Annotated in this window: 57 protein-coding genes and 2 pseudogenes (2 of these 59 only partly in view); 26 read left to right on the top strand and 33 right to left on the bottom strand. The window is 40.9% G+C overall.

The features are described from left to right. A protein-coding gene (pdxR, locus tag MHI33_RS05725; RefSeq protein WP_340909784.1) for a MocR-like pyridoxine biosynthesis transcription factor PdxR crosses the window boundary here: on the top strand, positions 1-1,344 show its 3' portion. It extends 96 nt beyond the left edge of the window; the window shows 1,344 of its 1,440 coding nt (coding positions 97-1,440); its start codon lies off the left edge, out of view; the stop codon is at positions 1,342-1,344. Between the two features lie 35 nt (positions 1,345-1,379). Here the strand turns inward: pdxR and MHI33_RS05720 are convergent, their stop codons facing one another. The 3 genes from MHI33_RS05720 to MHI33_RS05710 all read right to left on the bottom strand — a co-directional run bounded on the left by MHI33_RS05720 (position 1,380) and on the right by MHI33_RS05710 (position 4,012). Further along, positions 1,380-1,862 carry a hypothetical protein gene (locus MHI33_RS05720; protein WP_340909782.1) on the bottom strand — a complete coding sequence of 161 codons (483 nt, stop codon included), beginning with the start codon at positions 1,860-1,862 and terminating at the stop codon, positions 1,380-1,382. A gap of 315 nt (positions 1,863-2,177) precedes the next feature. Beyond that, positions 2,178-3,284 (bottom strand): D-TA family PLP-dependent enzyme, encoded by a 1,107-nt coding sequence (locus tag MHI33_RS05715; protein WP_340909780.1) that lies wholly within the window; start codon positions 3,282-3,284, stop codon positions 2,178-2,180. A 149-nt stretch (positions 3,285-3,433) separates the two neighbouring features. Continuing rightward, a complete protein-coding gene (locus tag MHI33_RS05710; protein WP_003212419.1) occupies positions 3,434-4,012 on the bottom strand; it encodes a competence protein ComK in 579 nt (192 codons plus the stop codon). Positions 4,013-4,301: 289 nt separating this feature from the next. On the opposite strand from MHI33_RS05710, the gene MHI33_RS05705 reads away from it, so the two are divergent. Then, positions 4,302-4,532: an IDEAL domain-containing protein gene (locus MHI33_RS05705; RefSeq protein WP_003210924.1), complete on the top strand. Its 231-nt coding sequence runs from the start codon at positions 4,302-4,304 to the stop codon at positions 4,530-4,532. A 63-nt stretch (positions 4,533-4,595) separates the two neighbouring features. On the opposite strand, the gene MHI33_RS05700 is transcribed toward MHI33_RS05705, so the two are convergent. Further along, on the bottom strand, positions 4,596-5,456 hold the full coding sequence (locus tag MHI33_RS05700; RefSeq protein ID WP_340909778.1) for an SDR family oxidoreductase: 861 nt from the start codon (positions 5,454-5,456) through the stop codon (positions 4,596-4,598). Positions 5,457-5,601: 145 nt separating this feature from the next. On the opposite strand from MHI33_RS05700, the gene MHI33_RS05695 reads away from it, so the two are divergent. The 5 genes and pseudogenes from MHI33_RS05695 to MHI33_RS05680 all read left to right on the top strand — a co-directional run bounded on the left by MHI33_RS05695 (position 5,602) and on the right by MHI33_RS05680 (position 10,874). Then, positions 5,602-7,134 carry an FAD-dependent oxidoreductase gene (locus MHI33_RS05695; protein ID WP_340909776.1) on the top strand — a complete coding sequence of 511 codons (1,533 nt, stop codon included), beginning with the start codon at positions 5,602-5,604 and terminating at the stop codon, positions 7,132-7,134. 91 nt (positions 7,135-7,225) lie between these two features. Further along, positions 7,226-7,765 (top strand): annotated as a pseudogene (locus tag MHI33_RS22010) (protoglobin family protein); the annotation flags it as partial. A 144-nt stretch (positions 7,766-7,909) separates the two neighbouring features. Beyond that, a complete protein-coding gene (locus tag MHI33_RS22005; protein ID WP_404841025.1) occupies positions 7,910-8,521 on the top strand; it encodes a methyl-accepting chemotaxis protein in 612 nt (203 codons plus the stop codon). Between the two features lie 61 nt (positions 8,522-8,582). Further along, positions 8,583-9,167, top strand: coding sequence for a histidine phosphatase family protein (locus tag MHI33_RS05685; protein ID WP_340909772.1), 585 nt, complete (start codon positions 8,583-8,585; stop codon positions 9,165-9,167). Between the two features lie 561 nt (positions 9,168-9,728). Further along, on the top strand, positions 9,729-10,874 hold the full coding sequence (locus tag MHI33_RS05680; RefSeq protein ID WP_044140726.1) for a serine alkaline protease SapB: 1,146 nt from the start codon (positions 9,729-9,731) through the stop codon (positions 10,872-10,874). A gap of 36 nt (positions 10,875-10,910) precedes the next feature. Here the strand turns inward: MHI33_RS05680 and MHI33_RS05675 are convergent, their stop codons facing one another. Beyond that, positions 10,911-12,194, bottom strand: coding sequence for a M48 family metallopeptidase (locus MHI33_RS05675; RefSeq protein ID WP_113768381.1), 1,284 nt, complete (start codon positions 12,192-12,194; stop codon positions 10,911-10,913). A gap of 177 nt (positions 12,195-12,371) precedes the next feature. Here MHI33_RS05675 and MHI33_RS05670 point away from each other — a divergent pair, with 177 nt between their 5' ends. After that, positions 12,372-12,779 carry a sporulation protein gene (locus tag MHI33_RS05670; protein WP_340909767.1) on the top strand — a complete coding sequence of 136 codons (408 nt, stop codon included), beginning with the start codon at positions 12,372-12,374 and terminating at the stop codon, positions 12,777-12,779. An 87-nt stretch (positions 12,780-12,866) separates the two neighbouring features. Here MHI33_RS05670 and MHI33_RS05665 read toward each other — a convergent pair whose 3' ends face one another. From MHI33_RS05665 to MHI33_RS05655, 3 genes are all read right to left on the bottom strand, one after another. After that, positions 12,867-14,420, bottom strand: a complete 1,554-nt coding sequence (locus MHI33_RS05665) for a fatty acid--CoA ligase family protein (RefSeq protein WP_106067174.1) — start codon at positions 14,418-14,420, stop codon at positions 12,867-12,869. A 171-nt stretch (positions 14,421-14,591) separates the two neighbouring features. Continuing rightward, positions 14,592-15,581: a lipoate--protein ligase gene (locus tag MHI33_RS05660; RefSeq protein WP_185107601.1), complete on the bottom strand. Its 990-nt coding sequence runs from the start codon at positions 15,579-15,581 to the stop codon at positions 14,592-14,594. 2 nt (positions 15,582-15,583) lie between these two features. Beyond that, positions 15,584-16,327, bottom strand: coding sequence for an MBL fold metallo-hydrolase (locus MHI33_RS05655; protein ID WP_065098967.1), 744 nt, complete (start codon positions 16,325-16,327; stop codon positions 15,584-15,586). Between the two features lie 156 nt (positions 16,328-16,483). Between MHI33_RS05655 and yhfH the strand changes: the two genes are divergently transcribed. Together yhfH and MHI33_RS05645 are read left to right on the top strand one after the other, a co-directional pair. Next, positions 16,484-16,621, top strand: coding sequence for a protein YhfH (gene yhfH, locus MHI33_RS05650; protein WP_008359029.1), 138 nt, complete (start codon positions 16,484-16,486; stop codon positions 16,619-16,621). A 339-nt stretch (positions 16,622-16,960) separates the two neighbouring features. Beyond that, positions 16,961-18,250, top strand: a complete 1,290-nt coding sequence (locus MHI33_RS05645) for a cation:dicarboxylate symporter family transporter (protein ID WP_044140699.1) — start codon at positions 16,961-16,963, stop codon at positions 18,248-18,250. A gap of 34 nt (positions 18,251-18,284) precedes the next feature. On the opposite strand, the pseudogene MHI33_RS05640 reads toward MHI33_RS05645, so the two are convergent. The 7 genes and pseudogenes from MHI33_RS05640 to MHI33_RS05610 form a co-directional block, all read right to left on the bottom strand. Continuing rightward, positions 18,285-19,334, bottom strand: a pseudogene (locus tag MHI33_RS05640) (M42 family metallopeptidase). Positions 19,335-19,477: 143 nt separating this feature from the next. Continuing rightward, positions 19,478-21,787 (bottom strand): YhgE/Pip domain-containing protein, encoded by a 2,310-nt coding sequence (locus MHI33_RS05635; RefSeq protein ID WP_065098921.1) that lies wholly within the window; start codon positions 21,785-21,787, stop codon positions 19,478-19,480. A gap of 64 nt (positions 21,788-21,851) precedes the next feature. After that, complete coding sequence (locus MHI33_RS05630) at positions 21,852-22,430, bottom strand: TetR/AcrR family transcriptional regulator (RefSeq protein ID WP_065098922.1); 579 nt, start codon at positions 22,428-22,430, stop codon at positions 21,852-21,854. A 174-nt stretch (positions 22,431-22,604) separates the two neighbouring features. After that, on the bottom strand, positions 22,605-24,017 hold the full coding sequence (hemY, locus tag MHI33_RS05625; protein ID WP_065098923.1) for a protoporphyrinogen oxidase: 1,413 nt from the start codon (positions 24,015-24,017) through the stop codon (positions 22,605-22,607). A gap of 22 nt (positions 24,018-24,039) precedes the next feature. Further along, positions 24,040-24,978 (bottom strand): ferrochelatase, encoded by a 939-nt coding sequence (gene hemH / locus MHI33_RS05620; RefSeq protein WP_050945387.1) that lies wholly within the window; start codon positions 24,976-24,978, stop codon positions 24,040-24,042. Between the two features lie 32 nt (positions 24,979-25,010). Next, complete coding sequence (gene hemE / locus MHI33_RS05615; RefSeq protein ID WP_065098924.1) at positions 25,011-26,069, bottom strand: uroporphyrinogen decarboxylase; 1,059 nt, start codon at positions 26,067-26,069, stop codon at positions 25,011-25,013. 124 nt (positions 26,070-26,193) lie between these two features. Continuing rightward, complete coding sequence (locus tag MHI33_RS05610; RefSeq protein ID WP_106067167.1) at positions 26,194-28,329, bottom strand: transglycosylase domain-containing protein; 2,136 nt, start codon at positions 28,327-28,329, stop codon at positions 26,194-26,196. Positions 28,330-28,456: 127 nt separating this feature from the next. Here MHI33_RS05610 and MHI33_RS05605 point away from each other — a divergent pair, with 127 nt between their 5' ends. After that, positions 28,457-28,942, top strand: coding sequence for an antibiotic biosynthesis monooxygenase family protein (locus tag MHI33_RS05605; protein ID WP_044140691.1), 486 nt, complete (start codon positions 28,457-28,459; stop codon positions 28,940-28,942). A gap of 261 nt (positions 28,943-29,203) precedes the next feature. On the opposite strand, the gene MHI33_RS05600 is transcribed toward MHI33_RS05605, so the two are convergent. Beyond that, positions 29,204-29,356 (bottom strand): hypothetical protein, encoded by a 153-nt coding sequence (locus tag MHI33_RS05600; protein WP_223252843.1) that lies wholly within the window; start codon positions 29,354-29,356, stop codon positions 29,204-29,206. Positions 29,357-29,638: 282 nt separating this feature from the next. On the opposite strand from MHI33_RS05600, the gene MHI33_RS05595 reads away from it, so the two are divergent. Then, entirely contained in the window at positions 29,639-30,826 is a 1,188-nt protein-coding gene (locus tag MHI33_RS05595; RefSeq protein ID WP_340909743.1) for a M20 family metallopeptidase, read from the top strand. 111 nt (positions 30,827-30,937) lie between these two features. Next, positions 30,938-32,088, top strand: a protein-coding gene (locus MHI33_RS05590) for an IS3 family transposase (protein WP_283923762.1) whose coding sequence is annotated in 2 segments (ribosomal slippage) — positions 30,938-31,211 and positions 31,211-32,088 — 1,152 coding nt in all. Because the reading frame shifts where the segments join, the coding sequence is not laid out codon by codon here. Positions 32,089-32,143: 55 nt separating this feature from the next. Here MHI33_RS05590 and MHI33_RS05585 read toward each other — a convergent pair. Genes MHI33_RS05585 through MHI33_RS05575 form a run of 3 tightly spaced genes read right to left on the bottom strand, consistent with a single transcriptional unit; the run spans position 32,144 to position 34,858 of the window. Continuing rightward, entirely contained in the window at positions 32,144-32,851 is a 708-nt protein-coding gene (locus MHI33_RS05585; RefSeq protein ID WP_065098927.1) for an EcsC family protein, read from the bottom strand. Positions 32,852-32,904: 53 nt separating this feature from the next. Continuing rightward, positions 32,905-34,125: an ABC transporter permease gene (locus tag MHI33_RS05580; protein ID WP_065098928.1), complete on the bottom strand. Its 1,221-nt coding sequence runs from the start codon at positions 34,123-34,125 to the stop codon at positions 32,905-32,907. Further along, positions 34,118-34,858, bottom strand: coding sequence for an ABC transporter ATP-binding protein (locus tag MHI33_RS05575; protein WP_003212171.1), 741 nt, complete (start codon positions 34,856-34,858; stop codon positions 34,118-34,120). The genes MHI33_RS05580 and MHI33_RS05575 overlap by 8 nt, the downstream gene beginning before the upstream one ends. A gap of 487 nt (positions 34,859-35,345) precedes the next feature. On the opposite strand from MHI33_RS05575, the gene MHI33_RS05570 reads away from it, so the two are divergent. The 3 genes from MHI33_RS05570 to MHI33_RS05560 all read left to right on the top strand — a co-directional run bounded on the left by MHI33_RS05570 (position 35,346) and on the right by MHI33_RS05560 (position 37,657). Then, positions 35,346-35,774, top strand: a complete 429-nt coding sequence (locus tag MHI33_RS05570; protein ID WP_003212458.1) for an HIT family protein — start codon at positions 35,346-35,348, stop codon at positions 35,772-35,774. Positions 35,775-35,933: 159 nt separating this feature from the next. Further along, positions 35,934-37,013 carry a 3-phosphoserine/phosphohydroxythreonine transaminase gene (serC, locus tag MHI33_RS05565; RefSeq protein ID WP_185107610.1) on the top strand — a complete coding sequence of 360 codons (1,080 nt, stop codon included), beginning with the start codon at positions 35,934-35,936 and terminating at the stop codon, positions 37,011-37,013. 125 nt (positions 37,014-37,138) lie between these two features. After that, positions 37,139-37,657 (top strand): tryptophan transporter, encoded by a 519-nt coding sequence (locus tag MHI33_RS05560; RefSeq protein WP_003212065.1) that lies wholly within the window; start codon positions 37,139-37,141, stop codon positions 37,655-37,657. 49 nt (positions 37,658-37,706) lie between these two features. Here MHI33_RS05560 and MHI33_RS05555 read toward each other — a convergent pair whose 3' ends face one another. After that, the gene (locus MHI33_RS05555; protein WP_003211362.1) at positions 37,707-37,898 is read right to left on the bottom strand and encodes a hypothetical protein; all 192 of its coding nucleotides are present in this window, start codon (positions 37,896-37,898) and stop codon (positions 37,707-37,709) included. A gap of 128 nt (positions 37,899-38,026) precedes the next feature. On the opposite strand from MHI33_RS05555, the gene MHI33_RS05550 reads away from it, so the two are divergent. Together MHI33_RS05550 and MHI33_RS05545 are read left to right on the top strand one after the other, a co-directional pair. Beyond that, the gene (locus MHI33_RS05550; protein ID WP_007497160.1) at positions 38,027-38,383 is read left to right on the top strand and encodes a YtxH domain-containing protein; all 357 of its coding nucleotides are present in this window, start codon (positions 38,027-38,029) and stop codon (positions 38,381-38,383) included. 187 nt (positions 38,384-38,570) lie between these two features. Then, positions 38,571-39,194 carry an HTH-type transcriptional regulator Hpr gene (locus MHI33_RS05545; RefSeq protein ID WP_044140685.1) on the top strand — a complete coding sequence of 208 codons (624 nt, stop codon included), beginning with the start codon at positions 38,571-38,573 and terminating at the stop codon, positions 39,192-39,194. On the opposite strand, the gene MHI33_RS05540 is transcribed toward MHI33_RS05545, so the two are convergent. Further along, a complete protein-coding gene (locus tag MHI33_RS05540) occupies positions 39,169-39,516 on the bottom strand; it encodes a YhaI family protein (RefSeq protein ID WP_044140684.1) in 348 nt (115 codons plus the stop codon). The genes MHI33_RS05545 and MHI33_RS05540 overlap by 26 nt on opposite strands. A gap of 233 nt (positions 39,517-39,749) precedes the next feature. On the opposite strand from MHI33_RS05540, the gene MHI33_RS05535 reads away from it, so the two are divergent. Beyond that, on the top strand, positions 39,750-40,268 hold the full coding sequence (locus tag MHI33_RS05535; RefSeq protein WP_003210901.1) for a DUF3267 domain-containing protein: 519 nt from the start codon (positions 39,750-39,752) through the stop codon (positions 40,266-40,268). Between the two features lie 82 nt (positions 40,269-40,350). Next, complete coding sequence (locus MHI33_RS05530; protein WP_072368131.1) at positions 40,351-40,536, top strand: hypothetical protein; 186 nt, start codon at positions 40,351-40,353, stop codon at positions 40,534-40,536. A gap of 53 nt (positions 40,537-40,589) precedes the next feature. On the opposite strand, the gene MHI33_RS05525 is transcribed toward MHI33_RS05530, so the two are convergent. Both MHI33_RS05525 and MHI33_RS05520 read right to left on the bottom strand, forming a co-directional pair. Beyond that, complete coding sequence (locus MHI33_RS05525) at positions 40,590-40,679, bottom strand: YjcZ family sporulation protein (protein WP_017360317.1); 90 nt, start codon at positions 40,677-40,679, stop codon at positions 40,590-40,592. A gap of 145 nt (positions 40,680-40,824) precedes the next feature. Then, a complete protein-coding gene (locus MHI33_RS05520; RefSeq protein WP_008361129.1) occupies positions 40,825-40,911 on the bottom strand; it encodes a YjcZ family sporulation protein in 87 nt (28 codons plus the stop codon). A 161-nt stretch (positions 40,912-41,072) separates the two neighbouring features. Between MHI33_RS05520 and MHI33_RS05515 the strand changes: the two genes are divergently transcribed. Continuing rightward, positions 41,073-41,957 carry a peptidylprolyl isomerase gene (locus MHI33_RS05515; protein WP_111912727.1) on the top strand — a complete coding sequence of 295 codons (885 nt, stop codon included), beginning with the start codon at positions 41,073-41,075 and terminating at the stop codon, positions 41,955-41,957. Positions 41,958-42,010: 53 nt separating this feature from the next. Here MHI33_RS05515 and MHI33_RS05510 read toward each other — a convergent pair whose 3' ends face one another. The 4 genes from MHI33_RS05510 to MHI33_RS05495 all read right to left on the bottom strand — a co-directional run bounded on the left by MHI33_RS05510 (position 42,011) and on the right by MHI33_RS05495 (position 47,385). Continuing rightward, positions 42,011-42,241, bottom strand: a complete 231-nt coding sequence (locus MHI33_RS05510; RefSeq protein ID WP_044140681.1) for a sporulation YhaL family protein — start codon at positions 42,239-42,241, stop codon at positions 42,011-42,013. Between the two features lie 116 nt (positions 42,242-42,357). Continuing rightward, the gene (gene yhaM / locus MHI33_RS05505) at positions 42,358-43,302 is read right to left on the bottom strand and encodes a 3'-5' exoribonuclease YhaM (RefSeq protein ID WP_065098931.1); all 945 of its coding nucleotides are present in this window, start codon (positions 43,300-43,302) and stop codon (positions 42,358-42,360) included. 62 nt (positions 43,303-43,364) lie between these two features. Beyond that, positions 43,365-46,154 carry an ATP-binding protein gene (locus MHI33_RS05500; RefSeq protein ID WP_065098932.1) on the bottom strand — a complete coding sequence of 930 codons (2,790 nt, stop codon included), beginning with the start codon at positions 46,152-46,154 and terminating at the stop codon, positions 43,365-43,367. A gap of 16 nt (positions 46,155-46,170) precedes the next feature. Further along, positions 46,171-47,385 carry a metallophosphoesterase family protein gene (locus MHI33_RS05495; protein ID WP_185107611.1) on the bottom strand — a complete coding sequence of 405 codons (1,215 nt, stop codon included), beginning with the start codon at positions 47,383-47,385 and terminating at the stop codon, positions 46,171-46,173. Positions 47,386-47,557: 172 nt separating this feature from the next. On the opposite strand from MHI33_RS05495, the gene MHI33_RS05490 reads away from it, so the two are divergent. Beyond that, positions 47,558-47,746 (top strand): YhzD family protein, encoded by a 189-nt coding sequence (locus tag MHI33_RS05490; protein ID WP_065098934.1) that lies wholly within the window; start codon positions 47,558-47,560, stop codon positions 47,744-47,746. A 31-nt stretch (positions 47,747-47,777) separates the two neighbouring features. Here MHI33_RS05490 and MHI33_RS05485 read toward each other — a convergent pair whose 3' ends face one another. The 6 genes from MHI33_RS05485 to MHI33_RS05460 form a co-directional block, all read right to left on the bottom strand. Beyond that, a complete protein-coding gene (locus tag MHI33_RS05485) occupies positions 47,778-48,548 on the bottom strand; it encodes an enoyl-CoA hydratase (protein WP_185107613.1) in 771 nt (256 codons plus the stop codon). 177 nt (positions 48,549-48,725) lie between these two features. Next, positions 48,726-50,000: a lysine N(6)-hydroxylase/L-ornithine N(5)-oxygenase family protein gene (locus tag MHI33_RS05480; protein ID WP_185107615.1), complete on the bottom strand. Its 1,275-nt coding sequence runs from the start codon at positions 49,998-50,000 to the stop codon at positions 48,726-48,728. A 75-nt stretch (positions 50,001-50,075) separates the two neighbouring features. Next, positions 50,076-51,575 (bottom strand): coproporphyrinogen III oxidase, encoded by a 1,500-nt coding sequence (locus tag MHI33_RS05475; protein WP_044140674.1) that lies wholly within the window; start codon positions 51,573-51,575, stop codon positions 50,076-50,078. Positions 51,576-51,689: 114 nt separating this feature from the next. After that, positions 51,690-52,556, bottom strand: coding sequence for a Cof-type HAD-IIB family hydrolase (locus tag MHI33_RS05470; protein ID WP_065098937.1), 867 nt, complete (start codon positions 52,554-52,556; stop codon positions 51,690-51,692). 451 nt (positions 52,557-53,007) lie between these two features. Next, positions 53,008-53,364: a YlbF family regulator gene (locus tag MHI33_RS05465; protein ID WP_012009440.1), complete on the bottom strand. Its 357-nt coding sequence runs from the start codon at positions 53,362-53,364 to the stop codon at positions 53,008-53,010. A gap of 121 nt (positions 53,365-53,485) precedes the next feature. After that, positions 53,486-54,619 (bottom strand): DUF445 domain-containing protein, encoded by a 1,134-nt coding sequence (locus MHI33_RS05460; protein WP_065098938.1) that lies wholly within the window; start codon positions 54,617-54,619, stop codon positions 53,486-53,488. Positions 54,620-54,833: 214 nt separating this feature from the next. Between MHI33_RS05460 and MHI33_RS05455 the strand changes: the two genes are divergently transcribed. From MHI33_RS05455 to MHI33_RS05440, 4 genes are all read left to right on the top strand, one after another. Then, on the top strand, positions 54,834-55,937 hold the full coding sequence (locus MHI33_RS05455; protein ID WP_065098939.1) for a YheC/YheD family protein: 1,104 nt from the start codon (positions 54,834-54,836) through the stop codon (positions 55,935-55,937). Next, complete coding sequence (locus MHI33_RS05450; protein ID WP_065098940.1) at positions 55,894-57,252, top strand: YheC/YheD family endospore coat-associated protein; 1,359 nt, start codon at positions 55,894-55,896, stop codon at positions 57,250-57,252. The genes MHI33_RS05455 and MHI33_RS05450 overlap by 44 nt, the downstream gene beginning before the upstream one ends. Positions 57,253-57,407: 155 nt before the next feature. Next, the gene (locus MHI33_RS05445) at positions 57,408-57,617 is read left to right on the top strand and encodes a YheE family protein (protein ID WP_003211787.1); all 210 of its coding nucleotides are present in this window, start codon (positions 57,408-57,410) and stop codon (positions 57,615-57,617) included. Positions 57,618-57,637: 20 nt separating this feature from the next. Beyond that, on the top strand, positions 57,638-57,671 hold the start of the coding sequence (locus tag MHI33_RS05440; RefSeq protein ID WP_065098941.1) for a helix-turn-helix domain-containing protein. The gene runs 842 nt beyond the window's last position; only the first 34 of its 876 coding nucleotides appear in the window; its start codon is at positions 57,638-57,640; the stop codon falls past the right edge of the window.

The raw sequence follows: 57,671 nt of genomic DNA, 5'->3' as shown, positions 1-57,671 counted from the left end.
GATGATCAGTTAACACCGACACGCGTATTAGCACAGGAGCTCAATGTATCAAGATCAACTATACAGCTTGCTTATGATGAACTGCTGGCAAGAGGATATGTCAGCACATCTAGAAGAGGCGGTACGAAGGTTATTTCGAGTGACCACTATGCAGCCTCCGCTCCCCATCAAGGTGAGCCTCCTTTTCCTCTTCCAATAAGACCACACTTTCAAGAGGCGGAGAAACAAATGAACCACTGGCTGTCGGCCAATCAATTTCATGAAAAGCTTGATATTGATTTTCGTCATCAGGAACCAGCCATCGATGAACATTTCCAAAACATATGGAAACGCTCGCTCATGAAAGCTTTACAGCGATTAGAGATGAAAGATTGGGGCTATTCCTCCCCGCATGGTTTATGGGAAGTACGTTCAGAAATACGCCAATACTTATCTGTAGAACGAGGTATCGATGTAGAAGAGGATCAAATCGTGTTAACAGGAGGCACGCAGCAAGCCATTGATTTGATTTCACAGGTATTGCTTAAAAAAGGCGATACAGTAGCTGTTGAAGATCCAGGCTTTCCTGGAGCAAGGCTTTCCTTTATGCATCGTGAAATGAACATTTATCCCGCGCCCGTCGATGAAGAAGGAATGATGGTGAATACATTGCCACGGCGAACAAAGCTGATTGCGGTGACGCCCTCCCATCAGCGTCCAACCGGTGTATGTATGAGCGTCAACAGAAGGCAGCAGCTGCTGAAATTTGCCGTCAGCCATCAGTCTTATATACTAGAGGATGATTTTGATGGAGATTATCGTTATCATGGCGGACCGCTTCCTTCATTATTTTCAGAAGCACCCGACCATGTGATTTATATCTTAAGCTTCTCCAAAGTACTGGCACCCGGCATCCGCCTTGCTGCCATTATCGGCTCCAAAGCGATCATAAAAGAAATCGCTTCCTTGCAATCACTCATTCAAAGACAGCTGCCCATTATGGAACAGATCACACTCGCCTCTTTTTTCAGAGAAGGAGAATTTACGCGTTATGTCAGGCGAATGAGACAGCTATATAAAAAAAGACAGGCTGCCATGATGGATGCCCTTTTGACACAACAATTTGACAAGCACTTTCATATTTATGGAACAGATACCGGTCTTCATGTCTTTTTGGAAGGAGCGCTAGACTTTGACGAAAAAGGCAGTATTGAAGCAGCAAAAGCAGCAGGTATTGGCATTTATCCATTAAGTCCTTATTGTTTTGAGAGCAATCGAAAAGGATTACTGCTAGGCTTTGCTTGTACGGACGAAAACATGATTCAAGATGGTGTGCAGCGCTTAAAGCAAATACTTTATATGTAAAAAAAGCCTGGAAGTCCGCCGCCTTCCAAGTTTTTTTATGTTGATTGCTGAATGCGGCCTACTTCTTCAATAAATGCAGCTGCCCTCTGCAATCCATCTTGGAGATGATGAGTAGCGGAAATAAACAGCTTTTCTTGATCTGGACGCTTTAATAGCTGCTCCACCTGACCAATTCCTTTTTCAAATGAATGAAGACCTGTCTTTAATTGTTCATCTGCCTTTTGATAAGCGGCTGGAACTTCTTGATGAGCAAGCCCCTTTTGAATCACACGATCAAAGGCTTTCGTCGCCTTTTTCAATTTTTTATTTGCTTGGATCTTTCCCTGTCCATCTGAAATAAATTGGTCGGTCATGTTTTCATAAGCTTCATTTAACTCATCCATATAACGCTGAACCCACTGTTCATACGCAGCTGCTTTTGTGTCTTGTTTTGAAGGCGATTGACCTGCTTGCTGACAGGCTGCTAGTAAGGTCACTGTCAAGGTGAATAACAGCAGCAATTGCGATTGTTTTTTCATACAGAGCCTCCATTTCTTATTCCCATTCGTTCATATCGGTCAAAATAGGAGGATCCTTTACCACATACGAACACTTTGCAAGAAATGATTTCTTTTATTGTAACAGACGGCTCGTGTCACTTCTGTGATTTATGAATAATTGCTTAAAAATACGTCTAAGGATCCACATTTCTCTGTCATTTGGTGGACAGTCTACCGACACACACTCAATAGACGACTGGATATATGGATTTGGTTTCAACAAATTCATGTGCATGGTGGATGTTGTCGTGTCATCATAATGATGCCCCAACGAAGTCGCCTTGTCCTGTTGATTTATTGAAGTTTACCTTTACAAGCAATGTCAAGCTCTTCGACTACTTCACCATCTTGGATGAGATAGGCTTTTTCATGGAGATTGACAGCGGGACAAATATGATTTGGAATGATTTGCACCTTCTCACCGATCTGGACAGTCTGACGGAAGCCTTCGTGATAAATGATGGCATGCTCATCAAATACACTGGAAACAAATACATCATCAAAGTCTTTTACCTTACCTAGTCCCTTTGTTTTCGTCAGCCCTTTTGTACGGGTTTGAGCCGTGAGCCCTTTGGCTCCAACATCTGTTATGACACGAGTCTTTGTTGGCTTACTAATCACCGTCGTCAGGACAGCTGCTGCGCAATGTGAAAAAGTGCCGATCACATTGGACTGAGAGGCATCCATGAAGATGTAAGTACCTGGTCTGATTTCGGTCACTCCCTTGGGAATATCAAATTGAAATAAGAACGGCGGTGTTGATCCTATGCTCACTACCTCTAGCAGCATGCCTGATTCTTTTGCAATCTGTGCAAACCGAAGCGTTCGATACACAGCGTCTTCATATAATGTTTGACAATGCGCTTTACTTTCCGCCTTGTATGTATGACCATCATGAGAAAAAATCCCCTTTAAATGAACGAAGTCACATGTTTTTATCCCCTGCAAGATTTGACGGAAATCATTCTCTTCAATGACACCAGACCTCTCTTCTCCAACCTCTATCTCAATTAAAACCTCCGCTTTTTTCTCTGCTCCACGAAAGACATCTTCAATTTGAAACACATGCTCTACACAATCTATTCCAAATGAAATGTGTATCGACTCTGCCAGCTTTCGAATTCGCTTCAGCTTTGTCTCACCTACAATTTGATTGGCGATAAAGATATCTGTTAGCCCATGCGCTGCCATCACTTCCGCTTCCCCTACTTTCGCTACAGTTAAGCCAGATGCGCCCATCTCCTCCTGCACCTTTGCAAGACTAGGTGTTTTATGTGTTTTCGTATGAGGACGCAGTTTGACTTGCTGACGGTCCGCATATTGCTGCATAGCAGCTAGATTCTCCATCATCACCTGTTTATCAATTAATAGCGCCGGTGTATCTAGTTCATCATAACTCATCATCATATCCCCTTTCACTGCTGCACATTACATAAAAATCTATACATTTCAATTAAATTATATAATTTTTTATATAATTATCAATGTTTTTGATATGCTAAACCCTCGCTTCATAAGGAGTCCAGCGGCTGTGCTGCCGCTGGTTTTAGTTAATATCTGTTCCGAAGCTCCCTTAATATAAAATCATATACAAGGTTGAGCTGTTGTTCCTTTGGATACAGCATAAATTCTTGTTTTTTAGGAAGACCACCATCAAGGCGATCTTGAAATTTCGTTCGGAGATACGCTGTTCTGTGCACCTGACTCTCAAATGACTTATATGAGACATCGAGTTTGACGGTTTGCTCATTTGTAAAGATGACCACCGTGTCTCCGAGGGATGATTCCTGGAAGGTATGAATGTATTTGTGGGAGATCCAACCGCACTGAGGACGGTTGGATGAATAGGTTGGGAAGAAATACAGATGATTGGATGAGTCAATCACAATGGGAGGCTTGTGAGAAATTCCTGTTACTTCATATGTTCCCGCTTTTCTGCCTGCATAGCTTGAGCCGAAGAATCGGCAGCTGCGTTCAATAATTTGCAGGGGCTTTAATTCAACGTAAAAGCTTGTCTCTCTTTCTATGACTTTTGAATATACTCTTTTTCCTTCTTCAACCGGAAGGATCGCCATTGTTGTTTGATTAATGACGTATGAATCTAAAGGTGTTTCACTAATTCCTGACACTTCATTTCCTCCTGTGTTAATTTTTGGTTATTTTAGATACTATTAATCTATCACCAACATATAAGAAACGACAGGATTTTTTCAAAATTTATTAAAAATCATTTTTTTATCGTATTATTTAGTCCATTCGATCTATCGAAAAGCCTTTTTTAAAGATATATCACATTGTGTCGATCGGACAAGAGATGTCGATTTCGCTCAAAAATAAATTGTCTAAAAATTATAAATTCTTGTTGATTTTTTCTCCGCCAATCCATATACTATAAAAAAGGCATCGGGGGGATTCTTTATGAAAGAGAAAAAAACGTATGCTGAGCTCATGAAGTCCCGCAACACCCAAAAAACCGAAGAAAACGGCGTGACGATTTTAGACATCTATATTCAAATGGTTTTAGATGAGGCGCTTTATAAACAGCGCTTAACCTTCCTTAGAGAAGAGATTGATAAGGCACTGGATCAGCGCGATGAAAAACGATTCAACGACCTGTCAGCTCAATATGCAGAACACTGCTTACATTAATCATGATGATTTTACTTGCGGCAAAGAGGGAAGCAACTCGTCTCTTTACCGCAAGTTTTTTGTTTATCCATTTAAAATGGTTCCGCCATTTACATGCAGGATTTGTCCATTTATATAAGAGGAGTCTTCGCTCGCTAAAAATAAATAACTCGGTGCAAGCTCTACTGGCTCACCAGGACGCTCCATTGGAACATCTCCGCCAAATTCAGAGACTTCCTTTTCCGTAAAGGTCGATGGAATGAGCGGTGTCCAAATGGGTCCTGGGGCTACCCCATTCACTCTAATCCCTTGCTTAATGAGCGATAAAGATAATGATCTCGTAAATGTCACGACTGCCCCTTTTGTAGATGAATAGTCGATCAAGGTTTCATGACCTTTATAGGCTGTGACAGATGTGGTATTAATGATACTGCTTCCTTTCTTTAAATGAGGAAGTACCGCTTTTGTTAAGTAAAACATGGCAAAAATATTCGTTTGAAATGTTCGAAGAAGCTGATGTGAGGTAATCTGTTCAATGCTTTTTTGCGGATGCTGTTCCCCGGCATTGTTCACCAAAATATCAATGGAACCGAAAGCATCCTTCGTTTTTTTGACGACCTCGTTTGAAAACGACTCATCTCCTAAATCACCTGCAATTAAAATGGCGCGGCCTCCCGCCTTTTCAATATAGTCCTTCGTTTCCTCTGCATCGCGGTGTTCACTCAAGTAAACAATGGCGACATTGGCGCCTTCCTTCGCAAATAAGACCGAGACTGCTCTTCCGATCCCGCTGTCTCCACCTGTCACAATAGCTGTTTTCCTTGCTAACTTTTTATCCGGCATCTCTCGATCAAAAACAGGCCTTGGATTCATTTTATATTCAAGACCTGGACGCTCACTTTGATGCTGAGGCGGCAATGTTTTCTTCGGCTGCTTTGTTGACACGTCTGACCACTCCTTCCTTTTATCTTGTTTATTTTTATGTGTTAGCTATTTTTTTATGTATGCCAGTCTAGTTTCCTTTCAAATGTATGATTTTCTTCATTGTGGAAAAATTATACACAACAAGTCACTAACTGGAGGCGACAGTATGGAACAAGAACATAAAGGATTGGAACAGGCAAAATCATTATGGATAGCGGATAGTCAAAAGCATTCTTTTCCTGCAGTAGATGAGGATCTCACAGCAGATGTCATCATTGTTGGCGGTGGTATTACCGGTATCGCTACCGCGTTTGAAATGACAGAACGCGGGCTGGATGTCATCATCATTGATGCTGATCAACTGCTGCAAGGTACGACCGGACATACGACAGCTAAGATTACCTCACAGCACGATGTGTACTACTATGAGCTGATCCAGCAAATTGGTATGCCCAAAGCCCGTTTGTATGTAGAAGCAAATGAGAAAGCAAAAGAGCTGATTCAAGCTCGTGTCAAAAAGTACGACATTGATTGTCAGCTAGAAGTCAAAGATGCGTACCTCTATACAAAGGAAGAAAGCGGTGTAAAAAAATTAAAAAAGGAATTAGATGCCTACAAACAGCTTGGGATTGATCGAGAATGGAAAACAGCGCTTCCTTTTGATGCTGACATCAAGGCTGCCCTAGCAATGACGCAGCAGGCACAGTTCCATCCCCTTCATTATCTCAATGCACTCATTGACCAGCTCCTAGAGCGAGGTGTACGTATTTATGAACAGACAACTGCTGTTGACGTGAAAGAAGGAAACCGCCCTGCTGTCGTCACAAAAGACGACCATCACCTGACAGGCCGCTATATCATTTCCTGTTCGCACTTTCCTTTTTATGATGGAAAAGGACTTTATTTCACGCGCATTCACCCAGAGCAATCTTATGTGGTAGCAGCCAAAACAACGAAGCCGCTCCCAGATGGAATGTACTTAGGGATCGACCAGCCTGCTCATTCTTTAAGAACGGCAGAATGGCATGGTGAGGAAGTGGTTCTCATCGGAGGAGAAGGTCATAAAACTGGACAAGGCGGGGATGAATCTGCTCACAATGAAGGACTAGAAAGGTTTGGAGACGCTACCCTTGGAATTGAAGAGGTGCTGTATCGCTGGTCTACACACGATATGGTCACAATGGATCAAATCCCTTACATTGGCCGCATAACCAAGCACCATCAAAATATCTTTGTTGCGACCGGTTTTAGAAAATGGGGCATGACGACAAGCCATGTCGCAGCTACTCTTATCGGTGATTTGATTGAAGGAAAATCGAATCCATACGAATCCATTTTTACGCCATCAAGACCTGTTTCTGATTCTTTCGTCAAAGATTTCGTTAAAGAAAACAGCAATGTCGCTGCCAAGCTGATCAGTGGTAAATTAAAACGAACCGATCAAACCATTGATGATTTAAAGCCAGGAGAAGGCGGCATTGTCTCTTATGAACATAAAAAATGTGGCGCCTTTAAATCAGAGGACGGGAACATCTTTCTTGTCGATACAACGTGTACTCACCTAGGCTGTGAAGTCGCTTGGAATAATAGTGACCGCACTTGGGATTGCCCGTGTCACGGTTCACGTTTCTCCATTACTGGAGAGGTAGTAGAAGGCCCAGCAAAGAAACCACTAAAAAGGTCTTATAAAGAACAGTAAAATTTTACTGATTCCCTTTAAAAAATCCAATATTATCCGATAGATAATATAAAGTCTGATAATTTGTGATGATTATAGGGGGACAAAAACATTGTTATTTAAAAAAGAGACGAAAAGAAAAAACACTGCTTTTTTCACACAGCAGAATGATGGGATAAAACGTATCAACTTTTCTGACAATACGGATATCGCGAAACAAATCAAAATGATAGACCTGACGCAGCATGACCTATTGATTCTAAAACAGCTCAATCCAATTGTTCAGGAGGATATTGCACGTATCGTTGATAAATTTTATAAAAATTTAGAAGTCGAGTCTTCCTTGATGCATATCATTCAGGATAATAGTTCTGTCGAGCGTTTGAAAAAAACACTCCGCATTCATATTAGTGAAATGTTTGCAGGTGTGGTTGATGAAGCCTATGTGGCAAAACGAATTAAAATTGCGCAAGTTCATTTACGGATTGGCCTCCAGCCTAAGTGGTATATGGCAGCATTCCAGGACCTTCTGCTATCAATTATGGATTTATTTGCTCAGCATATCCAAGATTTCAAAGAATATCAGACAGCAGTCAAAGCGACGACGAAAATCTTAAATTTAGAGCAGCAGCTTGTCCTTGATACATTCCAAAATGAATATTCTAAAATTCGTGATGAAGCAGAACAGCAGCAGCAGGAGCTCCATACAAAAATCACAGAAACATCAAATTCGCTTGCATCTCTCTTCTCAAACACAACGAATGCAGTGGACAAGCTTGTATCAAAATCTGATGAGATGGCGGACATGTCGCAAGCTGGAACGCAAATTTCAGCACAGGTCGAGGAAAAATCGATTGGCGGAAAAAAAGAATTAGAGATTCAACAAACACAAATGAACCAAATTGATGGCAGCATGACAAAGATTGAAACAGAAATTAAACGTTTAGAAGAAATCGCCAAACAGATTGAACAAATCTTTGGGATTGTCACAGGCATTGCAGAGCAGACGAACTTGTTATCTTTAAATGCTTCCATCGAATCTGCACGAGCAGGCGAACACGGAAAAGGCTTTGCTGTCGTCGCAAACGAGGTTCGTAAATTATCAGAGGACACAAAGAAAACGGTTTCAACCGTATCTGAACTCGTCAACAATACCAATTCACAAATCTCCATTGTGTCTCAGCACATTGGGGACGTGAATTTACTCGTGACAGATAGTAAAGAAAAAATGACTCAAATCAATTCGCTCTTCGATGATATCGTCAGCAGCATGAACTTAAGCAAAAATCAAAATGGAAAAATTGAAATAGACCTTCAAACCTTCCTGAACGAATTGAAGGAAGTCAAACAAACGGTGTCCCAAGTTGCCAGCTCAGTCGAATCCTTAACAAGTCTCACAAATCGCTGATCCAGTCTTTTTTCTTCTGCTTTAGTATAATAGAAGAAAAGATAGAAAAGGCGGGATTTAATTGACAACAATTTGCCTAGTCAGACACGGGGAAACAGATTGGAATGCAGCGAAACGAATTCAAGGACGAACAGATATCCCTTTAAATGATACTGGTAAATGGCAGGCTGAACAAACTGGCCTTTATTTGAAGAATGCCCGTTGGGATGTTGTCATTTCCAGTCCACTCACAAGGGCAAAAGAAACAGCACACTTGATTTTAAAACATGTAGATGCGCCTCTTGTCATCATGGATGATTTCATTGAGCGTGATTATGGCGATGCTGAAGGCATGTCATTTGAGGAGCGCCAAAAGCTTTTTCCAGATAAACAGTATCCAAATATGGAGCCGCTTGAGACAATTCAAGATCGAATGGTAGAAGGCATTGAGAAAGTTAGAGCAGCCTATCCGAATCAACAAGTCCTGATCGTGGCACACGGCGCTGCCATCCATGCTTTACTCACCACCATAGCGGGTGAACATCTTGGTCTTGAGAACACGAGGCTCGTCAATGCTTGCTTAAATTATATGGAATGCAAAGATGGTAAATGGAAGGTGCTTGATTACAACGTGGTCAGCCATTTAACTCAATCCTCTCCTACTTAAAGAACCTGTTATGTAAACAGGTTCTTTAAGCGTGTAGACAAACCCTCGCATTCGTTGTCAGTCCTGTGCGCTGGTGCTCACGAATTGCAAATTTGCTCCGCGCCAGTGCTCGTCCTTCCTAGACTGCAAAGGTTTTCTATCACGCTGAAAAGAAGACAAAGGGCTAAAATCTGAGAACCTGTTATATAAACAGGTTCTTTTTAAATGACAAAAACAATGATAAAATAGTATTTTTTTATATCGAAATTCGAAATAGATGCTAGACGTTTCTACCTATTTTAAGGCTTTTCGGGTATCGAATATTTCTCCGAAAATGGATCATAAGAAAAAAAGCACACTTCCTTTTTAATAGATAACCGTTGAAATAGTAGAATAAACATATTTTACCATCATTTCCAAGTGACTTAATTCCCCACTTTTCGCTAGGACTTTCACAAAAATTCAGGTCTACTCTTATTTGCCTACTTCCCTTAAACTGAATATACAGAATAGTCAAACGGATCATTCTTATCGACTACGGATGATTATTCTGAAATAAGAAAAAAGGGATGTGGATTGTGCGTGAAAAAGAAAAATGTGATGACAAGTGTTTTATTGGCTGTCCCTCTTTTGTTTTCAGCAGGGTTTGGAGGCTCCATGGCAAATGCCGAGACGGTCTCAAAGTCAGATAGTGAAAAGAGCTATATTGTTGGCTTTAAAGCCTCTGCCACTACAAACAGCTCTAAGAAACAAGCCGTCACTCAAAATGGTGGAAAACTTGAAAAGCAATATCGTCTCATTAATGCCGCACAAGTAAAGATGTCCGAACAAGCCGCAAAAAAACTTGAACATGACCCTAGCATTGCTTACGTAGAAGAAGACCACAAAGCAGAAGCATATGCACAAACCGTCCCTTATGGAATCCCTCAAATCAAAGCTCCAGCTGTACACGCTCAAGGTTATAAAGGTGCTAATGTCAAAGTAGCTGTCCTTGATACGGGCATCCACGCTGCACACCCTGATTTAAATGTTGCAGGCGGTGCCAGCTTCGTCCCTTCAGAACCAAATGCCACCCAAGACTTTCAATCACATGGAACTCACGTAGCCGGAACTATCGCTGCCCTTGATAACACAATTGGTGTTCTTGGGGTCGCTCCAAGTGCTTCCCTATATGCTGTTAAAGTATTAGACCGTTATGGCGACGGACAATATAGCTGGATCATTAGCGGTATTGAATGGGCAGTAGCCAATAATATGGATGTCATCAACATGAGCTTAGGCGGACCGAACGGTTCAACAGCGCTTAAAAATGCCGTTGATACAGCGAATAACCGCGGAGTCGTTGTTGTGGCGGCTGCAGGTAACTCAGGTTCAACTGGCTCTACAAGTACAGTTGGCTATCCAGCAAAATATGATTCTACCATTGCCGTTGCCAATGTAAACAGCAGCAATGTCAGAAATTCGTCTTCCAGCGCAGGTCCTGAATTAGATGTTTCTGCACCTGGTACTTCTATTTTAAGTACAGTACCAAGCAGTGGATACACATCTTATACTGGAACGTCTATGGCGTCTCCTCATGTAGCAGGAGCAGCAGCGCTTATCCTTTCTAAGTACCCGAATCTATCAACTTCTCAGGTTCGCCAGCGCTTAGAAAACACGGCAACACCGCTTGGTAACTCCTTCTATTACGGAAAAGGGTTAATCAACGTTCAAGCGGCTTCTAACTAATAAATAAAATCCGGCTGATGCAGCCGGATTTTTTATTTATTGCTTCCTCGACGTTTCCTCTTTTTCCGCTGCTTTTTCCATTTCCATGATTCTCTCCATCATAGTTGGGTGCCCGTAGCGGAAGACCTTCACTAAAAGTGGTGGATTCACCTGAGACAGCCCTGATTTTGCAAGCTTTTGAAAAGACGTCACCCCTGCCTCTCCGTCTTTTGTCAGGTTTACCGCATACTCATCAGCTGCACGTTCTTGATGTCTTGAAACTGCATTTGTAAAAGGTGATGCTGCAAATGACAGCATCGATACAATAATGAGAAGAAGCGGAAGAGCAGCGATGTCGCGCGGATCCCTCAGCCGAAATAGAACTGCTCTCTTACGATAGAAATAAAAATAGAGACGGTCAATCGCAAAAAATCCCGCAAGTGACAGCACTAGATATCCTGCTAATCCTATATAGACATGCTTCATGACGTAATGTCCCATTTCATGTGCCATGATAAATAAAATTTCGCGATCTTTCAGCTTTTGCAATGTCGTATCCCATAACACAATACGCTTATTTTCACCAATCCCTGTGACATAAGCATTCATCGTGTTCGTTTTCTCAGACATATTGACCTCATATACATGATCTGCTGGGATATGAGCTTTGTCTGCAAGTGTTAAGATCTTGTTCTCAAGAGCTTGATTCTTTAGTGGATAAAAATTGTTATATAACGGATCAATGACGACCGGCTGTATAAAGAAGAGAAATAGCGTGAATGGAACTGTCAAACACCAGGCATACAGCCACCAACGCTTTCTTCTTTTTTGAATAAGCCAAAAGAATACAATGGCACATAGGGCAAGAAGCGGATATTGAATCCAAAAATCTAGAATTTGATCTTTAAACCAGCTTGCCGTACTTTGAGCAGATACTCCGTAGTGCAAAGACAGCTGATAACCAATCCACTTAATGGGAAGTGAAATCAGCATTGTCAAAAGCGACAGCACAAACACATATACAAGTTTACTTAAAAATGTGAAACGAGCTGCTGCCAGGCTCCAGTCTGCTAATTTTCGTGAAAACCCTGAAATGAGCAGAAGAAAAAAGACATACCAATCTAATGGAATTGTCATGAAAAATAGCAAGTTACGTAATCTCGAGAAATTCTCGCTGATGACAAGCTCATGGCTTGTCATAAAGGTATGCGGATCTGCACTTGTTCCTTTTACACTGTCAGGAACTGATGCATCCCCAAATAGAAACAAATAAGAATAAATAAAAAGACCGTACAATATGTATGCTACCGTTGCAAGAACTACCCATTTACGTACTCGCACAGGTCAGCCTCCTTTCCATCCCTCTCTCTATTCTAATCATCCATTATTTTGTTTAGAACCTGTCTCATGTGGCTCCATCATAGCATGCCCTATCTGAAAAAGCTTTCACGAAAAAAATGATTATGCTACTCGAAAATCGGAGATGCTACATATAAAATAGAGAGTTGGAGGATCGAAATGAAGAAAATCCTTGCAGGAGTTGTAATCTTTGGACTTTTACTTATTACCTTCTTTTATGTATTCAGCCGGACGAGCGAAATCTTTGATGAGAATCGAGCAGAAAAATTGCTCCTTTCATCTGAAAAAGAGTCCATTTCTTATGAAATAGATGATAAGGACACAGCAGAAGATTTAATAGAAGATTTAAACAAAGGTAAACAAACAAGCAATCATCTCAAGAAAAATTTAAAGAAACCAGATTATATTGCCAAGGTGATGTACGGCCGAACAAACGGCACCACCTTTCAGCTTTTGACAAACCGTTCGCAGGTCGTTTTTTTAGTAGATGGGACTTATTATGAGCTGAATCAAAAACAGTCTAATTCTTTTCAGAAACAGTTAAAAGAAGCCATTCAAAAGGGCTGAAATTTTATTTTATCCCTTTGTCTTCTTATCAGCGTGATAGAACCTGTACACACTAAGGGAGTCTCTTCATAAAAGACTCCCTTTTTTTTATTTACTTTCCTCTGCTTGATACTTTTCCTTTAGTGCTCTTCTTAAAATTTTACCTGTTGTGTTCTTTGGAATATCATCTATGAAATGGATCGTTTGGGGCTGCTTATATTTCGCTAAAAAGCGTGAACAATGTGTGATGATGTCTTCTTGATCGATGTGAGCATGTTTCTTAGGGGAAATGTAACAGACGACAGCCTCTCCGGTGTTTGGATCTGGCACACCGATGACAACGGCTTCTGCTACAGCTTCATGTTGATAAAGCACTTCTTCTACTTCTCTTGGATACACATTATAACCGCCAACGAGAATCATATCCTTTTTCCGATCGACAATATAAATGTATCCTTCTTCATCTCTTCTCGCTAAATCACCGGTGTACAGCCACCCGTCTCTTAGTGCAACTTCAGTATCTTCTGGCATTTGATAATAGCCTTTCATAATGTTTGGCCCTTTTGCTATGAGCTCTCCGACTTCATTTGGACCGACTTCTTCTCCCAGTTCATTCACAATCTTATTTTTCACATTCATAATGTCGGTCCCGACTGAACCGGGTTTTCTTTTTCCATCAAGAGGATTGAATGCAGTTACTGGGGAAGCCTCTGATAATCCGTAACCCTCCAGCACCGTGACACCAAATTTTTTCTCAAAACCGTGAAGTAAAGCAACAGGCATTGAGGCACCGCCTGATATACAAATCCTCACAGAGGACATTGCTTTCTCATGCCCTTCCTGGCGGTACAAATAGTTATACATAGTCGGAACACCAACAAATAACGTTGGCTTCTCTTTTTCCATCATACGCAAAAGCTCTGATGGGCTGAAATGCGGCAGAACATAGATGGTCGCGCCATGAATCAATGGTGCATTCATACAAACCGTTAAACAAAATACGTGGAACATCGGCAATGCGGCAATCACCTTGTCCTTTTCATCAATGGATAGGTACTCAGCAACGTCCCTGGCATTTGAATACAGATTAAAATGAGTCAGCATCGCACCCTTTGGTTTTCCTGTCGTGCCAGATGTAAATAAAATAACTGCCGTATCGTCCTGATGAATAGAAGGATGTACGCTTTCTTTCGCATGACCAGACACAAGCTTTCCAAAGAAGACAAGTCGATCAGATACTTCCTTAAAACTTGATCTGCACGCAGATTCATTTTCTGCACAAATAATCACCCGTTCAATAGACGGAAGCTGTTCGTACACCTGCTCGTACACTGGCAGTAGCTGTTCAGGGGCAACAATCCCTTTTACATCACCTGTAATCAGCATATAGCCAATTTCACTAGGCGTGTATGTTGGATTGATTGGTACTACGACAAGCCCTGCCTTTAAGGCACCAAAAAAAGAAATGACAAAATGCGGTGAATTTCCTAAAATAAGCGCGATATGATCCCCAGCTTGAAACCCTTCGCTCACTAAACCATCTGCAAAGCGCTCGATACTTGTCATGAGCTCTCGATAGGTCCACTGATTTCCTTCAAAGATCAGTGCGATATCTTCTCCCTTCGTCATCGCCGTCTGCTCTAGATTTTTGATCAAATCCATTCTCCCACCCCTTACATGTCATCAATGAATGAATAGCCATTCATTTTATGGCCAAACATTCCTCCTTTCTATTATAATAGACAATCGAAAAAATCCACAAGATCAAATGTAAATCGCTTTCATTTCTTTCAATCAAAAAAGCACCGCTATCTCTAGCCGTGCTTGTCCCTCTTAATAAATCAAATCAAGAAAATCCTCTTTTGATACGTTGCCAAAGTAGTGGCGCATGTCCATATCTTCTAATACGTCACTGATCGTTTTGCGATCATATTGCTGCCCAATGAGTCTTTTTTCAATATCAGCAATATCCCCTACACCAAAGAAATCACCAAAGATCTTGCAGTCCTGGATCATCCCTTTTTTCACTTCTAATCGAAGATCAATGGAGCCTGCTGAGAATCTCTTAGAATGCTGTAAATTAAATTTCGGTGAACGGCCGTAGTTCCATTCCCATTTTTGATATCGATCCCCAGAAATCTCGTGAATCTTTTCCCAATCCTTCTCAGTCAACTGATATTGAGGGACATCCCCATTCGTATCGAAAATGTAGCTTAACAGAATTTTTCTAAATTCTTCTGTTGTCATCTTTTGATCCATTAATTCACTAATATTGGCAACCCTGCTTCTAATAGATTTAATGCCTTTAGATTCAATCTTTTCTTTTTTCACATTTAAAGCCGAAACAACATGTTCAATTTCTGAATCAAATAGCAGCGTGCCATGGCTGAAAATGCGCCCTCTTGTAGCGAACTGGGCATTTCCAGAAATTTTCCGACCATCTGCCATGATGTCATTTCTGCCACTTAATTCAGCCTTGACGCCTAGCTTTTCAAGCGCCTGGATGACTGGCTCCGTAAACTTTTTAAAATTATGGAAGCTGTCCCCATCATCTTTTGTGATAAAGCTGAAGTTTAAGTTTCCTTTGTCATGATAAACTGCGCCACCACCGGACAGGCGGCGGACAACTTTGATGCCGTTGTCTTCGACATACTTTGTGTTGATTTCTTCTATTGTATTTTGGTTCTTTCCAATGATAATCGACGGCTGGTTAATATAGAACAGCAAGTACGTTTCTTCTGGGTCTAAATATTTTAAGCAATATTCTTCAATTGCCAAATTAATCATTGGATCATAATGTTGTTCGTTATCGATAAACAGCATCTCTATCTTCCTTCCTTGTTCCATCTAAGCCCTGAATGGGCAAGCTGCATATTGCCAGTATATAACGCCTGTGCTTCATTGACTAGGTCTTTATGACGACCAAAATGGGGCAGGTGGGTGATGATAAGTTCCCCAACATTTGCTTCCATTGCAAGCTTGCCCACCTCTGTACTATTCATATGTCCTGCACTCGATCCGTCCTGTCCAGCGTAAAAATTGCTTTCAGCAATCAGTAGATCTGCATCCTTGCTAAATGGGACAAATGCCTCCTGATAACTTGAGTCTGCTGTATACACCACCACAGCATCCTCTGCCTGAATTCTCATCGCATAGCATTCTGCTGGATGAACCGTTTTCAAAAAATCAATTTGAAATGGACCAATTTGAATACCCTCTTCTGGCTGATAAGCCTTTGCCTTAGTATGTACATCATCCGCAAGCCGCCCAAAAGCTTCTTGATTACCCTTATGTCCATAGACCGGAAGCGGACCGCTGCTTTTTCCTAAATGATATCCCACTAGCTTCGCATATTGGAGTGGTCCGATATCTGCAATATGATCGTGGTGATAATGAGAAAGGAGAACAGCATCAAGTTCTTCTATATCTATGTATTGCTGCAGTTTGGAAAGAACACCGCTTCCGCAGTCTACAAGTAGACGAAAGCCATCTGATTCAAAAAGATACCCTGACGTCGCTTCACCAGCGGCTGGAAACCCTCCGTAGCATCCAATGACAGTTAATCTCATCGTCATTTTCCCCTCCTTTTCTAAAAATCCCCTTCTTACAATATACCCATTTTTCATGAAAAAAGCATTCTTCTTGCCTATTGTTACAAAACAGATTGACAATTATCAATCTGTTATAATACAATAATAGCAACAAAACGTATTGGAGGATGACAAATGCTAGGAAAAATCACAGAGTTTTTTAGAAATTTGCCCTCAAAAAAATGCACAAAATGTGGAAATGATTTAATGGAACAACACGAGTGTTACGGTAATGAATGTGAGGAATGCTCACAAGTAAGTTATCTTAAATAAGGTAAAAAAATGAATTAAAAAGCACTTTTTTCCTCCGTCGTCAGTTGGAGTCAAAAGTGCTTTTTATTTTTTCTGAAAAATAGGTAAAAAGGTAAAACCCTTGTCCTAAAAGGGTTTTTTAGTATTTTCATCTGATGAGTTTTAGTTCTGAAGACACTTTTTATTGACTTGAATCAATAAAGGAGGTTCTAAATGTTCATTTTTTCAAACAATTTTGTATTTTCTTAATATAATTTAATCGTGGACGAACCTCTTTAATTTTAGTTATACTTTATTTCATATATTAAAACTTAATATGATGGGAATATTCCTTTAATGAATATGCTAGGGAGGAAATCTATGAAAAAATTAAAATTTGGATTAGCTACACAAATCCTAATCGGTCTTATTCTCGGTGTCGTTGTTGGGGCAATCTTTTTCGGTAACCCAGGCGTTGAGACTTATTTAAAACCAATTGGAGACTTCTTCTTAAGACTCATTAAGATGATTGTTATACCAATTGTCGTATCTAGCTTAATTTTAGGAGTTGCAGGTGCCGGTGATGGTAAAAAGGTAGGGAAACTTGGTTTTAGAACCATTCTTTATTTTGAAATTATCACAACATTTGCGATTATCCTTGGTCTTGTGCTTGCTAACTTTGTTCAACCTGGTGCAGGCGTTGACTTTGGAAATACGGAAAAACAAGATATTAGCCAGTATGTTGAAACGGAAAAAGAGCAAAGCAGCAAATCAATTGCTGATACGTTCCTTCATATCGTTCCAACGAACTTCTTCCAATCATTGGCGGAAGGTGATTTGCTTGCGATTATTTTCTTCACTGTACTATTTGCTCTTGGCGTTTCTGCCATTGGTGAACGCGGCAAACCAGTGCTCGCCTTCTTTGAAGGTGTATCACACGCCATGTTCCATGTCGTCAACGTCGTGATGAAAGCTGCACCATTTGGTGTCTTCGCACTCATTGGTGTGACTGTATCAAAATTTGGTCTTGAATCGCTTATTTCATTAGGTAAGCTTGTAGGTCTTGTTTATTTTGCGCTCGCTCTCTTCCTTATCGTTGTATTCGGAATTATTGGAAAGATGATTGGCGTCAATATTTTCAGATTTCTTGCTTACATGAAAGACGAAATGCTTCTTGCTTTTAGTACATCCAGCTCTGAAACAGTTTTACCAAGAGTCATGGATAAAATGGAGCGCATTGGATGTCCGAAGGGAATTGTTTCTTTCGTTATCCCAATCGGTTATACGTTTAACCTGGACGGCTCCGTCTTGTATCAAGCGATTGCTGCGCTTTTCCTTGCACAGGTATATGGCATTGACCTCACGATCGTCCAGCAGCTCACACTTGTTCTTGTGCTGATGGTGACATCAAAAGGAATGGCTGCCGTTCCTGGTACGTCCTTTGTTGTATTACTCGCTACATTAGGAACGATTGGTGTACCTGCTGAAGGTCTTGCATTTATTGCAGGTGTGGATCGTATCATGGATATGGCGCGAACAGTTGTTAACTTAACAGGAAATGCACTTGCAGCTGTTGTGATGTCTAAATGGGAAGGGCAATATGACCCTGAAAAAGGACATCGCGTAATGACTGGACAAGATGTACCTGAACCGACACAGCTCTCAAGCTAATGAAAAAGAACCCCATTTATCGGGGTTCTTTTTTTTATGCTGTGATTAAGGATGATTGCACGTAGTGATAAAGAAGATTCGCTGTATGGACAAGGGAATCTTCATGTGTTCGTTCAAAAGCATGCGAGGAATCTATCCCCGGTCCAATCAGTCCATGAATGATATCATGACCTGCTCGAATCGCTGCTGATGCATCAGAGCCGTAATAAGGGTAAATATCTAGACGGTAATCTATGTTGTTCTCTTCTGCCAATGCGGCTAAATGCTTGCGTAATCCATAATGATAAGGACCGCTTGAGTCCTTCACACAAATAGACACGCTATATTCATCTGTTGATTGACCATCGCCGATCGCTCCCATATCAACAGCGAGATATTCCACCGTTTCTTCTGGAATATTGGAGTTTCCACCGTAACCAATCTCTTCATTATTAGAAATTAAGAAGTGCGTCGTATGCGGCAGTGTGATATTTTCCTTTTGAATACGGTGGATGAGTCGCAGCAAAAGCGCTACACTTGCCTTGTCATCAAGGTGTCTTGATTTAATAAAGCCTGATGACGTCACTTCCACTCTAGGATCAAATGAGATAAAGTCCCCTACTTGAATCCCAAGTGCTTTGACATCGTCTGCATTTTTCACCTTTTCATCGAGACGAATCTCCATATTTTCTTGGTTTCATTTTGCTTTTCCAGCATCCGCATAGACATGAACGGACGTTTGATGCATAAGAATAGTACCTGTGTATGTATGACCTGTTGCTGTTTCAATTTCACAATATTCGCCTTCAATTGAGTTATATTGAAAGCCTCCAATGAGTGCAAGACGAAGCCGTCCATTTGATTTAATTTCCTTTACCATCGCACCGAGCGTATCGACATGTGCTGTCAGCATGCGGTGTTCCTCGTCATCAGTTCCTTTAATAGTGGCAATTAAGCCGCCCTTACGATTTCGTTTTGTCTCAATATTTACATCTTGTAAAAAGCGTTCAACAAAGCCGATCACCTTTTCTGTATTCCCTGACGGACTTGGGATCGATACGAGCTTTTGAATCAGCTGAACGGTTTCGTTTACTTCAGTAGTCATTCGGCATTTCCTCCTTTGTGTGAAAGCAATTCCTTCCATGTATGCCTTTTATAGCATCTCTCCTTAAAATATATCGCTTCGGGTTCAAGATGTCTAATTTCAAATCAAAAATCCTTCCTCTATCAAGAGAAAGGATTCATTGATTAAGCTTCGTCTTGTTTCATTTTTCTTACGTTCCAAGCAAAGTATGCAGTTGTTGCCGCCATCATGATGATCGCAACTGTACCGAGAATCGCTGCTTGGTGCCATAAATAGCTGTCATCACCGCTTGCAATGATCGTTCTAAATCCATTGATTGTATACGTCATTGGAAGCAGACTATGAATGATTTGGAAGAACTTCGGCACAAGCTCAAGCGGGAATGTACCAGCACTTGCTGCGAGCTGAAGAACTAAGATAATGACGGCAATGAAGCGTCCTGGGTTCCCCATTGTTGTGGCTAGCAGCTGAATAATCGCTAAGAATGTCAGACTGACGACGATCGCAAAGAGATAGAAGCGCCAGAGGCTTTCCACCTCAAGACCAAGCCCAAAGATGAGCATCGTACTTGCAATGACTGCTTGAAGGATACCGACAAGAAGAAGCACGCTATATTTGCTGACAAACCATTCAAACGCATTTCTAGGGCGTCCAGCAGGGTCTTTCATTGGGAATACAACGGTGAGCATTAGAGCCCCAACAAAGAGTCCCATGGATAAAATATAAGGCGTGAGCCCTGTTCCATAATTATCAATCTTTTTCGCTGTATCGTTTTCTGTTTTAACAGGGCTTGCAATCATATTGTAATTGTCTTGATTTGCATCAATTTCACCTGTTTCATCAGCAGCGCTTTTCAATTTATTGGACAGCTTACCTGTACCGCTTTTTAAATCTCCCAATCCTTTATCAAGCGATTTTGAGCCTTCGGCAAGCTTAGATGTATTGCTTTGGATATTTGTTGAACCACTTTCCAGCTTATTTAACGCTGCGCTAAGCTGACTTGATCCATTTGCAAGCTTATCCGCTCCGCTTTTCGCCGTATCAAGCTTTCCATTTGCTGTTTGCAGGCCATCTTGTAATTGACCTTGACCTGTTTGAAGCTTCAGTGCACCTTGATACAATTTATTCGTACCAGATGTCATTTGATCGATCGCATTTTGTATCGCAACTGTAGACGTGTACAGCTGTTCTGTTTTCTCTGGCAGCTGTTTGACTTGCTGCAGCTGCGCTTTTGCAGATGCAACTGCTTGTTGAACCTCACTTGCATCAGGCAGTTCCTGCAAGGCCGCTAAGCTTTGTTCGAGTCCAGACAGATCAGGCAGTTCGATTTTAGGCAGACTGTTCAGCTGATCCATTGCCGCCTTTTTCTCTTCATCTGTCATGGAGCTGTTTTGGATAATGCTTTTTACTTTAGCATCTCGATTTGATAATGCTTCTTTTAATGAAGCAAGTTTTGTACTGAACGTTTTTGCGTCTTTTTTCACCTGATCAAGTTTAGGCGCCATCTTTTCAAGATTCGCTAACTCTGGTGACGACAAGACTTTTTCTACTGCTGCAATTTTTTCTGAAAAGGATTGGGCTTTGTTGTTTAACTGCTCAATGCCTGCTGTGAATTGCGGCATTTTAGAAGCGAGTTGCTGATGTCCTTCTTTGCTTGTGTTTAATCCTTCGGTTAATGTATCAATTCCTGAACCAAGCTCTCCAAATTTCTGATCAATGGTTTGATAGCCTGTTAAGAGCTGACCAAGCCCACTGTCTAGAGACTGTATGCCTGTGTTCAGTTCACCCATTTTCCCTGCGAACTGATGAACACCTTCGCTATAGGTTAACGTACCTTCAGCCAATTTGGCTAAGTTGTCTTTTAACTTTGTACTGCCATCTTTTGCGCTTTTTGTTCCGTCATCAATTTTCTTCGCACCATCGCTTGCTTGATCTAATCCTTTTGCAATCGTTTTGAAGTTATCAAAGATGACCTCGGCGTAATTTTTTGTGACTTCTTTTGAAACTGAATCTTTTAATTTGATAATGGCATTATTCGCAATTTGTGACGCCGCATAGTTGGCGCCTGGATTCGTATAATATTTCAGATTCGATTTTTTCGGATGTTTATCTAGCACTGTACTTGCATTTTTCGAGAAATTCTTTGGTATTTCCACCACGAGGTAATAGTCCTCGTTATTTAATCCTTTTATAGCCTTTTCATGACTATCGACAAAGTTCCATTTGAAATTATCGTTTTTCTTTAATTCCTTTACTAAATCATCGCCGACTTGAAGGGTTTTCCCGTCATAATGACTGCCCTCATCCAAGTTGACAACCGCTACAGGCAATTGATCAACTGTACCATAAGGGTCCCAGTACGCTTTTAAAAATACACCGCTGTAAATCAGCGGAATAAATAAGACAGCTAAAATCGGGATCAGTAGTTTTTTGCTCGTTACAATGTCCTTCCATTGATTCCGAATTAAATTCATTGCTGTTTTCCTCCCATAGATGAATGACTAAATATAAAATTTGGTCATTTGAACTCAAAAAAAATTATGTTGTTGCAGATAGTCCTTTTAAGACATAAAGCTCCAGCGATTCGGCTACCTCTTCTTTTGTTAAAGGCTCGTATCGCTTTTCCCAATCAAAAATCAGTGCAATATATAGTTTCACCATCACAAATGCAGTCAATTCAGGATCACAAGGCTTAATGTCGCCTTTATCCATCGCTTCTTGTACTTTCATTTTGATATAGCGAATGATCATCTGCTCCATTTTTTCGATCATTTCCTTGACCGCTGACGTGCCAAGCTCTGCATTTTCCTGAAAAATCTTAATTGTGAGCTGGTGGTTTTTTCGAAATTCTAAAATTGCAAAGAGTGCTAAGTGAAGGTTTTCAGAGAAACTATTCTTCTCATCAATTGCCTCATCCGCAATTTTCCTCATCTCTAGTAAAAGGGATGTGAAAATTTCATCAAACAACTCTTCTTTGTTTTTGAAAAATGTATAAATGGTTCCTTTTCCGACGTTGGCAATCTTTGCCACAAGGTCCATTGTGGTCGCTTTATACCCGAATTGAGTAAATGCCTTCGTCGCACCATCTAAAATCATTTGTCTCCTATCAACACTCATGATCTCACTCCCGAAATGACTATTTGAACGTTTTGGTCATTAAGTACAGAAAGTAATATACCATATCCTTTTCCCCAGATGCAACAACTTTGTTCACATTTATGATTCCCCACTCTTTTTGAATGATTCGATCATGAAAAACTCCCTTTCCATGACAGAAAAGGGAGTCGTTTTTTATGAAAATAGGTACGATAAAGCCTCTGAGATGGCAGCTTTTCCTTGATCAATACAATCAGGGATTCCGACACCTTCAAAAGCGGCACCTGTGATATAAACACCAGGATATGATTGCTTAAACGTTTCTCGCATGTTCGAAATAGCTTTCTGATGACCGACGTGATATTGCGGCATACTTGTCTTCCAGCGAGTCACTGTCGTCAATTCTGGATCTGCTTTAATATCCATGATTTTCTTTAAATCTTCCAGCACGATGCTGACGATTTGACTGTCTGACTGCTCGACAATCGATTCGTCACCAGCTTTTCCGACGTACGCACGCAATAGCGTTTTTCCTTTCGGAGCGGTATGCGGCCATTTTTTGTTTGTCCATGTACAGGCCGTAATAGAGAAATCACTGTTTCTTGAGATGACAAAACCAGTGCCGTCATATTCATTATGAACATCCTCTTCTTTAAAACCGAGTGCTACTGTTGCAACAGAAGTAGAGGTCATGTCATGCAAATACTCTAGCCCTGCTTCTTTAGGAAACATGGAATAAATCGATTGATGCGGAGTCGTGACAATGGCTGAATCGGCAAAAAGCGTTTGACCGCTGTCTAATTGCAAGCCATAGCCCCCATCCGTTTTTTCAATCTGTTTTACTTTTGTCCCTTTATACACCGTTGTCAGCTTGAGCTTACTTTCTACTGCTTCCACAAGCGACTGCAATCCTTGATTGATCGTTTGGAACTGCCCTTGTTTTTTCGCAGTCACTTGCTGCGCTTTCGCATGCTGCTGTGATTTTTTCATCCCAAGAATCAAACTGCGATGCTGCTGTTCTGTTTGATAAAATTGCGGGAAGGTAGACATTAAGCTGAGGCGATCAATGTCACCCGCATAAATACCTGATAGAAGAGGCTCGATTAAATTCTCAACGACCTCATCACCCACACGTCTTCTAAAAAATTCACCAAGCGACTGATCTTCGGTCTGCTTGCTTTTTGGCAACACGAAATCCATCGCTGCTCTTGCTTTTCCCGCAACTGAAAAAAGACCAGTTGTAATAAATGGGCTGATTTGAGTTGGAATCCCCATAACAGCACCCTTTGGCATCGGGTGAAGCTTTTCATTGACTAGTACATACGCTTGCCCAGTTTCATTATTGACGAGCTGATCGGTCAGACCGACATCCTTTGCCAGCTGCGGCCCACTGACCTTTCTTTCTAAAAATGAATCAGGTCCACGTTCAATGATGTAGCCGTCTTTATATAATGTTTGTATTTTTCCACCTAGCCTAGGGCTCGCTTCAATAAGTGATATTTGAATCGGAAGACCTTTTTCTTCGACTTCCTTTTCCAAATAGAAGGCGGCGGCTAAACCAGTGATGCCACCGCCAATGATGACAAGGTGTTTTTGATTGTCATGCATAGGATCGCCTTCTTTTATATGATTACTTGCTTTCGTCAAGCTTCTTTAATACGACTGTTGCCAGAGCATCAATAAATGCTGGTTTCGCATTTGGCATTTCTGGACGATAGTAGGCTGCACCAATTTCATCTGTCACGACTTTACATTCATAATCGTTGTCGTATAACACTTCAAGATGATCAGCGACAAAACCAACAGGCACATACACGAATGTTTGATAGCCTTTTTGTTCAAATAAGTCCCGCGTTAAGTCTTGTACGTCTGGTCCAAGCCATGGATCCGGCGTATTGCCTTCACTTTGCCAGCCAATTTCATAGTGTTCAATTCCCGCACCTTCTGCAATCATTTTGGCAGATTGTGCGAGCTGATCAGGATATGGATCTCCTGCTGCAATAATTTTTTCAGGAAGGCTGTGTGCAGACACAATAAGTACCGCGGAATCTCTTTCCTCTTGACTCATTGATGCATACGTATCCTTCACTTGCTTCACCCAATAGTCCACAAACTTTGGCTCATCGTACCAGCTTTCAACAGACGTAATCTGTAGATTGCCGAGCTTGTCTGCCTCATCTTGTGCACGTTTGTTATATGATTTCACACTAAAGGTAGAGAAATGCGGCGCTAAAACGATACTCACAGCTTCTGTCATGCCGTCCTTGTGCATGTCAGCAACTGCATCCTCGATGAAAGGCTCGATATGTTTTAAGCCAATGTACACATGAAATTCAATGTCGTCTTGAATGTCATTCAAGTGCTCACACAAACCATGTGCCTGCTGCTCTGTAATTTTTGATAAAGGAGAAATACCGCCAATTGCCTTGTAGCGATCCTTTAAATCTTGCAGCATTTCCGGCTCAGGCTTTCTGCCTCTACGAATATGTGTATAATAACGCTCAATGTCTTCTTCTTTATATGGGGTGCCATATGCCATGACAAGAAGCCCCATTTTCTTTTTCTCCACAACCAACACTCCTTCAGATCAATTGAAATAGTTTAGATGGATGATTTTTTATGTGAAGCTGAATAGTCGTGAATAAAATCGGTCAGCTTCTTTAACGTATCTGGTGAAACATCTGGAAATACCCCATGACCTAAGTTAAAGATGAAGTGATCTGATTTCATCCCTTGATCTAATATGTCTTTTGCTCTTTCTTCAATGACTTCCCAAGGAGAAAGTAAGATCGTTGGATCAAGATTTCCTTGTAACGTTTTTGTGAGCCCTTCTTTTCGCGCTTCGTCTACACTCATTCGCCAATCAAGTCCAACGACGTCTAGCGGCAGGTCATGCCAATCTTTCACAAGATGGCTTGCACCAACTCCGTACATGATCATTGGTACATTTTCACTCTTCAACTCTGTGAAAATTCGCTGCATGACAGGTTTAATGAATGTCCGGTAATCCGCTGCATTTAAAGCGCCCACCCATGAGTCGAAGATTTGAAATGCACTGACCCCTGCTTTTACCTGCGCGCGTATGTACGTGATCGTCATATCAGCTAATTTGTTCATGAGTAGCATCCATGTCTCAGGCTCACTGTACATTAGCGCTTTTGTTTTATGATAGTTTTTAGACGGGCCGCCTTCAATCATATAGCTAGCCATCGTAAATGGTGCACCAGCAAAACCGATGAGCGGTACATTCAGCTGCTCTTTCGTTAAAAGCTGAATCGTATCGAGCACATATGGCAGGTCTTCTTCAGGATGAAGTTCCCCAAGACGTTCGATATCTGCTTTTGACCGAATCGGTGAATCAATGACAGGTCCAATGCCATTTTTAATTTCAACGTCCACTCCAATAGCTGGAAGCGGGGTCATAATATCTTTATATAAAATCGCGGCATCTACACCATATTGTTCTACAGGAAGTCGTGTTACATAAGCACATAGCTCTGGCTGATGCGTAATTTCAAATAGCCCGTACTTTTCTTTAAGGGCACGATATTCAGGCTGTGAGCGTCCTGCCTGCCTCATATACCAAACTGGTACATGGTCTGTTTTTTCCCCTTTGCACGCCTTTAAGAAAGTGTCGTTAAAAGCCTTCGTTTTTCCCATTACCTTTCATTCCACCTTTCGCCTTACACTCTCTTTGTATAAGGCTCAAACACTGCTTTTACTATACCGCTTTTTCAAGGCACGGTATACTAAACCGGCTCATTGTTCAAAAAATCGCCGAATATTAACGTCCAAAAGCCTCTGGCTTGACATATGGACTGCCTTCTCCTTCTTCTTGCGTTTGGGTATTATATGGAACCACCTTATACTCCGCATCTGAAAACACATTGGCATACGGCATTGTGTAGCTATTTGTGCCTGTCACTGAGTCAATCAGCGTTTCGCTTCCATTTCTCTTTTCATAGATGCGGTATTCAACGCGTTTATCCTCCTGCTTGTCCCAAGACAGCTCTAATGTAAACAATCCTTTGATTTTAAACACATAGCGGGCTTCAAATCCAGAAAGTCCTTCTAAATGAATTGGCGCTTGAAGTTCTTTAATCCCCTCTGGTTTTTTAAACGTTTCATTCGTTATTTGGGCTGCCGTTAAAATATCCTTAAACAGCTGCACTGGGTATTGACTTCCGCCAGTTAAATAGTGACTGTTATCGGTTTTGTCATACCCCATCCAGATCGCACCCGTTGTACTTGGCGTATAGCCGGCAAACCAAGCATCTTTTGTTGCACCCTTCACACCTGAATATGTGGTCGTGCCTGTTTTACCTGCTAAATCTCCAGCATACGAACCGCTCTGGGCTGTTCCGCCTTTGACGACTTGCTGCAGCATTCTTGTCATATTCCAAGCATTCTGCACGCTGAACACTCGTTCTGGCTTACTGCGATTTTTCTCTACCGTTTCTCCTTCATCATTGGTGATTTTCTGAATGAAGAAAGGCTTTTTATATACGCCTTCGTTGGCAAATGTGTGGAAAGCTCCCGCGATTTGAAGTGGAGAAACCCCTTTTTCTAAACCGCCAAGGGCTATCGCAAGTCCTTGATCCGAAATATCGATTCCCATTTTCTCGAGATATGTTTTCGAAGTATCAATACCAAGCTGGCTTAATGTCCACACCGCTGCTGTATTCTTACTTTTCATGAGGGCCTCCACCATCGTGACCTTGCCTTCATACTGTCCATCGTAATTCTTTGGTGAATAACCCTCATAGCTTTTTTCTTCGTCTTCAAGCAGGGAATAAGGTCGGAATTTTTTCTCCTGCAGCGCAGGTCCATATACCGCGATCGGCTTGAAAACAGATCCAGGCTGTCTAACAGCAGTCACCCTGTTATAGCCCCTCGCTTGATATTCTCGTCCTCCGATTGCTGCTTTTACTCCGCCAGACTCATTATCAATAAAGATGGCACTGCTTTCAGGAGAACCGCTTTTTCCCGGGAAATAACGGTTGTTTTTCATCGCATCGTAGGTGACCTTTTGCAGATTCATATCGATCGGAACTGTAATGGTATAACCACCTTGAAGCAATTGCTCATGTGAAATGGCATACTCTGATTCAGCTTCCTTAATGATGAGATCGACATAGCTATCGACCCAAGGCGTTTCCGATTTCTTTTTCAAATGAATGCCTAGTGTTCTCCCTTTTGCTTCTACTGTTTCTGTTGATGATAAATATCCTTGCTCATTCATTAAGTTAAGAATCGTGTCCCGCCTTTGTTTATTTTTATCAGGGTGTAAAACAGGCGAGTAAGTAGACGGCGCCTTTGGCATCGCAGCGAGTGTAGCCCCTTCGCTGACCGTTAAATCTTTCACATCTTTACTAAAGTAATAATTGGCTGCTGCTTGGATACCGTAGACGCCATGACCGAAGTAAAGCTGATTCAAATACATTTCGAGCAGCTTATCCTTTGAATAATCTCTTTCTAAATTAATTGCAATGATGACTTCTTTTGTTTTTCGCAGAAAGGTTTTGTCATTTGTGAGAAAAATATTTTTTGCGAGCTGCTGAGTAATTGTACTGCCGCCCTCTACCTTTCCACCTGCTAATATATCTCGATAAACCGCCCTTGAAATTGACTGCGCATCAATTCCATGATGCTCATAAAACCGCTTGTCCTCAACAGCCACAAAGGCTTTTGCTACTTTATCAGGTACATCCTTTATTGACACAGGGTCCCGATTTTCTGAATACATACTTGTGAGTTCTTTTCCATTCTGATCAATGATTTGGGATGAAGCGTGAAATACAAGCTTCTTTTCATCTATGACATAATGTCCTAAAAATAAAATGGTCAGATAGCCAATAAATGAAAGCACGATTGTACTTCCTGCAATGACTAATGGAATGATTATCTTCTTTTTCTTCAAATTAGGTCACCTCATTCCTTTATACGGATAGTATGGGATGTATGGCTTCATAATATGTTTTATGGATTGACTACCAAAGAATTATATATCATTCTTTTGTTATACTATCAAGCAGGAGGCGGTTTAGATGAATGTCTATATGACTTATGGAACAGCAGATTTCTTGCATAAAATCGCAAAAAAACACGATCAGGAGAATCTGCTTTATATGGTCGGAAAAGAACAAGCAGCTCTTTTCCATGAGACGGAGGGTGAGACTGTTTTTAAAGCCCCTCATGCCTATGATGTGATTTATGCGAAAGGCGAGCTAGTCCATTCTGGCTTCGTCACCTTGAATCATATCCCTGTGAAGCTTGAAAGTAGAGCACTGTTTGAATCTACTTTTCAGAAGAAGACGAACATCTCAGAACATCAGCGGGGCTTCAAGGCTCTTCGAGTGTTAAGACCGAAAAAAGATGAAGAAGTGTATTTGATTATGACACTCTGGGAATCAGAGGACTTATTTGAAGACTTTCAAGAATCAGAAGCTTTCTTTCAGCCAAACGATGATACTGGCTCCATCTTCTCTCGTCCTGCTTATCTCACATCCTATCATGCCGTTACAGACAATTAAGGAAGTGCTGCTTTCAGCACTTCTTTTTTCATGAAAAAAAGCCCAATCGCTGGGCTTTTCAGATTGTTGACAAAGGGCTAAAATGATCTTTATTTTAGCCCTTTGTCTTCTTTTCAGCGTGATAGAAAACCTTTGCAGTCTAGGAAGGACGAGCACCGGAGTGGAGCGAATTGATTATTCGTGAGCACCGGAGCGCAGACCTGACACCGAATGCGAGGGTTTGTCTACACGCTGAAAAGCCCAATCGCTGGGCTCTTCATTTTATCGTCGTGATGTCAGCTCGTACCGATGAATGATCGGCTGAATTACATATAAATTCAATAGGATCCATCCTAATAAGATCGGCCACTTCAACATAGGTGAAGCCCCTTTCAATTGAATGAGCATCACCAATAGCGGAATCAAACAGATCATGAAAAAACTCATTTTTGATACAATGGTTTCTTTGATTTGATGCCGACAGCTTGGACACATCATCATTTTCGTATGTGATAAATGAAACTTTTCAACGTAAGAAAACGTTTTCGAACAATTTGGACAGCTTCCCAATACAATTCCTCCCTTTCCCCGCTTCATAGCAACTTCGACTTTTATGTAAAATGACCTTTTGATGCGCAAACGACATCCTCTTCTGTTGAAAGATTCTAACAATTACCATACAATCAGTAAAAGAGCATGAAGGAGGTTTTCAAATCAATGACAATATCCACTTTACAAAAAAGCATCAATGAACATCTTGATGAACATTATGAGGAAATGGTTGAAATTAGACGCACTCTACACATGAATCCTGAACTTTCTTTCCAGGAAGTAGAAACAGCCGCTTTCATCGCCAGCTACTATGACAGATTACATATACCAACACGTACACAGGTGGGCGGCCATGGTGTACTCGCCTTTATCGAAGGAGCTTCTTCGGGGCCGACGATTGCCCTCAGGGCTGATTTCGATGCACTTCCTATCCATGATGAAAAGGAAGTGCCTTACAAATCGACAAAGCCCGGTGTGATGCATGCCTGCGGACACGATGGGCACACAGCGACACTACTTGTCTTAGCGAAAATTTTGAATGAGCACCGTGATCAATTAAAAGGGAAAATCGTCCTCATTCATCAGCACGCAGAAGAATATGCGCCAGGCGGTGCAAAACCAATGATCGAAGACGGCTGCTTAGACGGTGTCGATGTCATATTCGGGACGCACCTTTGGTCTCCAGAGCCTTGTGGCACGGTTCTTTATAAAAGCGGGAACTTTATGGCAGCTGCCGACCGCTTCTCTATCCGAGTTCAGGGAAAAGGCGGACACGGTGCCCAACCTCACTTAACGAAAGATGCTGTACTCATCGGTTCACAAATCGTCGCAAACTTGCAGCAAGTCGTTGCCCGTAAAGTCAATCCAGTTGATTCTGCTGTTGTATCTGTTGGGGGTTTTGTGGCAGAGAATGCTTTTAACGTCATTGCAGATTCTGCAGTTTTAACTGGTACTGCACGATCCTTTGAAGAGAGTGCACGACACACCATCGAACGAGAAATTGAACAGGTCGTAAAAGGGGTGTGCGACATGCATGATGCAAGCTACACATATGAATATGTGAGAGGATACCCTGCTGTCAAAAATCATCCAAAGCCAACTGAATTTATTGCTGACATCGCAAAACAAACAGATGGTGTCACAGAAGTAATAGAAGCCGAAACCCAAATGGGCGGAGAAGATTTTGCTTACTACCTTCAGCATGTCCCTGGAACCTTCTTTTACACAGGCGCCATGCCGGAAAACAGCGAAGACACGTATCCTCATCACCACCCGAAGTTTGATATCAACGAAAAAGCAATGCCTATCGCAGCAAAGGTACTCGCCCGTGCTGTCCTTTCCTACGATGAATAAAAAAAGCCGCTGGCAAGGGACTGACCCCATAAGATGAGACAAATAAAAAACACCTTCAAGTTTGAAAATGGATCGTTGTGATCCGAAATAAAACATGGAGGTGTTTTTTCTATGGGGACAAGAGTGAGTTATCCGGTTGAAGTCAAACAGAAGGCTGTAGAAATGAGATTGGCAGGCGTACCTATGAAAGAGATCATGCAGAAATTGAATATCAAGAATAAGACGCAGGTTCAGACATGGGTGAGGTGGCATAAGGCTGGGGATACACACCGGTTCGAACAGCCTGTTGGAAAACAATATACCTATGGAAAGGGTCCCGAGTACTCTTCCGAATTAGAGAGACTGCAGGCAGAAAATCGCTATTTGAGTCAACAGAATGAAGTTTTAAAAAAGTACAACGAATTGGAAAGGAAGTTGATAAGGAAACGTCAATCAAACTGGTAGAAGAATTGTGCAAAACGATGACGGTACAGGACATCTGTGTCCATTTAGGCATCTTACGTACTTCGTATTATAGATGGAAAAAGGATCTGACTCAGAATCATTCTAAAAGACAACTAGAGAAACAGGTCGGCACGTTGTGCCGAAAGCACAAATATCGATATGGTTATCGAAAAATCACAGCCATACTAAAAAGGGGAATGCGTATTAACCATAAAACTGTTCAACGTATCATGCAGAAAAACCAGTGGCAATGCCGGGTTAAAATGAAAAAGCGTAAGAAGAATGGGCAGCCCTATGCCGTGGCCGGTAATATACTGGATCGGAACTTTCAGTCTGATCGCCCTCTTGAAAAACTAGTAACGGACATCACGTATTTGCCTTATGGACAGAAACAATTGTACCTTTCCAGTATATTGGATTTATATAATGGAGAAGTGATTGCTTTTACGATTGGTGATAAGCAGGACACAGACTTTATCTTAAACACACTTAATCAGCTCCCAGCACTGCCTGAGAATTGCGTGTTACATAGCGATCAAGGTTCTGTGTATACATCTTACGAGTATCAGAAAGCTGTTCATATAAAAGGCATTACCATGAGCATGTCCCGTAAAGGGACGCCCGCTGATAATGCCTCCATCGAATCGTTTCATTCCTCACTAAAGTCTGAAACGTTCTATCTTAACAGGATTGACCGCACTACGACCAGCATCGTAGAACGCACTGTCAAAGAATACATTTATTATTATAACAACATTCGTATTCAAACGAAACTAAACAACCAATCACCGATAAACTATCGGCAATTGGCTGTATAAAGGTGTTTTGATCCCTGTCTCAAAAACGGGGGTCAGTCCCCAAACAGCGGCTTTTCTATTTCATTTCTTTCAACACCCGTAAGTGAAACACATGACGAGCGACATCTCCGAGCTGTCCTGTCAGGTGATGATTTGCCACACCGCCAACAGCGGCTCCGACAATCGGCATTAATTGAAACAGCTTCACTAGGTCAATGTAATCTCGATACTCCTGCTGAAAGCTGTACCAATCCATTTTCTCACGGCTCGTTTCCCAATCATCAATGATGCTCATCATTTTTTGACGATGTGTACTGCCGGAAAAGGCGAGTTGAAATATACAGAGCAAAAAGAGTCTTTCCTCTTTTTGAGACAAATCAAAGCCATAAATACATGCCAGTTCATAAAGACATTTCATCTTGATGCTAAGCAACAGCGGAAAGTCTGCCATACCGAGCAAAATACCACCTGCACCTGTTCCAATTCCTTCGATCGCAGCTGCCTTTTGATAGTACTTCACTTTCTCCTTTGCCAGTTCATTTCGCTCAATGATGGATAATTGCTCATCAATGACTGAAAATGAAGTGAAGTGAGATCCTGATACGGTGGATTCAACCATTGTTTTGACCGCACTTGTGATGACTTGATGAAACCTGGCAGGGATTCGGCGGTTCACCTGCTGCTGAACTCCTTTTGAAAACCGTTCAACCTTTGAAGGTCTTCTTAAAAATCGTGTTTGAAAAAGAATGGCTTCTTCATATAACTCCCGTTCAGCTGCATTCATCCGGTCCCCTCCTTGATGTCATCATACGCTCGCTGTCAGAAACATATCTCTGCTTATCGCATCTTTTTTAATCGACTGAGTACGTAAGGCTTGAAGAGGACAAGCACAAATGCCAGTGAAATCAGAAGGGCAAGTCCACTTCCCTGCCATCCTCCTGCCGGTAGTACTGAACAGCTTAGCAATATCGATTGGATGATGAGCACGTTACGGACGAGAACAAAAAAGCTCCGATCCTTTTCTTGCTGAGCAACAGGATAAAGTGCCTGTAATGAAAGATGGGCAAAGTGCTTCGTTAACGGCACAAGCTGGACACCTGTGATGAACACGGTGAACAAGACAAGCAGCGCGCCCACCCAGCCTGCTGCACCTGTATACAAAATAATCAGCACAAACACGGCAGTTAGCCTAAACACGAGACCAAAATAGTCATTTGATCGTAAAAATGCCCTCACATACATGTAAGAAAAAGTTTTACGCTGGTCATACGGAACAAACTGCAAAAGCCAGTCCATATAGGCTCTTCTTTTCACCTGTTTCTTTAAATGAGGCACATCTGTAAATAAATTGGCCAAACGATAAAAACGCTGTTTTCGTTTTAATTCGTCAGAAATATGCAATTCCCATTGAAAAGTCTGCTTTTTGACTGCATTCGTTAAGTAAACGAGATAGACACCATAGATGAGATAAAAAACAATTGCGATTGCATATGATGCCTGTAAAACGGTATAGATTAAAATCATATTCAATAGAAAACGAAGGACTGCATCAAGCCATCTCATCTGTTTTCCTTGAAAATACGTCATTCTCCATTGAATCGCTGTATTCAGACCCTTGATCAAAATCATTTGCGCCAATATAAGCACATACATCTTGATGCCGCCTGAAGACACCGCCGAATAAAGCGGGAGTGCGACAATGGATACGGCAATGAGAGGAAACAGCTGAGAAATGAAGCTAAAGTTAAAAGCTTGTTTTAAATAAGGCTCCATCTTCCCTTCCAAAGGAAGCAAAAACACAAGATCTGCTTCTTTGATCAACGTCCGCACGTAAGAGCTTGTCAGCACCAATGAGAAAACAACTGCCATGACCCAGTAGGATGGAAAATGACCTGGAATTTGTTTGAGCCAGTTACTATACCAGCTCGCTCCGCCTGCAAGGAAAAAAATGAGCACAATGACAAGATGATCATTGAACATGTATTTTAAATATTTTCTTGTATCTTGTATGTGTTCCTCTAATCGGGATTTCCAAATGCTTTGCGTCGTTTTACTCATAGCTTTCTTCCTTTGTTAATTCCAAATAAAGATCATCGAGTGTCGCATCTCTCATATTGAACTGTTCTCTCAGCTCTGTCAGTGTTCCTTTCGCTCTAATTTCCCCTTCGTGCAAAATAATAAAGGAATCACAATAGCGTTCTGCTGTCGCCAAGATATGCGTTGACATCAGGACACTAGCGCCGTTTTTCTTTGCAGCATTCATCCGTTCAAGCAGTGCATTAATCGCAAGAGGATCGAGCCCTAAGAACGGTTCATCGATGATATACAGTTCTGGTTCAACAAGAAACGCACACATAATCATGACCTTCTGCTTCATTCCTTTTGAAAAATGAGCAGGGAACCACTTCAAACGTTTCTCCATTCGAAATTCTTTCAGCAATGACGGCAGCCGTTCATCTAATTGTTCTTTTGATAGTCCATAAGCCATCGCTGTCAGCTCTAAATGCTCTTTTAAAGTTAATTCTTCATATAATACAGGTGTTTCTGGAATAAATGTAAATTGCGAGCGATACGCCTCTTGATCATCTTGAAGGGTTCGTCCATTCAACTCAATGACACCTTTATGCGGTTTCATGAGTCCGATGATATGGCGAATGGTTGTGCTTTTCCCCGCCCCGTTTAAACCGATGAGACCGACGATTTGATTTCTTTCTAATTCAAATGAGATATTTTTTAGAACGGGATTCTTCGTATATCCACCCGTTACATCTTTTACAGTGAGAAGGGACATGAATTCGTTCCTTTCTTTCGTTTTTCCTTTATAGTAACAAAAACGAAAGGTAATTTGAAATGTTTACCTATAAACAAGTCATGAATAAAAAATAGGCATCTTGGTCATCATATTGTTTGTAGAAGAAATGAACTTGATGACCAATAAGTAAATGAGGTGTTTGTTAAAGGCAAAGAACCGCATGACAAGTTGGTTTTTCATCTAAAAACCTTAGCTTCTGTTTTGCTTCACTGATTCTTGATTTTTGTGTCCTATACAATATGTATACGACAAACCAAAACGTCAAATGAGGTGTTTACGGCAGAAATAGCAGGCATATGAATTCTTTATTTCAGTAAATAGAGAATTCAAAAGGCATATCGAATGAAAGCATCAGCATTTCTTCTGCAGGAGCAGGATGAGCGACCAAAGGAGTTCGCTTGTCCTGTTTTCTTTTTTGCTCATTTTTGTGATACGATGAAGGAAAATGATTGAGGAGTGACATGACGTGAGCGATTGTATTTTTTGCAAGATCATTGATGGAGACATTCCATGTGCAAAAGTATATGAAGACGAGCATGTATTGGCTTTTCTAGATATTAGCCAAGTAACAAAAGGGCATACCCTTGTAATCCCGAAAATACATAAAGAAAATATCTACGAAATGACACCAGAAGTGTCTAATCACTACTTCCAAGCGATTCCGAAAATTGCAAGAGCCATCAAACAGGAATTTGAACCCATTGGATTAAACCTTTTAAACAACAACGGCGAAAAAGCCGGACAATCTGTGTTCCATTACCACATGCATATCATTCCGCGTTACGGCAAAGGCGATGGCTTTGGTGCCGTATGGAAATCACATCAAGATCAATACACGTCAGAGGATTTAAAAGAGATTTCTTCTGCCATTCATACGCGGCTTACCTCATCTTAATAGATGAGGTTTTTCTCATTTCCACCCCTTTTTATCCCCTTCATTTCTTAATAGTAAGATATTTAGAACGATTCAAATTTTTTGTCCAATTGCTTCAAATTTGTGATAGGATGGTTTTATCTTTTGATCCATTAACGCGAGAAATAGGGAGAGATTGTGATGAAGCGAACGACGAATTTTAATGCTGGTCCGGCGGCACTGCCGCTAGAAGTGCTTGAAAAGGCACAGGAAGAACTTGTTGATTTTAAACAAACTGGAATGTCTGTGATGGAGCTGTCTCATCGCAGCGGTGAATATGAAGAAGTCCACAATAAAGCAAAAGCACTGTTGGTGGAACTGATGAACATTCCTGAAGATTACGAAGTCCTCTTTTTACAGGGCGGAGCTAGCCTTCAATTTGCGATGATTCCTATGAACTTCTTACATGAAGACGAAACGGCTCATTTCATTCAAACAGGCGCTTGGTCAGAAAAAGCATTATCAGAAGCAAAAGGGTTTGGTGAAACATCTGTGTTTGCTTCAAGTGAAGACGACAACTACTCGTATATTCCAGAAGTAGATGCCTCCGGTTTAACAGATGGCGCTTACTTACACATCACATCAAACAATACGATCTTCGGCACTCAGTGGAAAACGTTCCCTGGTACATCATTACCACTCATTGCGGATATGTCTAGTGATATTCTCAGCAAAAAAATCGATGTTTCTCAATTTGATCTCATTTATGCTGGGGCACAAAAAAACTTAGGGCCTTCTGGTATCACGATTGTGATCGCGCGCAAACGTTTATTAGAAAAAGAGAAAAGCAGCACACCGAAAATATTAAAATATTCAACACACGCAAAAGCTGGCTCTCTTTATCACACACCACCGACTTTTGCGATTTATATGCTGTCGCTTGTCCTTGAGCATGTCAAACAGGCTGGCGGCGTAGAAGCAGCGGAAAAACGCAATGAACAAAAAGCAGGCATTCTCTATGACAAAATTGATCAAAGCGGCGGTTTTTACAAAGGACACGCACGCACTGACAGCCGGTCGCATATGAATGTCACATTTACCCTTCGTGATGATGCGCTCACTGCTTCCTTTGTAGAGAAAGCAAAGCAGGAACAAATGGTTGGACTTGCCGGCCACCGTTCTGTCGGTGGATGCAGAGCATCTATTTACAATGCGGTATCGATTGAAGACTGCCAAAAGCTTGCGGACTTTATGAAAAAGTTCCAGCAAGAAAATGAGTGAAAAAGCTTTTCTATAGAGAAATAAATTTGGTATAATAACGAGAAATATAAAGTGATGACTCTTGCAATAAATGATGAGCCATATTATTGGAGAGTTCTAAGAGCTTAGCAGAGGAGAGCATAGAAATGAAAACAAAAGAATTAGTTATTATGTCATTGCTTGCAGCAATGGGAGCTGTTTTGCATACGATTTTCCCGCCCATCTTTTTCGGAATGAAACCTGATATGATGCTGGTCATGATGTTTTTAAGCATCATCCTTTTCCCAAAGGTACAGCATGTAGTGGTTATTGCCCTCGTAACAGGCGCCATTTCTGCATTAACAACGGGTTTCCCAGGCGGACAAATTCCAAATATGATTGATAAACCAGTGACAGCCTTTATCTTCTTAGCCCTTTTCTTATCTTGCATGAAGATAAAGAACAAAGTAGTGCTGACCGCTGTATTAACTGCGATTGGAACCATCGTATCCGGCGTGATTTTCCTATCTGCCGCATTACTGATCACTGGACTGCCAGCTGCATTACCGGCACTTCTTGTAGGCGTCGTCCTGCCAGCAGCCGTGATTAATACCATTGCCATGGTATTTGTCTTCCCAATTGCTCAGTCCATTCTTAGACGTGCAAGAATGATAGAAGTTGCTTAACGAATAATCGAACCTCTTCATAATAGATGAAGAGGTTTTTTTCATGCTTTTATAAAAGAAAAAGGGTCAGCAGCAAAATGAGGAGCGAAATTCCTGCACCTGCCGCACACACAAGTGCTTTTTGCTTTAATACATGTTTTGGCGGATAAGACCCTGCATACCCCAGCTGTCTTGCATAATGAATAGAACCACCTGTAAAAACGACACCGATACACGTAAAAACGAACAGAAAGACAGACAACCTTCTCCCCTCCCTTTTCTTCAAAAGTATGCTAAAATAAAGCAAGCTATGTATGGAAGTTCAATGAAGCTGATCGTCAGCTCAGAGAGAACATGCGAATGTGTAAAATTTGACTAGAGGTGATTTGAATGGCTAGTGGACGTTCTTTATTAACAGGATTATTTGTAGGCGGTCTCCTCGGAGGTGCGGCAGTGCTCCTGACGACTCCCTCTTCTGGCAGAGATGTGCGCGGAAAGATGAAAGACGGCTATGACAAATTTGAAGATACGCTGACAAGATTAAAAAGAGATGGACAAGCTTTAAAAGAACAAATTGTTGAAACAGCAAAAGAAAGCGCAGAGGTCATTAAAGAAGTCGGAACTGAATTACAAACATCGATTCAGCAATGGCGTGAAGAAATCAAACCTCACCAGCAGGACTTGCAAAAGGAAATTCAGGAAATTGAGGAAAAACTCAAGCAATTGGAGAAAACCTTACAAAACTAATATACTCAAGAAAAAATATTCGTTTACAAAAGTGTGCGGGGTGCGTATCCCGCACTTTTTTTGTTGAAAAAAGGTTATTTTGTCAATGTTTTTCATGAGTTTTAAAAATTCTTGAATTTTCAGCTTTATTAATCTTTATTTTATTGGCATAATAGAATTACAAGAAAAAGAGAAGTAGGTGAAATGGATGAATCATTCGGAACAGCCTTTCGATGTAAAAGAAGCACTTTTATTCAGTCAAAGAATGGCCCAATTGAGCAAAGCTCTTTGGAAATCCATTGAAAAGGACTGGCAGCAGTGGATCAAACCGTATAACCTAAATATCAATGAACATCATATTTTGTGGATTGCGTATCAATTAAAAGGAGCTTCAATATCAGAAATTGCAAAGTTTGGCGTCATGCATGTATCAACGGCGTTTAACTTCTCCAAGAAACTCGAGGAACGAGGATTTTTAAAATTTTCTAAAAAGTTAAACGATAAACGCAATACGTATATTGAGCTAACGCCAAAAGGCGAAGAGACATTCCATAAACTACTCGAAGATTATGACCCGGCACGAACTGGTATTGTCAAAGGCGCACAGCCGCTTCATGACATTTACGGAAAGTTCCCTGAGATTTTAGAAATGATGTGTATTATCCGAAACATCTATGGTGAGGACTTCATGGAGATTTTTGAGAAATCGTTTTCAAACATCGAGAAGGACTTTTTGAATGAGCGAGGAAAAGTCACGAAAAAACCTGAGGAACTTGAAGACTCAGCTGATGCAGCAGAAAAAGCGGCTAATAAAGCAAATCAAATTGTTTAATGATCTTTATAAATTCATTCATCAACGGCTGAAACAGCCCTTGATCATGCAATGCAAATATCGTCTCATGCACATCCAGCTTTTCAATTAACTGTCCTGCAAAAAGCGCAAGCATATCGTCAAACATGACGTAGCCTTGTGCTTTTTGCTTGTCCATTTCCTCTGAAAGCTCAGCACAAATACGCTCAATTTCCTGCGCCTCTTCTTTCGATACCCGCTGCCTAATCAATAATGCATAATATGGATAACGGCTCATATCGGTCGCCGTCAGCAAAAGTTCCATATAATATTCGAGCTGGCTCATTCGTTCCTCAATACTCATGTACGTTCCCTCTTTCTCTTAGTCTTTCTATTCTAGCCGAAATTACTCATTGACGAAAGAGACGAACCTCCCTCTTCTGTCTTTTTTTCTTGAAAAATCCAAAGTTTCCTCTCTTTATTCCATATGAACACAACATTTTATTTTTTTTCATGAAAACCATTGATTTTTATCTTCAGGAAGAGTAAATTATCTTGAGATATTCAATTAGTTTTTTAAGATTGGAAGGATGAAAAATGAATTGTTGGAAGACCATTAATCTTGAAAAGGATTATGGTTATACAAGACTGCTGATTTCAGCCATCAGCCTTGCCATACTTTTTTTCATTACGGCTTTTTTATGTTTTCAACTGACTCATCCTGAAACGAGACTAAGCAGTCACAACGCACCGCTTTTTGCTATGCTTTTACTTGTGACATTGCTTGTCCACCGTGTGGTTCACTTGATCCCAGTGATGAAAAACAAGAAAAAAATGACGCTATTTAAACGAAATTGCTGGCAACGTGTACCAAAGAACATCATGCTTTATTCACTTCTCAGTCCATTTTGTGTGATTTCACCGGTTTACTTTGTGTTAGGTGTGGCGTTTCCAATGTATGCACACTATTTTATCATCATCGCAAGTATTCATGCAGGCTATTGTTTGCCTGACTTTTTATTTGCATGGAAACTGCTCAAAGCACCTAAATCCTGCATCATCGATCAAGCCCAAGACGAGTTTGATATTTTAGTTGACCAAACATCCTCATCATGAGGTTTTTAAAGCCAACTTCTATCTTTTTCATAAAAAATTTGGTAATGTAGTATGGGAATAGCATAGAGAGGGGGGATCTCCGATAGTTTTATTTTACTTCATCGTCTTTGCCGCGTTTATTGTGTATTCAATAAACAGGCTTACTAATACATTATGCCTTGTCAGAGAGATTCCTGAAGAACGGCAAGATAAGGTGTTTCGCTTTATCAATGTATCGATACTGATCTTACTGATCTCATCATTTGTTGAAATTACCATATCTATTTAAGATCAAAGCAAAAGCTGCCAGTTTGAGGGCAGCTTTTTGTGTATATTGATTAATTAGCAAATCCAAGATGCACCGATAATGATCAATAAGATGAATAACACGACGACTAGTGCAAAACCGCCAGCGAAGACTTCTCCTCCCATGTAAAAACACCTCCTGCCAGTTCTTCCTCTGTTCTAAGCTCAGTGTATGCTATAAAATTGAAAACGTTTAGGCACCTGTCATCGTTTGAAAAAAGAACCGCCCGCACGCATGGCAGGACGGCTCCTTTCTGTCACAGCGATTTAATTAGTAAAGATATGCTGCACCAACGATGATCAGCAAAATGAATAGCACGACCAATAAAGCAAACCCATTAGAATATCCTGCTCCCATATAATTCAGCCTCCTTTTTGTGATCACTATATGTGTATGTAGCGCGCAAATTTTTGACTAGACGAATGCCCTTCCATTTGCATTTCTTTTTACAGCGTGTCACAATATGTTATGATACAAGCAATGATAAATAAATTGGAAAGATTAGGAGTGTTTTTTGAATGAAAAAAATGGCTTTAGCAGCTGTAACAGCAGTTAGTGTTTTAACTCTTGGCGCATGCAGTAGTGGTGATAAAGATGTCATCGCAACAACAAAATCAGGAGATGTCACAAAAGAAGAGCTTTATACGACTCTTAAGAAACAAGCAGGTGGAGATGCTTTAAATCTACTTGTTCAACAAAAGGTTCTTGCTGACAAATACAAAGTATCTGATAAAGAAATTGATAAGAAAATGGAAGAATATAAAAAGACACTTGGTGAAGATCGTTTAAAACAACTTCAAGATGAATTCGGAAAAGATTACATCAAAGATCAAGTGAAATATGAGCTGCTGACTCAAAAGGCTGCCAAAGCTAACATCAAAATCACTGATAAAGAAGTAAAAGCGTATTACGATGACCTAAAAGGGAAAATCCGCGCAAGCCACATTTTAGTAGCTGATAAGAAAACAGCTGACGAAGTGGAAAAGAAATTAGATAAAGGTGAAAAATGGGATGCTGTTGTGTCTGAATATTCAACTGATACCGCTTCAGCTGCACAAGGCGGAGATGTAGGCTGGTTCGCAAAAGAAGGTCAAATGGACGAGAACTTCAGTAAAGCTGCATTTAAACTAAAAGTGAATGAAATCAGCAAACCAGTGAAATCACAATTCGGCTACCATATCATTAAAAAGACCGAAGAACGCGGTAAATACGATGACATGAAAGCAGACTTGAAAAAAGAGCTACTTAATCAAAAACAAGCAGACACAAATGAAATCCAAACCATCTTAAACAAATTGGTGAAAGATGCAGATGTGAAAGTAAAAGATAAAGAGCTTGAAAACACGTTCAAAGAAAAATCTGAACAACCTGCACAAAATCAACAATCTCAACAAAACCAGTAATCGCAAAAACCCCCTCTGCCGTGATTGGGCAGAGGGGGTTTTATATCACCTGATTAAGCAATCGAGTGATCTTCATGTGCCGCCGTATCCTGGGATCTTTTCATTTGCTGCCCCTGACGTCTGCGCTCTCTTTCTTGCTCCATTCGCTCGATAAAAATTTCTCCTTCCTTTTCAATAAAGGATTGATCAATCTCTTGCTCCTCTTTGGCCGTTGTCATTAATTTATACGCACAGAAAATAATGCCAATGATACATGCATACACCCACCATGGAAAAAACAACATTTTTTCATCGCCTCCTTTTTTTCAGAACAGCTCTCTCTTCCCTTGTGTTACATGCTTATGCAAAAAGAAGACAAGTTATGAAAAAAACGCCCGCATAAGCGGACGTTTTGACATGGTTATTCGTGAAAGGTTGGTTTATAAAATGAACGATTCTCTAGCGCAAAAATACGTTCTGTATATTCTCCTGGCTTCACATGCTCAAGCGCACGATCCATCATATTCATCTTCGCATCTAAATTATCAATATAGTGGAGAATTTCGGCTTCCTTCACCATTGGTGGTTTCGGGCTGCCCCACTCTCCTTTTCCATGATGACTCAGTACTAAGTGCTGTAAAATCAGAATTTCTTCTGAGTCAATACCCAGCTCTTCTGCAGCTTTCGCAATTTCTGTCACCATAATCGAAATATGACCAATTAAATTCCCTTCCACCGTATAGGTGGTTGAGACTGGGCCTGAAAGCTCTTTGACTTTTCCTAAATCATGAAGAATGATGCCTGAATATAAAAGATCTCGATCTAATGATGGATATAAGTCAACAATCGATTTAGCCAAATGCAGCATGGACACTACATGATAAGCAAGACCAGAGACAAATTCGTGATGGTTTTTTGTTGCTGCTGGATAGTCAGCGAATTCCTGTCCATATTTTTTCAGCAAATGCCTTGTGACACGCTGTAAATTAGGGTTTTTCATATCAAAGATATATTGCATAATCGTATCCATCATATCATGTTTTGGAATAGGAGCTGTTTCGAGAAAATCATCAATTCGAATTTGCTCATTTTCAGCAACAGGGCGTATATTCCTAAGTTTCAGCTGATTCCTCCCGCGATAATGATGAATATCGCCTACTACCTTCACAATGGTTTGCGCGGCATAGGTTTGTTCATCATTCTGCTTCGCATCCCATAGTTTCGCCTCAATATCTCCACTTTGATCTTGAAGAATTAACGTTAAAAATGGTTTGCCATTACTCGCAATCCCTTTAGTAGATGATTTAATTAATAAATGCAGGTCAACTTGTTCGCCGACATCATAGGTCATGATCCCTTTAGCCATTCAATAAAAGCTCCTTCCATGTTTCTGCTCATATAAGTATAACATAAGTCATTATTTGTCAATCATTCAACTGCTAAACTCGTAACCTGTCCATCTTCTGCCGCTTGCTTCATATGCTCATGACAGGTGAAATAAAACAGCTGTGTTTCAAAACGTGTGAGCTCGTTCATCATCTCCAGCACTCTGCCTAGACGAACGTGATCGAAATGAACAAAGCTGTCATCCATCATAAACGGAAGCTGACAATCTTGCTGATGAGACAAAGCAAGCGCAAAACGAATCGCCAGATAGATCTGTTCACACGTTGCCTGTGAAAGTTCCTCTGGACGGAATATTCGTCCATCCATTCTTTTCACCATGAGCAAGTCATCTTCAGGTGAAAATAAAATCGCTTCATAACGATCATTTGTTAACGGTTGAATAAAACTAGAGGCTGTTTGAAGCAATGCAGGCAGCCTTGTTTCTTTATGCTCATTCAATTTTTCTCGTATGACGGAGCGGACAAGCTGAATGGCCGCCCATTTTTTTGCGAGGTGCTTCGCATGCTCCTGCTCTGCGGCAAGCTGATGAGTCAAATCAGACACCGTTCCAGAAGCTTCTATTTGCCGGATTTCCACCGCTAGTTCTGCTAAACGCTTTTCCATATTCTCCGCATTCAATTGAACGTCATGAAGGTGCTGCTTTGCTTCTGCACACTCCTCCTCAAGGAGAGGTAGTCCTTTGCGAACAATCCATTCCTCCTCATCAAAACAACCGCTTCTATGAAGCTCTTGATTCAGCTGCTGCAGCTCAGAAAGCCGTTCCCGGTATTCTTTCGATAGATGAGAAAGCACTTGGTAATCTTCTTTGGACTCTGCTTCTACTTGACGAAAAAGCTCGTCAGTTTGTTTTTCGTAATATTGAATTTCATCTTCTAGTGTCGAGAGCTGCTGCATCGCATGTTGAATGGATACATGTAATGTCTGGCGTTCTTTTTCTCTTTTCGCCTCATCTTTCAATATCTCTTGAAAGGCTGAAATATTCTCCTGAATAAATACTTCCTTTTTTTGACAAATACTACTTAATGCTGAAACCTTGCGCTCATAAACCGATTGCTTATCGGAGAGCACGTCTAATTCACGCTGAAGCTCCTCATATGCCGCTGTATTCATTTTTAATTGTTTGAGAATATGGAAGGCCTCGACTAGGAAAGAAAGCTCAGACGACAAGCCAAGCTGCCTCTTCTTTTCCTCTACTTGCTGCTGGACAGGCTCTAGCTCTAGCTCCCAGTCTTCATATTGCCGGATGATTCTTTCGTACAGCAGCTCCTTCTGCCTCATAAGTGTTTCAGTTGAAGCTGCCTGCACTTGAAAGGAATCTAAGGCGTCTTCGCCGCTTCTTTGTTTCATAGGGCTCATTTGACTGAATGAGTAAATGACAAAGAAGAGAAAAACAGAAAATCCCGCAAACAAGAACGTGATCCACCACTCTGTTAAAAAGAATAGAACAAACAGAAACACCACATCAAATGCGATCAAACCTCGGAATAATGACGTCAGGGAATAAACCGGTTTCTTTTTCGATCTTGTCTCCTTCGCATCATCTTCTGCTCCGTGCAGTCTCACTTGCTGTTCCTTTAATCCTTTTAGCGCGGCTTCTGCTTCGTCCAGCTCATGTCTTGCGTGATCAAATCGTTCATCTAACTGCGCCTTTCTGTCCATGAGACGAACGTATTGAGTGACAGACTCCTTTAATTCCCACTCAAATTCAAGCGAATCGTCGATTTGTTCGAGCTTTATCGGGCGCTCCCACTTTAGCTTTGCTACCGCTTCGTCGATTTTTTGTTTCAATGAATCACGGTTTGCTCGACACTCTGCTATACGCTTTTTCACAAGCTCAGCATTAGATGCTTCATCTACGACTCGTTTCATCTCCATTAAGGTATCCTTGTCATAAAGCGGTTGAACTTGTACGAGTGAGGTTTGCAAATGATCTAACTTCTGTTTCAGTGCAGTCAATTGAGCCTTTTTTGGGTGAAGGTGTGATTCTAGTTTATCCAGCTCATGCTCTGTTTCTGCTCTAAAACGTTTGACCCGGTCTGGAAAGCGGGCTAATTCCTTTTTCAACTCCACTTTTTTCTCAATCATGGGATACACTTGAATGGATTCAGTCAGTTTCTGAAGGTGTTCTTCTGCTTGCTTCATTTCATTTTGAAGCTTTTCGATCGTCTCCGTTAATTCAGATTGCTCCCGTTTCTTTTCGGTATAGCTGCCTTCTACCAATCTCGCTTGTTTCAGCTGACCTGTCAGCTCTTTTAAATGACCAAGCTGCTGGTTTAATTCAGGCTTGCGGCCATTTGGTTTAAACAGCTGCTCCTGCTGCTTTAGCAGCCTGCTATCCATCTTGTTGGCTGCATCTGAGCCAAATAAACTTGAGAAAAGTAGAAATTCGCCTATTTGATCCTGATTTAAGGCTTGGACATTTTGCAGTCCGAACACATCAAATGAATAGATTGATTGATATAATCTGCGATCCGTTCCCTTTAAAAGTGTCTGTAGAAAAGCCTCGTCTTTCACTTCACCATTCGGTAAAAACACCTGTGCTTGACCAACGCGGTCGGATGTTCTCTCAATGTGAATAACGCCTAACTCGTCATCTTCGCAAGTGAGGGAACCACCATAAAAAGAACCCTGTTTCGTCTTGTACATCTTGTTTTTTGGAAAACCAAATAACATCGATTCAATAAACGTTTTCAATGTCGTTTTCCCAGATTCATTCAGGCCGTAAACTAGCTGAAAACCGTCATCAGAAAAGTGAAAGGTCCGATTTGAAAATTTCCCAAAATGGGCGATATGGAGTGAACGTATTTTCATTGTGCCTCTCCTTTTCTCATAATTGCTTTAGCTGTTCTTTCAGCAGCCTTTGTGCTTCTTCTTTTATATCCACTTCATCCTCTATTGTGAGAGCTTTTCCTGACTTTCTATAAGTTGGGTGACGCTTGATCGGTGATAGAAGCTCTTCATATGCCTCAAACTGTGAAATTTCAGCAGTGAGTTCCTTTAAAAAAGAATCTTCTGGATAGGCGATTTCCTCATTTGTTCGGCAATCAATCGATATCACCCAAACGAATACATCTTCATCTTCTTCCTGTTCATGAAGAACGGTCATCAGCTCCTCAAGCAACTCAAGCTGCATATGCTCAAAGTAAGGAGGAGCCTCACCCATCAATTCAATTTTCACAAAATGAGGGACGCCATCCTTTTTCAGTTCACTGATTTTGTTATCCACAAGTATCACAAGATCCGTCATATGAACCGTCTCTGTGATGTCTATTGCAAGTGTCTCAAACATCACATCCGCACAGCTCATAAATTCCGCTGTCGCAGAATCCTCGGAGAGTTGAACAACGTAACAGCCTTTCTCTCCTGTTTCTTTTATATGTCTGCCCTGCATGTTACCAGGGTAAATAATCAACGGGTCTTCATGCAGAAGGGCTCTCTTATGTATATGTCCAAGCGCCCAATAATCGAAATCTCGGGAAACGAGCTGCTCAAGCTGAAAAGGTGCGTACGCGTCATGACCTTCTTGTCCAGCTAATGTACCGTGAAGCATTGCAATGTGAAAGGCAGCATCTGTCGTTTTGACGTAATGTGAGGTCATATTTTCATAGACAGCACGCTCTTTGTAGCTAAATCCATAAATACTTGCGACAAGCTGATCTCCTCTATAGTAGGATTGCTCACTTGGGGTACTGGTTGAAAAAACGTGCACATTCTCAGGCCACTCAACCGGTGTCCATTCACCGCCTAAATGATCATGATTACCATAAATAATAAAGACTTCAATCCCTTGAGTTTGCAGTCTTAGAAACTGATTTCTTAAAAACAGCTGTGCTTTCAGGCTGCGGTTGGATTCGTCAAATAAATCTCCACTCAGTAGCACAAAGTCTACTGCTCGACCAATGGCGAAATCAAACATATTCTTCGCACTTTGAAATGTACTTTCTTTGAGCCGCTTAAAGGGTAAGCTAGGGATATTCGACATTCCTGCAAATGGACTGTCTAAATGTAAATCTGCGGCATGAATAAAGGTGAGCTTAGTCAAACGTCTATCTCCTTGTCCGATACTGTCATTGTCCATATTTTATCATGCCATTTTTGCGAATGCACGTTCTATCACTCTCATTCTAAAAAACACATTTTTAAGGGCTAAAAAAGAGGTTTTATCTTATTCCTTGTTTAATTACATAGAAAAGTAGAGGAAAGGAAGATGAGGAATGGCGAAGACATACTTTTTAACTGTATTTGACCCATCGGGTGAGACTTTATTAAATGAAAAAATCACAACGGATAGTGATGAAAAGGCAAAGGAATTAGGTCGCCATCGCTTAATCGAACAGCAATACACGAAGCATTCTCATCGGCTCGTTGATGATGCAGGCAAGCTGCTTTTATTTGAACGTTAAAAAAGCCGGCATTCGCCGGCCTCACATCCGTTTATACATTCTGGAACACAGGTCGTCTTTTTTCTAAAAAGGCCTGAATGCCTTCCTTATGATCATGGCTTTGCCTCAGCCTTGCCTGTGCTGTCCTCTCTTTTTGAAGAACGGCTAGCAGCTCAGGTTCTGACTGCTGGAAATAGATTCGCTTTGTCTCGATAAATGCTTGAAGCGGCATGTTCATAAACGGCTTCACACATACCTTTTGATACGCATCGACTTCCTCTTGAAACACGCCGTCTGCAAGGCCCAGCTTTAGCGCTTCTTCAGCAGGAAGCTTTTGTCCGCTCCAAATCAATTGTTTCGCGGTTTGTTCACTGACTCTTTTTGTAAGGAAAAAGTGCCCTCCGCCATCTGGAATTAAGCCTACTCCATTAAAATTCATGGCGAGCTTTGCATCTTGATGCATAAACAAGTAGTCACAGCTTAAAGCAAAGCTAAAAGCAAGGCCTGCCGCTGACCCGTGGACAAGAGCAATCGTCACTTTTTTCATACCAGCTAGAGAAAGTGTAATCCCCTCGATCAAATCCATCACACGATGGAAATCTTCTTCACTTTCCTGCTTAAGCATCATGCCAATATCTCCGCCTGCTGAAAACCCTTTTCCCGCGCCCTTGATCACAACGACTTTTGCACTACTTTCCTCCGCTGCATCACATGCCTCTTTGAATTCAGCAAACATGTCCACATGAAATGAATTATAAGCCTCAGGCCTTTTGAAAACGATTTCAAAAATATCCCCGTCTAGCTGACAATTGATATATGTCATCACCCATCCCCCTTTTCTTTAAACACATGACTTACTTCCATTTCAACCCGAATAATCCCTTTTCCTCTGCATAAGAAATTTCAGGATCAGTCGATACCAAAATAAGCATAATTATTGAAACGAAAAATATATTTTTATATAGTAAAGGACCCTATGCTGGGGTCCCTTTTTCATCTCTTATTCAAATTGCTGAAAGGCTGTTTCTTGCTTGACTGGCGCTTCTTTGCCCCCACGAATGGTTTGAATCACTTTCTGGTTGCGGTAGATGGATAGTTTTAAATTGGTCGCCGCTGTTCCATGAGAGTGATCTAGGTGCGTGAATGTAAAGAAATGATGCGGACGCTTGTCTTTGAACACAAGCCTGAAGTCTTCTGTCACTTTAAAATGCTCTTCACTTTCCCATTCAATTAAAGGTTCATACGCACTAAACCATGCCGGAATATTCGGTTTGTACCCTGTAGCCAATACGACATGATCTACTGTTATACTCTTTTCTTTCTTTAGCTGCCACTGCTTTAGGTGCAGCTTCAGGGACTGATTCTCCTCCACCTGAATGGCTTCAAGCACGGTCATTGGCTGAATAATCACAGATGGCTCTTCACCTGAAACAGACCGATGATACAATTCCTGATAAATGCGTGAGAGCGTCGATGCATCTATCCCATTTCTTAATCCAGTCAGCCTAGGCAATGTGTTCATTCGTTCTTCATAAGGAAGCGAATGGAAATATTCAACGTACTTTGGTGTAAACAGCTCCTGACCAAGCTCAGCCGTCTCCAGCTCTCTAAATTCACTAGATCGCGTAAACCAAGATAGCTGCTGCCCTTTCTTCTGATACTGAAGCAGGTCTAAGAAGATTTCGGCTGCACTCTGCCCAGAGCCAATGACCGTCACCGCCTCAGCTTCATGAAGTTCTTTCTGCTGCTCTAAATACCGGCTGCTATGGGTCACATATGGCAGTGCAGCATCAGGCACATTGACAGGAATCATCGGTTTGCTCCCTGTTCCGAGCACGACATGCTTTGCCCGATACTCAGAAAGCGATCCATCCTTCAATCGCCGGACTTTCACAAGATAACCACCTTGGCAGTCCGTCACTTCCTCTACCTTCATCCCAAATTGACAGCTATCTAATTCACCTGCGACCCATGACAAATACTCATTGAATTCTCTTCGCGGAATGTCAAACTGTTCAAATGTATAAAACCGGTGAAGTCTATTTGATTCATGTAAATAATTTAAAAATGTATATCTGCTCCTTGGATTCGCCATCGTCACAAGATCAGCTAAAAAGGAGACTTGTAAATCCGTTCCTTTGATCAGCATACCAGGATGCCAAGCAAATTCAGTCTCCTGTTCAAAAAAACAGCATGAAACATCTTCATACTCCTCTAACAAAGCCGCCAAACCTAAATTGGCAGGTCCAATCCCAATTCCGATCACATCAATCATATGTACACCTGCTTTAACTTTTTATCACTTATATACCCTTTTACAAATGAAAAAAACACTGCGTCACCGCAGTGTTTAAACGTGAGGAACAAATAATGACTCAAGAAATTGAATTTTCTCTTCAGTATAGTGTTCATAACGGTCATTATATGATTTTGGATCTTTTGGATTGGCATATTGCGTAATTTTTCCTGAACGTGGATCAATGAACTTACTAGCAGCACCGCATCCAATCCCAATGATTGTCTGCACTTCTTCCATAATAATGATATTATACAAACTTTCCTGTCCATCTAATGAATACCCGACATTTTCAAGGTTCCCTAAGATGTTTTTTTGTCTATATAAATAATAAGGATGATAGTCATGTGCTTTCGTCCAAGCGACCGCTTCATCCATCATACGTGTGATTTCTTCTCGGTCAGCTACTTGATATTTGTCCTTATTGCGTGTCATCTCAGACGCTCTTTTAAAGGAGAGCGTATGCACAGTTAAAGATTCAGGCTTAAGTTCTTCAGTCTGCTGCAAGGAATGCTGGAATTCCTTGAGCCCTTCTCCTGGCAAACCAATAATTAAGTCCATATTAATATTATTCATGCCATACTGTCTTGATAAGTGATACTTTTCAATCGTTTCTTCTACACTATGGTGCCGGCCAATGGCTTTCAGTGTTTCATTCTCATACGATTGTGGATTGATACTAATCCGGTCAATATGATATCGGTTTAGCACCTCTAGCTTATCAGGCGAAATCGTATCAGGACGTCCTGCTTCGACAGTCACTTCCCGTATATGTTTCACATCAGGGAACGAGCGATACATTTCTTCATACAGCAAATCCATTTCTTCCGCAGTGATACTTGTCGGCGTACCTCCGCCAAAATAAACAGTCGTCACTTTGATCCCATGTTCTTTTAGCCAAGCACCAATTTTTTGCATCTCATAATGCAGACCAAACAAAAACGTTCCCACTCTTCCAGCTTGTCCTTTAATCGCATAAGCAGGAAACGTGCAATAAGCGCATTTTGTTGGGCAGAAAGGAATACCAATATAAATACTTACTTCCTGCTGAAGGTCATACAGATCCGGAATCGCTTGAAGCTGACGGTCAACAATCTCCTGCATCAAATCGATTTTTTCATCATGAATCAAATAATCACGCTTTAATGCAGCATGCGCATCTTCCTTTGTCATACCTTCTCTCAGCATCTTATGAAGTAATTTTGTAGGACGTATCCCTGTGAGAATACCCCACTTTTGCGTCATTCCTGTGTGCTCCTGAAGCAGATGTAAATAAACAGACAGCACTGTGTTTTTGATTTGCTTCCAGCGCTCCTTGTCATTCAAGCCCTCTGGGACGTCTCGCGAAAAACGACTAGTGATGTCTGACCCAGCGATATAGCCAGATGCTTCCACCGTTCCATTTTCTTCTTCCCAGCTAAACACCATGGTTAAGCCATCTTCCAATTCATCTGGATCAAACAGCACTTCACTATCTTCTTCAAATAAATTGGCTATATTGACAAGCGGGCGATGAAATCGTTCATCTGACAGCCCTTTAATTAAAATTCGCATCGTATCACCTTTATCTTCAAACTTGTTTCATTTTACAAAATCTATGTAGGAAAAGCAATGACTGGAACAGTTGAAGGCCCTGCCATTTCTTAATTGACAGGGCCTTCGTCTATATTATCGTTTAATATCGAATTGATGTAAAAATCCTTCTCTTTGCTGCATTCTAAAGTATTCTTTGATCATATAAGCGACTCCCTGTTCATCGTGCGAACGTGTCACCCAATCGGCTTTACGCTTAACAGTATGAGGTGCATTTCCCATCGCAACGCCTAAGCCAGCCAATTCGAGCATTGGGATATCATCTGTTCCCTGCCCAATGACCACCGTATCTTCTAAAGTCAAACCTAATGCTGAGGTCAATAGAGAAAGCCCCGCTTCTTTCGATACGCCTTTGCATACAATATTCATTTTCTCATCACTGATCCGAATAAGATCGACAGATGGAAAAGCTTGTTGAATGGTTCGGTGAATTTCAGGCTGAAGCTCTGCGGTTGAATATACTTCAATCACTGGTGTACTGACCGGTTCATCCATCAGCATATCACTTAGCGATTCAACAAATTGCACGGGATAGAAAATTGGATCAGACGGATGAATCAACGTCTTTCCCATCAGCTGTGACTGCGTTTTTTTCCGGTTGCCAATCGAGAATTTTTCATGCAGCAAGCGAACATTACAATCAAAGCTTTCAAGAATTTGTACAAGATTAAACGTTTTTTCTTCCGTTAGTTTCTTCACATGAAGCGGCTCATCGAGTTTATTCGCGATAAATGCACCACTATGCGTCACAAGGGTTGACGTTGGAATCTTCAACGCCTTGGCAATTTTTTGTGCGGAACGAAAATGCCGGTTGGTGACAAGCGTCACGTAAACCCCTTTTTTCTTCACGTATTCCACAGCTTCTTTTGTAGCGGAATGGATTTTTCCATTGGAACGAAGTAACGTTCCATCTATATTGAGTGCAAGTAATTTTTTTGACACTGAGGCATCCCCCTTCTTGATGACTGTACTTACGATGAGGATATGCCCTAGCTTGGTGCTTTAGAACATGCAGTTAAAAGAGCTCTGTGTGTTATGAATCTTTTGCAAATAAAAAAAGCCTACCCCTAGGCTTTTTTTTATGTATGGTTTGGATGCGTCACAATGAGGTGATGAAGCTCCCCATGATCCCCTTATCTTTCACACACCAAAGCATTGCTTATATCAGATCCCCTTATGCTTTGTGTTTCTCCCAGAAGCGCTTCTCTCTCGTTTGGCTAATCGCCATAAATCCCAAGTGAAACGCACCCAATTGTCCCATGAGAGCGCTCATTTGAAAGCACTTTCAATATAAGTATTATCGCAGAATTTATGAGCTTCGACAACCTTTTTTTGAAAAGTTAGACAGGGAACATGTGAAATAAAAAAAGGGCGAATATCATCGCCCTTTTCATTAATTTTCTTCTGGATTCCCATAAAGCTCTTCAAGAGGCTTCATGATCACTTTATTTAATTCTCCGATGAGAACACTCACACGTTGTTCTGCTTCCATCAACTGAGAGATTTTATCGTGCTGTTGAACAAGGGCTACTGTTTTTTGAGCTTGCTCCACTTCTTCTTGTGTGATCTCTTGACCAGTCATTTGTTTTTGTTGAAGGTTTACTTGAATGTCACGGAAGTTCTCGAACATTCTTTTAGAGGATTCATCCGCGTTTACCTCATCATAAAGATTTTTTAAAGTTGAATATTCTTCGCTATGACGCAGTGCTTTTTCAAGGTCATATGCAACATCATAAACATTTACAGACATGTTATGTCTCCTTTCTATCCGTTATCACCGATATGATCGGCGGACACCACTCCACTATAACAAACTATGGCTTTCGTTTCACATATATACAATGAATTCATCAAAATTTCTCTAGTCTGTCTTAAAATAACGTGACAAAGATTGCTTGGATTGCGCCAATTAATCCGCCTAAAAGACCGCCTAAGAATGTAATCATCTTGAGCTCCTTATTGGAAATACTGACGACAAGCTCTTCCATTTTTTCTAGCGGGAAAAGTTCAATTTGTTCACGAATGATGTCTTCAAATTGCAACTTTGCCAGCAGACCCTCTAAAACATTTGATGCCGCACTGATCCCCTTTTGAATCAGTACTGGTGCAACGTGTGTTTTAAGATCATCCGCTACAGCACTGACATATGACCCAACTGACCTGTCTAATATCAGCTTGGTTGAGAAATGAGAAAGCAATTGGTTTTTCACGCTAAATATAAGTTCCTTCACATTCCATCTTTCATCAAGCTCATGTAGAGAGAACTGCTTCACCTTGTCCCATTCTTGAACAAGCAAATCTGATAAAAACCTTTTTGTCTCTGCGTTTCTTAAAAATTTGATGATTTCAGGATGTACCCGATCAATTAAGCTTGAATTTCCTAGAAACATTTGGACCATACTGCCGAGCATTCCTCTTTCTTTTAAGAAATCATCAATCATATTACCGAGTCTTGATTTTCCTTCCTCACTTTCAAAATAATGAATCCCTCTCTTTAAAATATAATCTGCTGCATCTGGAATTTTTGAAGATATTTTGTTTTCCACATCTTGCGGAAGCAATTCAGATAAAGTTTGCTCATTATAATTTTCAAGTAGTGAATTGAGCTTATGATCAGACCACTCATGGATCCATTCATCTGCTTTGACGTCAGCCTGTGATACGCCGAAGCTTTCAAGCAAAGATAGCACTGTTATCTCCATTTCAGCGCCTTTGTCAATATATCGATGGACTGTATGTAAGATTTCTTGCTTTGCCTCCGATGATTCAAATCGCTTTTGAATACCTTCTGGCGTGAGCAAATGCTCCATCACCATGACACCAACTTGCTTGGCTACTTCGTCTCTTCTTTTCGGAATGAGCCCTGGTGTAAAAGGAAGCTGTTTCCCGAATAAGTAATACGGCTTATAAGGGCGAAAAAGCATTTTAATCGCAAGATGGTTTGTTGCTGCTCCAATGACTGCGCCTATCACAATCATAAAGATAAACGTTGTGAATATATTCAAAGTCGTCATCAACCTTTCAAATAACACCCGATGTTTATTGTTTTAACCTATACGTATTATAGTTGTTGTCAAGTTCCCAAGCAAATGAAGCATGCTGCTAGACATATGATCAATCGATCTGTCGTAATGATAAAGGAGCGCAATCTTTATGTAAAATCATAAAAAAGTGTTTTTCTGCTGGTAAAAAAAGAAGTTGAAAAGAAGGTGTTTTTTAATGACATCAACATTAGGTATTGTGACCCTTTCACCGAAGTATGAAGAGACATTCACACGTGGGCTAGCCAAAGCTGCCCCTGCTTATGGTTTAAAGGTTGTCCGTTTTACACCACTTGATTTAAAGCCGGCTTCAAATTTGATACAAGGTCAAACATATACGAATGGTCATGGATTCGTCGCAGCAGAATTTGAGATTCCTGACTTGATTTACGATCGATGCCTTTACAAGCATGACGCACAATCTAAAAAAGCAAAACCAATCATGGATTGGCTGAAAAAGTATCCGAAAACAGATTTTTTGAATACAGGTATTTCAAATAAAATGATGCTATTCGAGCAGCTCCGCCTTCTCCCTGCTTTACAGCCATATTTACCTGTCTGCTCATTATTAAAAAAGACATCAGACCTTCTCAGCATGTTAAGGAAAGACGGTTATTGTAAAATGCAGCCGCTCTCTCAACACCATGCAGCATCTACTTACTTCATTTTCTTAAAAGACAACACTTTCACTGTTCAGCTAAGTCCCGAGCAAGTCATCACATTTTCGCGTCCATCAGATATAGAGCGTTGGTGTAAAAAATATGTAGGCCGATATTTCCTTCAATTTTTTCAGACGAGTGATGAAAAAGACTTTTTATTCAATGAAATAAGGATTTTCCTGATGAAAGATTCACAAAATCAGTGGAATCGCATAGGAATTCACACAAAATCACCTACAGAAAATAGTCATTTAAGCATTACACAAAAATCAGCAGCCATGATAGGCTTTGATCACTATATAAACACCTTGCTTCCGCACATCAAAGAGCTTCTTTTAGATGATATTGCATCCATTCAAGCATCTCTGCCAGTATATATAGATAAAACCCTTTCCCCTTGCTTTGAATTCGCTGTAGACTTACTTCATACAAGTGAAGGCAGGCTTTTCATATCAAATATAAGATCAAAACCAGGGCGATCCGCTTTTTTAAAAGCTTATCCTGACAAGGAAAATCATTTGATTCGTACCATTCTTGCACATGCCCAATCGATGAAGTCTCAACCGAAGGAGGTATCTTATGAACAAAAATCGCTGCATCATCGCTCCTCATCCCACAAGTGAAAAAACAATTCATCTTCCCGTCCGTTTTAAACAGCAGGAGGCGATCTATTCTCTTGCTTTAGGTTCCCGTTTAATAGATGACTTCACCGTTTCCTATCATCAACATCCGAAGAAAATTTTATTATCAGAAGATCTATATAGAGATTTACGAATTCCTTATCAATCAAAAGCTGATGTGATCGCCATTGATCATACCCTGTTTTTAGGGCCACTGCTTGGTATTTTCACCGCAGGTTTTGAGCAAAGCACGCAGCCACTCGGAACGAGATCAGACTTTTTTATCAAACTGCTGCGCTCTTTCAAACAACATGCCGGTTTTGCCTATCTTTTTGGTACTCATTCTATTGATTGGGATAAAGGAATGGTAGAAGGATTGTTGTACCAACAGCAAACATGGGTTAAAAAACAGATGCCCCTGCCTTCAGTCATTTACGACCGTCTTCCAAGTAGAAAGACTGCTCAGTCAGCATTCATTCAAGAAACAAAACGCAAACTCACTCAAGACTATGATATTCCTTGGTTCAACCCTCATTTTTTTAACAAATGGGATATTCATGAACAACTGTTAACAGATGAAAAAACATGTCCTTTTCTTCCACATTCCATTCAATTGGACCCGGTGGACGCTCTAAATAAAATAGAAACACTCCTCCATCTACATCAGGTCATTTACTTAAAACCGTCAAACGGCAGTCACGGCGACGATATTTATCAATTAAACAAGAAGGCTCATGGAATCATTGTATGCTCAAATCAAGGAAGAGCTGTTCCATATGACTCATTAGAGGATTTCGTGACCAATCTCCGGAAAGATCACGCGGTTCAAGACTTTATGGCTCAACAAGGCATTGCACTTCTTCAAATAGACAATCAACCAATGGATTTCAGAGTCCATACCAATAAAAATAAGTACGGTCATTGGACAGTCACAGCAGCAGCAGCAAAAATTTCTGGCAATCACACCGTCACGACTCACCATTCACATGGTGGCTCCGTGAGAACACTTTATGATGTTTTTCCAGAAAAGAAGAAGCGTTTCAAAATCTTAGAGCAGCTTTCTTATACGGCCATCACGCTTAGTCAGGTAATTGATGAAAAAATGTCCGGTCATATTGGTGAAATCGGTTTTGATTTAGGTATTGATCAGACAGGAGCTATCTGGATGTTTGAAGCCAATTCTCGCCCTGGCCGCGAGGTTTTCCAGCATGTCTCATTGCGAAACTCAGAAAGGCTGATCGGCAAAAGAATCATGGATTACGCATCTTACCTTTCACAAACGACCTCAACAACTACAGACCATACAAACGTCTACTGAATGTTTTTCGTTTTAAAGTGAGGGTGCTATGAAATCTATGCTTTTCCTATGCTCTTTTCATCAGATGAGATACAATAAAATCAAGTTCAAGGTTGTTTCCGTATTGTCGTGTTTATTTATTGTTTCATCAATAAAAGCAAGGAGGCAATAATGATATGATTTCTCATTTTCAATGGAAACCTCTCTTTAAAAAAGCACAATTGCCAGGCTGGAAAATATCCTTTTTTCACAATGGTGCGCACTACGAAGGCATCTACCACAAAACAGGTGATATTGAATGGGGCTCTCAGCTTCCGCCCCATGAAGTCGAACCAACATTAAAAGAAGAAATCCACGAATTAATGCTATTCCATGTCTATGATTAAACTGTTTAAGGAGCTTCGCCATGTTAGAAAAATTAAAGCTTGTTTACGGAGAGC

The sequence above is a fragment of the Bacillus sp. FSL K6-2971 genome, from assembly GCF_038006405.1.
In the GTDB taxonomy this organism is placed as follows: Bacteria; Bacillota; Bacilli; order Bacillales; family Bacillaceae; genus Bacillus; species Bacillus pumilus.
The sequence above is the reverse complement of the archived record's forward strand: the minus strand, read 5'-3'. Positions and strand labels throughout refer to the sequence as shown.

What these genes read in the sequence shown, in the direction of transcription:
- MHI33_RS05720 (WP_340909782.1), bottom strand. Translation starts at nt 1,862, where the DNA reads ATGAAAAAACAATCGCAATTGCTGCTGTTATTCACCTTGACAGTGACC.
- MHI33_RS05715 (WP_340909780.1), bottom strand. Translation starts at nt 3,284, where the DNA reads ATGAGTTATGATGAACTAGATACACCGGCGCTATTAATTGATAAACAG.
- MHI33_RS05705 (WP_003210924.1), top strand. Translation starts at nt 4,302, where the DNA reads ATGAAAGAGAAAAAAACGTATGCTGAGCTCATGAAGTCCCGCAACACC.
- MHI33_RS05695 (WP_340909776.1), top strand. Translation starts at nt 5,602, where the DNA reads ATGGAACAAGAACATAAAGGATTGGAACAGGCAAAATCATTATGGATA.
- MHI33_RS22005 (WP_404841025.1), top strand. Translation starts at nt 7,910, where the DNA reads ATGGCGGACATGTCGCAAGCTGGAACGCAAATTTCAGCACAGGTCGAG.
- MHI33_RS05670 (WP_340909767.1), top strand. Translation starts at nt 12,372, where the DNA reads ATGAAGAAAATCCTTGCAGGAGTTGTAATCTTTGGACTTTTACTTATT.
- MHI33_RS05665 (WP_106067174.1), bottom strand. Translation starts at nt 14,420, where the DNA reads ATGGATTTGATCAAAAATCTAGAGCAGACGGCGATGACGAAGGGAGAA.
- MHI33_RS05660 (WP_185107601.1), bottom strand. Translation starts at nt 15,581, where the DNA reads ATGCTGTTTATCGATAACGAACAACATTATGATCCAATGATTAATTTG.
- MHI33_RS05655 (WP_065098967.1), bottom strand. Translation starts at nt 16,327, where the DNA reads ATGAGATTAACTGTCATTGGATGCTACGGAGGGTTTCCAGCCGCTGGT.
- yhfH (WP_008359029.1), top strand. Translation starts at nt 16,484, where the DNA reads ATGCTAGGAAAAATCACAGAGTTTTTTAGAAATTTGCCCTCAAAAAAA.
- MHI33_RS05645 (WP_044140699.1), top strand. Translation starts at nt 16,961, where the DNA reads ATGAAAAAATTAAAATTTGGATTAGCTACACAAATCCTAATCGGTCTT.
- MHI33_RS05635 (WP_065098921.1), bottom strand. Translation starts at nt 21,787, where the DNA reads ATGAATTTAATTCGGAATCAATGGAAGGACATTGTAACGAGCAAAAAA.
- MHI33_RS05630 (WP_065098922.1), bottom strand. Translation starts at nt 22,430, where the DNA reads ATGAGTGTTGATAGGAGACAAATGATTTTAGATGGTGCGACGAAGGCA.
- hemY (WP_065098923.1), bottom strand. Translation starts at nt 24,017, where the DNA reads ATGCATGACAATCAAAAACACCTTGTCATCATTGGCGGTGGCATCACT.
- hemE (WP_065098924.1), bottom strand. Translation starts at nt 26,069, where the DNA reads ATGGGAAAAACGAAGGCTTTTAACGACACTTTCTTAAAGGCGTGCAAA.
- MHI33_RS05605 (WP_044140691.1), top strand. Translation starts at nt 28,457, where the DNA reads ATGAATGTCTATATGACTTATGGAACAGCAGATTTCTTGCATAAAATC.
- MHI33_RS05600 (WP_223252843.1), bottom strand. Translation starts at nt 29,356, where the DNA reads ATGATCTGTTTGATTCCGCTATTGGTGATGCTCATTCAATTGAAAGGG.
- MHI33_RS05595 (WP_340909743.1), top strand. Translation starts at nt 29,639, where the DNA reads ATGACAATATCCACTTTACAAAAAAGCATCAATGAACATCTTGATGAA.
- MHI33_RS05585 (WP_065098927.1), bottom strand. Translation starts at nt 32,851, where the DNA reads ATGAATGCAGCTGAACGGGAGTTATATGAAGAAGCCATTCTTTTTCAA.
- MHI33_RS05580 (WP_065098928.1), bottom strand. Translation starts at nt 34,125, where the DNA reads ATGAGTAAAACGACGCAAAGCATTTGGAAATCCCGATTAGAGGAACAC.
- MHI33_RS05575 (WP_003212171.1), bottom strand. Translation starts at nt 34,858, where the DNA reads ATGTCCCTTCTCACTGTAAAAGATGTAACGGGTGGATATACGAAGAAT.
- serC (WP_185107610.1), top strand. Translation starts at nt 35,934, where the DNA reads ATGAAGCGAACGACGAATTTTAATGCTGGTCCGGCGGCACTGCCGCTA.
- MHI33_RS05560 (WP_003212065.1), top strand. Translation starts at nt 37,139, where the DNA reads ATGAAAACAAAAGAATTAGTTATTATGTCATTGCTTGCAGCAATGGGA.
- MHI33_RS05550 (WP_007497160.1), top strand. Translation starts at nt 38,027, where the DNA reads ATGGCTAGTGGACGTTCTTTATTAACAGGATTATTTGTAGGCGGTCTC.
- MHI33_RS05545 (WP_044140685.1), top strand. Translation starts at nt 38,571, where the DNA reads ATGAATCATTCGGAACAGCCTTTCGATGTAAAAGAAGCACTTTTATTC.
- MHI33_RS05540 (WP_044140684.1), bottom strand. Translation starts at nt 39,516, where the DNA reads ATGAGTATTGAGGAACGAATGAGCCAGCTCGAATATTATATGGAACTT.
- MHI33_RS05535 (WP_003210901.1), top strand. Translation starts at nt 39,750, where the DNA reads ATGAATTGTTGGAAGACCATTAATCTTGAAAAGGATTATGGTTATACA.
- MHI33_RS05525 (WP_017360317.1), bottom strand. Translation starts at nt 40,679, where the DNA reads ATGGGAGGAGAAGTCTTCGCTGGCGGTTTTGCACTAGTCGTCGTGTTA.
- MHI33_RS05520 (WP_008361129.1), bottom strand. Translation starts at nt 40,911, where the DNA reads ATGGGAGCAGGATATTCTAATGGGTTTGCTTTATTGGTCGTGCTATTC.
- MHI33_RS05515 (WP_111912727.1), top strand. Translation starts at nt 41,073, where the DNA reads ATGAAAAAAATGGCTTTAGCAGCTGTAACAGCAGTTAGTGTTTTAACT.
- MHI33_RS05510 (WP_044140681.1), bottom strand. Translation starts at nt 42,241, where the DNA reads ATGTTGTTTTTTCCATGGTGGGTGTATGCATGTATCATTGGCATTATT.
- yhaM (WP_065098931.1), bottom strand. Translation starts at nt 43,302, where the DNA reads ATGGCTAAAGGGATCATGACCTATGATGTCGGCGAACAAGTTGACCTG.
- MHI33_RS05500 (WP_065098932.1), bottom strand. Translation starts at nt 46,154, where the DNA reads ATGAAAATACGTTCACTCCATATCGCCCATTTTGGGAAATTTTCAAAT.
- MHI33_RS05490 (WP_065098934.1), top strand. Translation starts at nt 47,558, where the DNA reads ATGGCGAAGACATACTTTTTAACTGTATTTGACCCATCGGGTGAGACT.
- MHI33_RS05485 (WP_185107613.1), bottom strand. Translation starts at nt 48,548, where the DNA reads ATGACATATATCAATTGTCAGCTAGACGGGGATATTTTTGAAATCGTT.
- MHI33_RS05480 (WP_185107615.1), bottom strand. Translation starts at nt 50,000, where the DNA reads ATGATTGATGTGATCGGAATTGGGATTGGACCTGCCAATTTAGGTTTG.
- MHI33_RS05475 (WP_044140674.1), bottom strand. Translation starts at nt 51,575, where the DNA reads ATGCGAATTTTAATTAAAGGGCTGTCAGATGAACGATTTCATCGCCCG.
- MHI33_RS05465 (WP_012009440.1), bottom strand. Translation starts at nt 53,364, where the DNA reads ATGTCTGTAAATGTTTATGATGTTGCATATGACCTTGAAAAAGCACTG.
- MHI33_RS05455 (WP_065098939.1), top strand. Translation starts at nt 54,834, where the DNA reads ATGACATCAACATTAGGTATTGTGACCCTTTCACCGAAGTATGAAGAG.
- MHI33_RS05450 (WP_065098940.1), top strand. Translation starts at nt 55,894, where the DNA reads ATGAACAAAAATCGCTGCATCATCGCTCCTCATCCCACAAGTGAAAAA.
- MHI33_RS05445 (WP_003211787.1), top strand. Translation starts at nt 57,408, where the DNA reads ATGATTTCTCATTTTCAATGGAAACCTCTCTTTAAAAAAGCACAATTG.